Below are 56,275 nucleotides of genomic sequence, written 5' to 3' on the forward strand. Positions count from 1 at the left end.
CGAGCTGGTCGAGAAGCAGGTGTCGTTCCCGATCGAAACCGCGCTCGCCGGCACTCCCGGCCTTGAATATACGCGCTCGCTGAGCCGCAATGGCTTCGCGCAGATCACCGCCGTCTTTTCGGACGCCACGGACATTTATTTCGCCCGTCAGCAGGTGGGTGAACGTCTGCAGGGCGTGCAAGAGAACCTACCCGATGGCGTGAACCCCGAAATGGGTCCGATCGCGACCGGCCTGGGCGAGGTGTATATGTACACCGTTCGTCTCGAGCATCGCGAGGACGACAAGCACAAGCCCGGTGAACCGGGCCAACAGCCCGATGGCAGTTACATCACGCCAGAGGGCGAGCGACTGACGACCGAAGAGGATAAGGCGACATACCTGCGCACGGCGCAGGACTGGATCGTCACGCCGCTTCTCAAGAACACTCCGGGCCTCGCCGGCGTCGACTCGATTGGCGGTTACGCCAAGCAATTCCTCGTCGTGCCCGATGTGCAGAAGCTGGCTTCACTCGGCATCACGCTGACCGACCTGGGCAACGCGCTGGAGCGCAACAACACCAGCGTCGGCGGCGGCTTCGTCAATCGCAATGGCGAAGGTCTGGCTGTCCGCTCGGATGCGCTCGTGCGCAATGCCGGCGAGTTGGCCAGGACCGTGATCGCGACACGTAACGGCGTGCCGATCACGGTCGAACAAGTCGCGACCGTGAAGACGGGTCAGGCGATCCGCATGGGTTCGGCCTCGGAGAATGGCACTGAGGTCGTCGTCGGCACCGCGATCATGCGGATCGGCGAGAACAGCCGCGTCGTGTCGACCGCGGTCGCGGAGAAGCTGAAGACGATCAACGCTTCGCTGCCTCCGGACGTGGTGATTCAGCCGGTGCTCAATCGCACCGAACTGGTCAACTCGACGATCAAGACGGTTGCCAAGAACCTGTCGGAAGGCGCGGTGCTGGTCATCGTCGTGCTCTTCGTGCTGCTCGGAAACTTCCGCGCGGCGCTGATCGCGGCGCTGGTCATCCCGATCACCATGATGCTGACCGGCTTCGGGATGCTGCGTGCTGGCGTCTCGGCCAATCTGATGAGCCTCGGCGCCCTGGACTTCGGTCTGATCGTTGATGGCGCCGTCATCATTGTCGAAAACGCGCTGCGCCGGCTTGCCGAGCAACAGCATCATGAAGGCCGATTGCTCAGCGTCAAGGAACGGCTCGCGACCGTGGCAGCCGCTGCGCGTGAGATGATCCGTCCCTCTGTGTACGGGCAGGCGATCATCATCCTTGTCTATGTGCCGCTGCTGACGCTGACCGGCGTGGAGGGCAAGACGTTCGTGCCGATGGCGCTCACCGTCATCATCGCACTCGCTTTCGCCTTCATCCTCTCTCTCACCTTCGTGCCGGCGATGATCGCGATCTGGCTGTCGAAGAAGGTCGAGGAGAAGGACGGCCGCATCATCACGTGGCTGAAGAAGCGCTACGAACCCGGTCTGGACCGGGCCATGAAGCGTCCGACCGTGACGATCGGGGCGGGTGTCGCGAGCCTTGTGGTGGCGGCGCTCGCCTTCACCACGCTCGGCTCGGTGTTCCTGCCGCAGCTTGATGAAGGCGATTTGCTGATCCAGTCGCTCCGTATTCCGGCGACGTCGGTCCAGCAGAGCCAAGCGATGCAGGTGCCGATCGAGCGGATGATGTCGAAGCAGCCGGAGGTGCAGTTCGTCTATTCCAAGACGGGCACCGCCGAGCTGGCGGCCGACCCGATGCCGCCGAACGCGACCGACATGTTCGTCATCCTCAAGCCGCGCAAGGATTGGCCGAATCCTGAGCTTCCCAAGGAAGAGCTGGTCAGCCGGATCGAAGGCAATCTCGCGAAGATTCCGGGCAATGCCTACGAGATCACCCAGCCCATCCAGATGCGCTTCAACGAGCTGATCGCCGGCGTGCGCGGCGACATCGCGGTGAAGGTGTTCGGGGACGACTTCAACCAGATGAACCGGACAGCCGAGCAAATCGCTGCGGCGCTGCGTAAAACGCAGGGCGCAGCGGACGTGAAAGTTGAGCAAACGACGGGTCTCCCCATGCTCGACATTCGCGTCAATCGTGACGCGATGGCACGCCTGGGCGTCACGGCGCAGGACGTGCAGGACACCGTGACTGCCACGATCGGCGGGCGGACCTCGGGCCAGATCTTCGAAGGCGATCGTCGCTTCCCGGTGGTGATCCGCCTGTCGGAGGCGCAGCGCGCCGACATCGGCCTGCTCCAGCAGGTGCAGGTGCCGGTGGCAGGCGGCGGCTATGTGCCGCTGTCCAGCGTCGCCGAGATCAAGGTGGTCGACGGCCCCAACCAGATCAGTCGCGAGAACGGCAAGCGGCGCGTGGTGGTGCAAGCCAACGTGCGTGGCCGCGACGTCGGATCGGTGGTTGCGGATGCGCAGGCAACGATCGCCAGCCAGGTTCGGCTGCCTGCCGGCACCTATCTCGAATGGGGCGGCCAGTTCGAAAACCTGCAATCGGCGAGCGAGCGGCTGAAGCTGGTCATTCCGGCCTGCTTCATCCTGATCCTGTTGCTGCTCTATGGCGCATTGGGATCGGTCCGCGATGCCGCCATCGTCTTCACCGGCGTGCCATTCGCGCTGGTGGGCGGCGTCCTGCTGCTCTTCTTGCGAGGCATGGACTTTTCGATCTCGGCGGCGGTGGGCTTCATCGCCCTGTCGGGCATCGCGGTCCTCAACGGCCTCGTGATGGTCAGCTCGATCCAGGATCTGATCCGGTCGGGGCTATCGCGCGAAGAGGCGGCCCATGTCGGCGCAATGCAGCGCCTGCGGCCCGTCGTCATGACCGCGCTCGTCGCAAGCCTCGGCTTCGTGCCGATGGCGCTTGGCGAGGGGGCGGGCGCGGAGGTGCAGAAGCCATTGGCGACCGTCGTCATCGGCGGCCTGATCTCGGCGACGCTGCTGACGCTGTTCGTGCTGCCGACGCTCTACGCCCGGTTCGGGCAGAAAGTGATCGAGAAGCCCGAGCACTACAATGAGGAGCATGAAGGGGACGACCACGGTCAGACCTTCGTGAACAACTTGGCCTGATGGGTGCGCGGGGCGATCCGCGATCGCCCCGCTCATCTCTGGGAGATGGGGATATGCCTCGCACCATAACCAGCTCAATGCTTCACGGCGGGCCACTGCGGATCTGGTCGGCGATCACCGATCCAGATCATCGTCGGGCTTGGAGTCCGCTCGTATTCCTCGACAACCCGTGCCAGCCTGGCGAGACGGAATGTACCTTCGCGATCCAGGGCATCACCCGGCCAATTCGGACGCCGGCCCGGGTCGATCAATTCGACAAGCCGCGCGCCTTCGCTTGGTCCTGCGGCATCCCTTATCTGTTCACGCTCGAAGAGCGGTACGAGCTGGCAGGGGACGACGGTGGCACCAGGCTAACACATAGCTGCACGCTGCGCGGGGCGCTGTCTCTGCCGTTCGCGGCGATGATGTTGCGTCGTCTGCGGTCCCTGATGATCGAGGCTGACGATCGCCTCGCAACCTATCTGCGCTGGCGGGTGGGTCAGCCTGCCCGCGGGATCAATCGTCAGCGCGTCCCCTCCCGCTACAGGAGGAAGGCGCGGTGATGCCGTTGAAGCGGGTACTGCCCGCCCTCATCCTCGTTGTCGGGCTGGCGGCTTGCACGGAAAGCAAGCCGCCAGCTCCGCCAACGGAGCAGCAAATCCATTCGTCCGACAGCGCCGTGGCGACCGGGGAAATGGGGCGTCATCCCTATCGCTGTTCCGACGGGGAACCGCTGTTCGTCGATTACAAGGACAACGGCCTGCAGATCGATTTGCGGCGCTCCAGCAGCGCCGTGCCCATGACGCTGACCGCGCCGGCGCAGGGCCTCCAATATGTCGGCGAGACAGCCACCGCGACCTTCAAGGGGTCGCAGCTCACCGTCGTGGAAGGCGAGGGCCGCACCCGAATCTGCGAACGGGAGGGCACCCGATGAACCGCCCTGTCTTCCGACACGTCGCACTGCAACGGGAGAGAAACGATGTCTGACACGTCGATCTCGAATGTGATGGCCATTCGCGCCGAAGTGATCGCGCGAAGCCGCGCTTTGCGTGAGGCGCAGCCGACGGCACCGCCCGGCGTGACGCCGACCGCTCCGGCGTCGAACTTCGCCGACACCCTCAATGCCGTGGTCGCGAAGGTCAACGAGACCCAAGAGCAAGAGGATGTCGTCACCGAAGCATATGAGCGTGGCGAAACCACCGACATTGCAACCGTCGCGCTCATCCAGAGCCGCGCATCCATTACTTTCGAGGCGACCCTGCAAGTCCGGAACAAGCTGCTGTCCGCTTATCGGGACATCATGAACATGCCGATCGGATGACGATCGCTAAGAGATTTAGGGCGTAATTGATATGATAGTCGGCGCGAGGCCACGTTTTAGGCAGATCATTATCGAGGTTTGGAAGCCTCTCACGATCCTGTTCGTGTGGGACGTGGCGGTGACGGCATTCCACATGATGACCCCGATCAAGGAACCGCCTTTGCCGACGGCGCTGTTCGGCACTGCCATTGCGCTCTTCATGGGGTTTCGGACCAACGCAGCTTATGCGCGCTGGTGGGAAGCGCGAACCCTTTGGGGCGCGCTCATCAATGCGTCGCGCAGCCTAGCCAGGATCACGCGCAGCCTGACCAAGGGGGAACCCGAGGGCAGTGAGATGCGGCACAACATCATCCTGCGGCAGATCGCCTTCGCGCACTCGATGCGCTGCCAGCTTCGCCGACAGTCGCCCTATGAAGAGATTGCCCGGATCGCCGGAACGGACGTCGCCGATATGGCGGTCGCTCGCCTGAACCCTGCCAACGCGCTCTTGGAGGACATATCGGGCATTTACGCCGACGCGCTCGCGGAAAGTCGGATCACCGAGATCCAGCAGGCAACTGTGGAGCGCGTCCTGATCGACATCGCCAATGCGCAGGGTGGCATGGAGCGGATCAAGAACACGCCGCTGCCCAATGGCTTTCGGTTTTTCCCGAACCTCTTCACGCGCGTGTTCTGCGTGCTGCTCCCGATCGCGCTGGTCGAATCCCTGGGCCTTGCCACGCCGATCGGATCGACGCTGATCGGACTCGTCTTCCTAGCGGTGCTGAGCATCGGCGAGGATCTGACCGATCCGTTCGCCAATAGCGTCCACGATGTCCCGCTCACGGCCATGTGCCGCACGATCGAGATCGACCTTCTTCAGACGGCGGGACTACCGGCCCCTGAGCCGCTGACGCCCGATCACGGCGTGCTGTGGTGAGGGCGGTGCGCGCCTTGCGGCACCTGCCTGGCCTGACAGCCGCGCGCATCGGCGCCGTTCTGTTCGCGGGTATGGTCGTAGGGGCGTGCAATCCCGCGCCGAGCGAACCGGCCGAGCCGGCGCATGAAAAGCATCTGACGCCTCGATTGATCGCGCAGCGCATCATGTATTGCGACGATGGATCGCGCGCCGATGTCGACTTCATCGACGACGGGCTGAAGATGGCTGTCACCTGGCTGCCCAACGGCAGAACCGAGATCCTGCACGCGCAACGGACCGGCGAAGAATTTCGCGGCGACCAGTCGCGGGCAGTCGTGGCGGGCGGGTCGATCGCCTTCACGCAGCGCGGGAAGATCCGCGTCTGTCATCGAACACCGGAGGAATCATAGGATATGCAGGCATTGCTCTACACGCTTGCGCCTGTGTTGGCGGTCGTGCTCGGCGCGATCATCGCGAGCCGCACCAAATTGAATCCTGGTCTCGTGGCGGGGCTACAGCATCTTGCTGCCGGCGTCGTGTTCGCGGCGGCAGCGACTGAAATTCTGCCGCAGGTCAAGCATGAGGCTTCGCCCAGCGCGACGTTGATCGGCGGGGCGGCGGGCGTCGTAACGATGCTGGGTCTCAAGGCTTTCGAGGCCCGCTTCAAGGGGCCGATGGCGCTGCTCGCCGCCATCGGCATCGACATCCTAGTCGATGGCCTGGTGCTCGGCCTTGCCTTCGTCGCGGGCGAGAAGGCGGGATTTCTGCTGACGATCGCGCTGACGCTCGAAGTGCTCTTCCTGGGTCTGACGCTGACCAACGAGCTGGCGGAAACCTATCGCTCGCGCCTGCGCATCATCGTGATCGTCTCGGCCTTGGCGCTGTTGCTGCCAATCGGCGCGCTCGCGGCCGTTCCTGTCGCCACGCTCTCGCCGGTAATGGTCGCTGGCTTCCTGAGCTTTGGGCTGATGGCGCTGCTCTACCTCGTCACGGAAGAGCTGCTGGTTGAGGCGCACGAGAAGCCTGACACCCCGCTCATCAGCTCGATGTTCTTCGTAGGGTTCCTTGCCCTGCTAACGCTCGAGGAGATCATGGGATGATCCCGAGCAACGACAACAATGGCGGCAAGGAGCGCCGTACCCTCTGGATCGTCCTGCTGCTGAACGCAGCAATCGCGGCGGGCTTCTTCGTCTCAGGATTTTTCGCGGATTCGAGTGCCCTGATCGCAAACGGTGTCGACAACCTGTCCGATACGGCCGTGTATGCGCTGAGCCTTGTGGCGCTCACCCGGGGCCAGACGTGGAAGACACGCGCCGCGGTCGCTTCGGGCGTCATGCTGCTGATCTTCGCGGGCGGTATCCTGATCGACGTTGGCCGGCGCTACCTTCAGGGCAGCGAGCCGATCGGACCGACCATGATGGTCATGTCGGCGATCGCCGGCGTCGTAAACTACCTCTGCCTGCGGCTGCTCCAGCGGCTCAAGGATCCGGACGTCAACCTGCGGGCCGCCACCACCTTCAGCTTCAATGACTTCATTTCCAATGGCGGCATCCTAATCGCGGGCGTGCTGGTGCTGTGGCTGGGCACCAACTGGCCGGACCTTCTGGTCGGCTTCGCTACCGCCATCATCGCCATCAAGGGCGGTGTCGAAATCCTGCGCGACGCGCGCGCCGAAACCAAGAAAAGCGAAAGGAGGTCGTCATGAACGACAAGCTCGAACTCGATATTCCAGTATTGTTGCCGGACCTTCCTGACGCGGCCGACGCTTGCCTGGACCGTCTCGTATCAACCCTGACGAAACGCGAAGGCGTCGAGCGGGCGCATGTGATCTGCCTCGACGGCGACACGCCGGCGGCCCTGTGCATCCATTTCGACGCCGCCAAGCTGCCGCTGCCGCGATTGCGTGAAATGGTGCGGGCCGCAGGTGCCGAAATCACTGAACGCTACGGTCATGCGATCTGGCAGGTGACAGGGATCAGTCACGAACGGCGGGCGCGCACGGTCAGCGATGCGCTATGCGCGTTGCCCGGGGTGGTACAGGCAAGCGCCAGCACCAGCGGGTCGGTCCGGGTCGAATATGATCGCCGAGAGACCACAGAAGAGGAAGTGCGCGCTGCTCTTCGCAAGCTGAAGGTGAGGGTTGGCAAGCGGGTCGCCGCCGATGACCATGCCGGCCACGACCACGGCCCCGGGGGCCACGACGCGGGCGAAGAGAAGCACGGCCCCGGTGATGGTCACGACCATAGCCACGCCGAATTTCTCGGCCCCAATACCGAGCTGATCTTCGCGCTTGCCTGCGGCGCGCTGCTGGGGATCGGCTATGCGATCGAAAGGCTGGTTGCCGGCGCACCGGAGTGGCTGCCCACGGGCTGCTATGTCGCAGCCTATTTCTTCGGCGGATTCTTCACGCTGCGCGAGGCGATCGACAACCTTCGGATGAAGAAGTTCGAGATCGACACGCTGATGTTGGTCGCTGCCGCCGGCGCCGCTGCGCTGGGCGCATGGGCCGAAGGCGCGCTGCTGCTATTCCTGTTCAGCCTTGGCCATGCGCTTGAGCATTACGCGATGGGACGCGCCAAGAAGGCGATCGAGGCGTTAGCGAAGCTCGCGCCCGAAACCGCGACCGTGCGACGCGACGGCCAGACCAGCGAAATCCCGGTCGAGCAAATGGTCGTTGGGGACGTTGCCATTGTCCGCCCGAACGAGCGCCTGCCTGCTGACGGCTTCGTCATCAAGGGCAACAGCGCGATCAACCAGGCCCCGGTGACGGGTGAAAGCATCCCGGTCGACAAGGTGCCGGTCGCCGATGCCGCCGCGGCGCGGGCAAAGCCTGATGCAGTGGACGCGGAGAGCCGGGTTTTTGCCGGTACGATCAACGGTGGCGGCGCGATCGAGATCGAGGTGACACGCCGTTCCAATGAAAGCGCGCTCGCCAAGGTCGTGAAGATGGTGAGCGAAGCGGAGACGCAGAAGTCGCCGACGCAGCGCTTCACCGATCGGTTTGAGCGGATCTTCGTGCCTGCTGTCCTGATCCTGTCGGTGCTCCTGCTCTTCGCATGGGTGGTCGTCGACGAGCCGTTCCGCGACAGCTTCTATCGCGCGATGGCGGTGCTGGTGGCGGCAAGCCCGTGCGCGCTCGCCATCGCAACGCCGAGCGCTGTCCTGTCTGGCGTTGCCCGTGCAGCGCGGGGCGGCGTGCTCGTGAAGGGCGGTGCACCGCTCGAAAACCTCGGGTCGCTCAAGGCGATCGCTTTCGACAAGACGGGCACGCTGACCGAAGGTCGTCCGCGCATCACCGATGTCGTGCCCGTTGATGGCGCCGATGAAGGCGAGCTGCTGGCGCTGGCCGTCGCCGTCGAAGCGTTGAGCGACCATCCTCTGGCCCAAGCGATCGTCAAGGACGGCCGCGAACGACTGAACGATCGTGCCGTGCCGACTGCCGGCGACCTCAAGAGCCTGACCGGTCGGGGCGTCACCGCGAGCGTGGATGGCGAGACGGTCTGGATCGGCAAGGCCGAGATGTTCGGGAGTGAGGGCATTCCGGCGCTGGGGCAGGGGGCACAGGACGCGATCGCGAAATTGCGTGAAAACGGTCGCACGACGATGGTGGTCCGCAAGGGGGACCGCGACCTGGGCGCGATCGGCCTGATGGATACGCCCCGCGAAGCGGCAAAGACCGCGCTGCGCCGGCTGCACGAGATGGGCGTGTCGCGGATGATAATGATCTCCGGCGACCACCAGAAAGTCGCCGAAGCGATCGCCAACGATGTCGGGATCGACGAGGCATGGGGCGATCTCATGCCGGAAGACAAGGTCGCCGCGATCAAGAAGCTCGCCGGTGAAGACAAGGTCGCGATGGTCGGCGATGGCGTGAACGACGCGCCGGCGATGGCCAGTGCAACGGTCGGCATTGCAATGGGCGCGGCGGGCTCGGACGTGGCGCTGGAGACAGCCGACGTCGCATTGATGGCCGACGATCTGGCGCACCTGCCGTTCGCGGTCGGCTTGAGCCGTCACACACGCGGGATCATCCGCCAGAACGTCTTCGTCAGCCTGGGCGTGGTCGCCTTCCTCGTTCCTGCCACCATCCTTGGCCTCGGCATTGGGCCAGCGGTGGCGGTTCATGAGGGATCAACGCTGCTTGTTGTCGTCAACGCGCTCAGGCTGCTCGCCTACCGCGATCCGGCGGGGAAGGCGGCATGAAGTGGATGATCGCCTTCGACCTCGACGGCACGCTTGCCGAGAGCAAGCGGCCGCTATCAGAGGATATGGCCGAGACCCTCGGCCGATTGCTCGCCGTCACGGATGTGGCGGTGATCTCGGGCGGGGACTGGCCGCAGTTCGAAAAGCAGGTCGCCTCGCGTCTTCCTGCCGGCGCCGCGCTTGACCGTCTCTGGTTGATGCCGACCACAGGCACAAAACTCTACCGGTTCATCAATGGAGCTTGGCGCGCGGTCTATGTCGAGCTGTTCGACGACGCAGAGAAGGCGACGATCCGCGCGGCCTTCGATCAGGCCCTGACCGATGCCGGCCTCGCCGACGAACGTATCTGGGGCGAACGGATCGAGGACCGGGGTAGCCAGATCACCTTTTCGGGGCTGGGGCAGGCAGCGCCGCTAAAGGAGAAGGAAGCGTGGGATCCCGACCGAAAGAAGAGGACCGCGTTGCAGGCCATGTTGCGCGCGACGCTGCCGGACCTCTCAATCAATCTAGGTGGCACGACATCGATCGACGTGACCAGGGCAGGGGTGGACAAGGGCTATGGCCTGAAGCGCCTGAGTGCTGAAAGCGGCGTCCCGCTCGACGGGATGCTGTTCATCGGCGATGCGATCTTCCCTGGTGGGAATGACTATCCCGCCGCTGAAATTGGCCTCGATACGGTGAGAGTGCGCGACGTTGCGGAAACCACCGCCGTCGTGACTGCCATCATCGCATGTCTGCACCGGTAGGGATCGCCGATGTTCGCGATCCCCGCCTTGGGCCTGAACGTCTGTGGGGCTCTCGGCCCGATCTTCCCCCTTTACCTCCGATCTGGAGCAATCGCGTAGAACAGGCAGGCCGGCATGTTTCAAAGCTCGTGGTGGGAGATAACCACCCATATCATCAGTCTTGCCGTCGCCTATGCGCTCGCCCTTCCTGTTGGCTGGGATCGCGAGAAGGACGCTCGCAGCGCAGGCATCCGCACATTTCCGTTGGTTGCCATCGCCAGTTGCGGCTTCGTGCTGGTGGGCATCGCGATCCTCGGCCGCACGTCTCCAGCGCAAGCCAGGTTGCTCGAAGGGGCTCTGTTGCAAAAATCGTGAAGCTTGAGCATGCTTGGCGGAGATTGGACGGACGGAACGATGACGGATTTCAAGTGGCGCCATTTCCAGGGTGATGTGATCCTGTGGGCGGTGCGCTGGTATTGTCGCTATCCGATCAGCTATCGCGACCTTGAGGAAATGCTGGCGGAACGCGGCATTTCGGTCGACCATACGACGATCTATCGCTGGGTCCAGTGCTACGCCCCGGAGATGGAGAAGCGGCTGCGCTGGTTCTGGCGGCGTGGCTTTGATCCGAGCTGGCGCCTGGATGAAACCTACGTCAAGGTGCGGGGCAAGTGGACCTACCTGTACCGGGCAGTCGACAAGCGGGGCGACACGATCGATTTCTACCTGTCGCCGACCCGCAGCGCCAAGGCAGCGAAGCGGTTCCTGGGCAAGGCCCTGCGAGGCCTGAAGCACTGGGAAAAGCCTGCCACGCTCAATACCGACAAAGCGCCGAGCTATGGTGCAGCGATCACCGAATTGAAGCGCGAAGGAAAGCTGGACCGGGAGACGGCCCACCGGCAGGTGAAGTATCTCAATAACGTGATCGAGGCCGATCACGGAAAGCTCAAGATACTGATCAAGCCGGTGCGCGGTTTCAAATCGATCCCCACGGCCTATGCCACGATCAAGGGATTCGAAGTCATGCGAGCCCTGCGCAAAGGACAGGCTCGCCCCTGGTGCCTGCAGCCCGGCATCAGGGGCGAGGTGCGCCTTGTGGAGAGAGCTTTTGGCATTGGGCCCTCGGCGCTGACGGAGGCCATGGGCATGCTCAACCACCATTTCGCAGCAGCCGCCTGATCGGCGCAGAGCGACAGCCTACCTCTGACTGCCGCCAATCTTTGCAACAGAGCCCCTGCACGCATTCCAATGACAGAGAGGCAGAGGGCCGAGCTTCTTGCACTGCCGGGTACCGAAGATGAGGTGGTTCGGCACTACAGCCTCGACGATGCCGATCTTGCCATGATTGCCAAGGCCCGAACGCCAGCGACCAGACTCGGCTATGCCCTGCAGCTGTGCTGCCTTCGCTTCCCAGGCCGATATTTGCGCCGGGGCGAAGTGCTGCCGGCGCTCATGCTCGACTACATCGCCGAGCAGGTCGGTGTCGATGCAGATGTCATTGCTGAATTCGCGCGGCGCGGACCGACCCGATACGAGCAGCTTGCGACCATCAAGCGAAACCATGGCTTTCGCGACCTGAGCCATCCTCTGCGCGCGGAATTGGGTGCATGGCTGAATGATGAGGCAGTGGCGCTCACCGATGGCCAGGCATTGATCGAACGTCTCGCCGACAAGATGCGCGCCGAGCGGATCATTATTCCTGGACGAAGCGTCATCGAACGGATGGCCGCATCGGCGATGCATCAGGCCGACAAGGCCTTTATGGCCGCCATTCATGCCCAGCTTGATTCCGCATCCCGGCAGAGGCTGGACGCTGTGCTTGCCGAGAAAGTCCACGACCAGCAAAGCCGGTTGAGCTGGCTGAGAGCACCGCCAAACCGCGTGAGCGCCCGCACGCTGCTCGAACTGCTCGACAAGATCGATGCGATCCGGGCCTTCGGGCTCGACACCGTTTCGGTTCCGGACGCGTCGTGGGCCAAGATGAACCAGTTGGCGCGCGAAGGCGTTCGCCTGACGGCACAGGCCCTGCAGCAGATGTCGCCATCGCGCCGCATGGCAACGCTGGTCGCGACAATGCGCGAACTGGAGGCCACTACAACCGATGCGACGCTCGCCATGTTTGGATCTTTGGTGGGGCGCGCCAATCTCCGGGCACGCAAGCGTCTCGACGAAACCATCCTTGTCTCGGCGGATCAAGGCCGCGAACGGCTCGCACGGATCGCAGCCGTGCTGGAAGCAATGACCAGGGCGCTACGTAAAGGCGAAGATGTTGAAGCCGCGGTTACCTGCGTCGCCGGGCTCGATCTGATTGAAGCCGACACACAGCTCATTCGCCGCTCGACGAAGCCTGGCCGTCCTGACGTCGTCGGCGAACTGCAACCAGAATACCGAACCTTCAAGCAGGTTGGCAGCCGTTTCCTCGCTTCGTTTGCGTTTGAAGGGCGCAAGGCGACATCTGCGCTGCGGACTGCAATGGGCATCCTCGTCGATCTTGGCGGAAATTGGCGCAGGCCGCTCCCTGTCGATGTGCCACTTGGCCACATCGAGCATCGATGGCGGCGGCATCTGTTCGCCGACGGCAAGATCGACCGCACCTACTGGGAGCTTGCCACGTATTTTGCCGTCGCAAGTGCGCTGGCATCGGGCGACCTTTGGGTGCCGACCTCGCGAATGCATCGCGCACTCGAAGACCTGATTCACCCCACTGCGGCGGCACCAGCCATACAGCCGTCACGGTTGCCCGACCTTGGCAAGCCGGATTTTGAGCAGTGGATTGCTACCAAGTCGGCGCAACTCGACCAGGCTCTTCTGGCTACAGCGAACGGCCTGTCAGGCAAGGATGCGGCGCTGTTCACCGGCGATCGACTGCGGTTCCCGAAGATGCCCAAGGATAGCGCCGCCGACGACGAGCAATCGCGCAACACCGCCATGCAGGTTTACCGCCTGTTGCCCACCGTGCGGATCACCGACGTGCTGCATCAGGTCGCCAAATGGACCGGCTTCATCGACCATTTTACACATGTCTCGACCGGGCTCCCGCCAAGCGACGAAAAGGCATTTATCGCAAGCCTGATCGCCGAGGCGACCAACCTTGGCCTCAGCCGAATGGCTGATATCTGCAATGTGGCATCGCGGCGGGCCCTGCTCAGAATGCAAACCTGGCATATGCGCGAGGACACGTTCAGGGCGGCATTGGCCACTCTGACCGATGCCATCCATGCCGAACCGATCGCCGCCTGGTTTGGCGAGGGCTGGCGGGCCTCGGCCGATGGCCAGCATTTCTATCTCGGCGGGCCAGGAGAGAGCGGCGGAGCGGTCAATGCCCACTATGGGCGCGACCCCATCATCAAGATCTACACCACCATCACCGACCGATACGCGCCACTTCATCAGACCGTGATTGCCGGAACCGCAGGCGAGGCGATCCATGCGCTCGACGGGATTCTTGGCCACCAGAGCGCTGTCGACGTTGCCGCGCTGCACGTCGATGGCGGCGGGGTATCGGATATCGTTTTTTGCGTCATGACGATGCTCGGGCTCAGCTTCGAGCCGAGAATTCCCCGTCTCTCCGATCGGAGGCTTTACGCGTTCGAACCAAAGGCTCGCTACGGCAAGTTGGCATCGCTGTTCGGGCACCGTCTCGATGAAAATCTTATCCGCAGCCATTGGGACGACATACACCAGGTCATCGCGGCGATGCGCAATCGGGTGGTGACCCCGTCGTTGATACTGCGGAAGCTGTCCGCCTATCGGCAGCAGAACAGCCTTGCTGCCGCCATGCGCGAGATCGGTCGGATTGAACGGACCCTCTTTACCTTGCGCTGGTTCGAGGAGCCCGAATTGCGCAAGCTCGTCACCGCCGAACTCAACAAGGGCGAGGCCCGCAACACCCTGGCGCGCGCCGTTGCATTTCACCGACTTGGCCGGTTTCGCGATCGTGGTGCCGAGAACCAGCAGCTTCGCGCGGCCGGGCTCAATCTCGTATCCGCTGCGATCATCCTCTATAATTGCAAAAATCTCTCCCGGGCGGCCCATGCGCTTCAAGCCCGGGGGCAGATCGGGATTGACGGGCTGTTGGGGCAAATCTCCCCGCTGGGCTGGGATCACATCAACCTGACCGGAGACTATGTGTTTTCCGACGATACCCAGCTCGACCGGGACGGATTTTTGCCACTCCGGATTGACACGCTATGACCAATATCTGCATCCTTGGAGCCGAACCCGCCGTTCCGGACACGCCAACACTTGCGACATTGGTTCGAGGCAGTAACAACGCGACTACTGATCTGCAGAGGTTGATAGAAGGCAATCTGCTGTCGCGAGGTACGCAAGAATTGGCGCAGCTTGGGCGTGGCACAATCTGGGACGATGATACATGCTCTCGTACTTAATTCCGCTGGCGGTGATGGCAGGTCCGGCGACTGATCAACCGATTGACCCATCCCTTGTGAAACTTGAGCGGACGCCCAAGCAAACGACTTGGGAAACTTTCCATTTTGATTGCGACATCCAAATGGAGAACGGCGTGCGGTCGAAGCTGATCTTGGATCGTTCGGGAGGGCGCGGCTTCCAAAATCCCACAACTGGAAAGGTCGATCAGACTCCCATTAAATTCGAAATGCGAGGATCGGGGGCTAACCAATTCTCAAGGTTTTCCTTGGTCCCGCGAGGTGATGATGTTGAGCTACATACGGCAGGCAGATCGATAGGATACGACTACCTCTTCCGCTTCGCGGAAACCCCATCTTCTTTCGAGGCAAAATCCAGGTCGCGATATGCGATAACCATCCAAACTAGCGGTTGGCCGGTCGGCCCACGGGTTGCTGGACTTGGCTTTTGTAGTGCGTCTTTCCGCAGCCAAAGCCCCTTATCTGAAGCCGAAACGCAGAAGTACATCAGTGACGCCAATCGCGTCCAACCACTCTCGGACTAAAGTTCGTTTCCCCCAACATTCCGGTCGTTCGCGCCGCCGATCAGGGCTTCCGAAAACTGCCTGTGCCGGGACATTCAATCCTACCGTATATCTGTGTCCCAATAATGCACTGGGGCCGCGTAGGCGCCAGCCTGTCTTCTCGGATGCGGCGATCCAGGCCTGCCTGACGTTGAAGGGAGTGTTCAAGCGTGCCTTGCGCCAGACCACCGGCATGGTCGCAAGTCTTCTCGGGATGGTCGGGCTTGATTGGCCGGTGCCGGATTTCAGCACACTGATGAGACCTGTGCGCGGGTGGGCGTAGCGCATCTGAAATGCATCGGTTCTCTGGCGATTGGCCTGTCTGGCCTCCGTCCTGGCCGGGACGGGGCAATTTTCACGCCGGGACCGCGAGAATATTCATTGTGCGCTTGAGGTTGTAGGTACCCAGTGAGCGGTGTTCCGGCATCACCTTGCCAGGCCCCAGCGCTGTGGTTGAACTGCGGGAATGGACGAGAACCGCCTTACGACCGCATTGGACACCGACATTGGAGTGCCTCTGATACCAAGACTCTCTGATCATGACCCATGCGCCCATTGGGGTCAGTTCCGGTACGGGGCGAAATGACACCCTAAGCGCAATGGCTTAAAGGGGTGGGAAGGGGGCATGCGCAGTTCTATTCGAACACTCCGGTTCCATGCATCTGATCAGGTTCGTGCTTACTGATCAGCCATGACACAGGCAGCGCAATCGCCAAGCTAATCACAAGCTGGAAGGCGAATGGAAACAGGAACTCATCTGGCGACATCGACAAGATCAAAGATAGAGGATCTCCGGACGAAAGAAGGACTACAGCCGTCACCACCGGGGTTGGCAGCAAGGCCGAAGCCGTTGCGATCACAGTACGCAGCGAGCGGCTTCGCCCCGCCGCGTGCCTGTTGAGTATGATTGCGACGATCGCTCCACCCAGCGTGCTCACGACAGTCCACACTATAGTCGAGATCCAGTTTTCATCCATGCGCCGCTGAACGTGTCAGCCCGTGCAAAAGTCCGCAAGGGGGCGCTAGCTGCCATTATAAAACTCTGTTGAGCGTAGATCAGATGTCGGTCAGATCCTCGGGGTAACGCCCGCCCCGCTGGCAGAAAAGTCGCCATGTGTCCTGTCCGCGCTCAGTGACAAGAAGACGAACAGGTTTATCCGATGAACGCACAAGGAGCCCAAGCCGGACGAGAGGGACAATGGTTCGATCACCGATCACTTTTTCCCGGTTTCGCCCCGGGACTACCATTGCCCATCCCGGCGTTCCGCGTTCGGTAAGCGCGGGCTCCAGGTATCCATTCCGGGTGTCATCCGCTTCCCGGCCAAGAAAAAACAGGCAGATGCTCCAGAAGGCATCCCTGGGTCGAGGCGGGATCATCGCCCATTCGAGAGGGCCCGTTGTATCGGGCTGCTCATGCACCGTGGTAGTAATTGTTGGAGCGTCTCGTACACCTTCACGATAGGCGCGCTCCAGCGCCTGTGCGATAGCGCCCGCGGTGTCCACAGTGTAACCATATTTGCGATCATGGCGGTCTTTGGCGACGATGCCGCGAGCGATCTCACGGAAGCGTACCTTGCGCCGCGGATCGGGCGGCAGGCGTGGCGGGGCTTTTGTCATGCCGCTATTTCCTCGGCAGGAGAGCGATCTGCTCTTGCCCGACCGACGATTGCAGCGACCGTGTTCTTGCTCAGGCCAAGATCCCGCGCGATCCAGCGATAGCTGCGCCCCTCTTCAACCAGCGCGAGTACTTTGGGGCCAAGCCGATCCGACTTGGGCCGTTCTCCCGGTTGCCGTCCGAGCTTGCGCCCCCTCGCTCGGGCCGCAGCCAGCCCGGAACGGACACGCTCGCTGAGCATGTCGCGCTCGAACTGCGCGATGCCGGCAAGCAAAGTGGCCATCATCCGCCCATGCGGTGTGTCGACCTCGAACGTCATGCCGCTCATCGCCACCACGGACACGCGCCACCCGGACAACCGGTTCAGTGTGTCGAGCAAGTCCTGGGTGGAGCGGCCCCACCGGCTTAGTTCGGTCACAAGGATCGCATCGATCTGGCGTGCCTGCGCCAGCTTCATCACCTGGTTACGTGCCGCCCGGTTCGCCTTCATGCCGGAGGCTGTCTCCCGGAACGCTTTCACCACTTCATAGCCGCCCCGTTCGGCAAAGGCGGCAAGGTCGCGCAATTGCCGCTCGGGCTCTGTTGCAAAGATTGGCGGCAGTCAGAGGTAGGCTGTCGCTCTGCGCCGATCAGGCGGCTGCTGCGAAATGGTGGTTGAGCATGCCCATGGCCTCCGTCAGCGCCGAGGGCCCAATGCCAAAAGCTCTCTCCACAAGGCGCACCTCGCCCCTGATGCCGGGCTGCAGGCACCAGGGGCGAGCCTGTCCTTTGCGCAGGGCTCGCATGACTTCGAATCCCTTGATCGTGGCATAGGCCGTGGGGATCGATTTGAAACCGCGCACCGGCTTGATCAGTATCTTGAGCTTTCCGTGATCGGCCTCGATCACGTTATTGAGATACTTCACCTGCCGGTGGGCCGTCTCCCGGTCCAGCTTTCCTTCGCGCTTCAATTCGGTGATCGCTGCACCATAGCTCGGCGCTTTGTCGGTATTGAGCGTGGCAGGCTTTTCCCAGTGCTTCAGGCCTCGCAGGGCCTTGCCCAGGAACCGCTTCGCTGCCTTGGCGCTGCGGGTCGGCGACAGGTAGAAATCGATCGTGTCGCCCCGCTTGTCGACTGCCCGGTACAGGTAGGTCCACTTGCCCCGCACCTTGACGTAGGTTTCATCCAGGCGCCAGCTCGGATCAAAGCCACGCCGCCAGAACCAGCGCAGCCGCTTCTCCATCTCCGGGGCGTAGCACTGGACCCAGCGATAGATCGTCGTATGGTCGACCGAAATGCCGCGTTCCGCCAGCATTTCCTCAAGGTCGCGATAGCTGATCGGATAGCGACAATACCAGCGCACCGCCCACAGGATCACATCACCCTGGAAATGGCGCCACTTGAAATCCGTCATCGTTCCGTCCGTCCAATCTCCGCCAAGCATGCTCAAGCTTCACGATTTTTGCAACAGAGCCCTGATGGATGCCCAGTTGACTGGCAGCGGGACAATTAGCCGTTCAGCTTGTCCTTGAGCGCCTTGGCGGGCGCAAAGCCCAGCTTCTTCGACGCTGCGATCTGGATCGTTTCGCCCGTGGACGGGTTGCGGCCTTCGCGTGCCGGGCTGTCCTTCACCTTGAACTTGCCGAAGCCGTTGAGGCTGATCTCTTCGCCGCTGGCGGCCGCATCGGCGATCGACGCGAAGACGAGATCGACGACAGCGCGGGCGTCAGCCTTGGTGCTGCCGGTCTGGCTGGCGATCTTGTCGGCCAGGTCATTATTGTTCACGGGAATCCTTTCCGCTCGTTGTTGGTGTGTTGCCCATAGTCACCTGCGCATGGCGACGCCATGGGCAATGCGCGCATCAAGCCCGCATTTGCCGAATAAATGGAATGGTTCGTCATGTTCGGCGCCTCACCGCACAACGGCCAGCCCGATGCGGAACCGGGTCGTGCGGCGGTCATAATCGAGCAGGTTCTCGCCATAGCCGTAGAAGCTTTGGCCAAAGAGATAGAAGTCGGGACCGCCACCCAATATCCGTCGCAGGGGATAGGACATGTCCGCCGAGACTGCGCCCTTGCCTGTCGACAGGTTGAAACGGGTGGAGGTGGAGAGGCGCAGTCCATTATCCTCTCCAACCTCCATAAAGAGGCTGCCATTGCCCCTGTATCTGCGAATGTCGGGATTGTCGGAGCGGTCGCCGACAAAGAGCCACGCACGTGGCGCCACGGTCAGGCGCCAGCCACCGCTCAGCGGGAAAGCCGCCATGGGCGCGACATAGATGCTGTTGATACTGCGCGAGGCATCGCCGTCCCGGCCGTTGGATTCATGGCGCAGGCCGATTTGCCCGCTTACCGTCGCCTTGCCCGCGATCGCGACAGGCTCCGACAGATAGAAAAGCTCGGGCTGGTAGTCGATGTTGCGGAAGGGCGATGATTCCGCACCCAGATCCCAGAACATACGCTGCGTGTATGCGAAGTAGAGGCCGTCCCGAAGGGATGCATGATCTTCTTCGCGGGCGCGGCTGCCGAAGAGTTGATATTTGAAGCTCAGCTGGATGCGCGCTTCGCTGTTCGTGCCCGGACCGTACACGGCGTAGATCGGTTCATAGGCCGACAAATTTTCGAGGAAGGCGTTGCCGACTGTCCGGTCTGCTGGCGGTGGCGCGGGCAGGGGGGGCGCCTGCGCCGCCACCTGTGCCGTTGCCTGCGTGGAAGGCGGAGCGACTTCGAGCGCGATCCTTTGATCGTTCCACGCGGGAACCGACAATATTTCGCCGGCACTGGACGAAGCGAGCCGGTATGCCGCCTTGGCGAAGCTGCCAGGTGCAAGCTCCAAGGAGGCAGGCGTAGACGAGGCGCGCTCCAGCCAGACCGCATGCGCAACGTCGTCTGCGGTGAGCGTGGCGGCGACGCGATCAGGCAGAACGACAGTTTTTTGGGTGTCTGAAGCGTTCAGCAGCCGAACGTCGACCTCGACATTTCCGCCAGCTTCGCGAAGCGCGGCGCGGCTGATCAAAATCTCGATGCCATCCTGAGCCATAGCAGGCGTCGCGATGAGGAGGGCGGCGGAAACCGCCGAAAGGATCGATGCGCGTGTCATGCGTGAAGATGCTGTCCGTTGTCGACCGGGATCACGGTGCCCGTGATCCGCTTTGCGGCGTCGCTGACAAGGAAGGCCGCGAGCGCGCCGACGTCAGCGATATCCACCAGTTGCCCCTGTGGAACCTGTGCCGCCGCGCGGTCCAGCAGTTCGTCGAAGCGGTCGATCCCGCTGGCCGCGCGCGTCGAAATCGGGCCGGGCGATATGGCGTGCGCACGAATACCCTTTGGTCCGAGTTCTGCAGCCATGTAGCGCGTTGCGCTTTCCAGCGCGGCCTTGACCGGACCCATCATATTATAATGCTCCACCACACGTTCGGAGCCGTAAAAGGTCACGCAGAGCAGGCAGCCCCCGTCCGTCATCAACGGCTCTGCCAGCTTCGCCATACGCAGAAAGCTGTGGCAGGATACATCCATCGCCATGGCGAAGCCGTCTGCCGAACTGTCGATCACCCGGCCATGCAGGTCATCCTTGGGTGCGAAGGCGATCGAGTGCAGCAGGAAGTCCAGACCACCCCAGCGTTTTTCAACTTCCGCAAAAAGTGCCTCCATCTGGCCCGGTTCGCGTACATCGCAGGGCGCGGTCCATTCGACGCCCAGCCTGTCCGTCACCGGTTGAACCCAATCCTGCGCCTTGCCGTTCACATAGGTGGCGGCAAGCCGCGCACCGCCGCGTGCAAACGCTTCGGCACAGCCGGAGGCGATGGAATGTTCGTTGGCGATGCCAATGACGAGGCCGCGTTTTCCGCGAAGGTCGATGATGGGGTTCACGGCTGCACTCCAAAGAGAACGGAAAGAGTGTGAAGGCAGATCATATGCTCCTCGTCGGTAGGGATGACGCGGACCTTTACAACGCTGTCATCGAAACTGATGGCCGGAGCGCCGGCCGCGTTGGCGATTTCGTTGATCTGGATACCAAGCCATTCGAGCCGCTGGCAGATACGGCTGCGTATGTCGGCCTGATGCTCGCCGATACCGGCCGTAAACACGATGCCATCCAGGCCGCCAAGGGAGGCCGTCAGGGCGGCGACCTCTCGTGCGGCACGCCAGACGAACAACTCTATTGCATCCGCAGCCTCGGCACGGTCGCTCGCTGCAAGTTCCCGCATGTCACTGGAAATGCCGGAAACGCCGAGCAGACCCGACTTGCTGTAGAGCATGGACTCCACCTCCGAAGCGCCCATGCCCATCTGCGTCTGGAGATGCAGTACAACGCCGGGGTCGAGCGCACCGCAGCGTGTTCCCATCATCAGTCCGTCGAGCGCGGTGAAACCCATCGTTGTGTCGACGCTTTTTCCGTCCGCCATGGCGCACATCGATGCGCCATTGCCCAGATGCGCCACGACCACGCGCCCGCGCGCCATGGCCGGGTCGATTTTGCGCAGTTGATGCGCGATATATTCGTAGGAAAGGCCGTGAAACCCATAGCGCCTGATCCCCTGATCGTGCAGCGCTCGCGGTAGGGCAAAGCGCGTGGCCAGCGGCGGGCGGTCATGGTGGAATGCGGTGTCAAAGCAGGCCACCTGTGGCAGTTCGGGCGCGATGGCGGCAATGGCGCGGATCGCTCCAAGGTTATGCGGTTGATGGAGCGGGGCGAGCGCACTGAGGCTTTCCAGCTCATCCAGCACCGCATCGTCAATCAGGCACGGTCGTGAGAAGTCTGTGCCGCCATGAACGACGCGATGGCCGATGGCGATCACCTCGCGTCCGTCGAGATGCTCTGTAGCCCAGGCAAAGAGCCAGGCGAGGAGGTCGGCATGCGTCAGCGCGGCTTCATCCCGCCAGTCATGCTCCTGCAGCAATGCTCCTGCAGCATCACGGATCGTCAGGCGCGGGGAAATACCGATGCGTTCGATCTTGCCGCCTGCCGAGAGAGTGGGCGTGCGGTCGTCATCGAGCGTGAAGAGGGCGAATTTGATGCTGGAGGAGCCAGCGTTGAGGCTGACAATCGCCTTCATGCGGGTGCCGCTCCGGACTGTGCTTCGGTTGTCTCTTCGGTGCCGGGCAATCCCGGCGCCGCCTTTGTCGCTGCGCGTGAGAGCAGTACCGCCACGGCGCAGGAGGCAAGCCGCGTGCGCAGACTGTCCGCCCGGCTGGTGAGGATGATGGGTACGCGGGCACCCAATACCACGCCCGCAGCATCCGCGCCGCCCAGAAAGGTCAGCTGCTTGGCCAGCATGTTGCCCGCCTCAAGGTCTGGCACGACAAGGATATCGGCTTTCCCGGCGACGCGCGAAACGATGCCCTTTTCCTTTGCGGCCGCTTCGCTGACGGCATTGTCGAACGCGAGCGGCCCATCGAGCAGCCCGCCCGTGATCTGGCCGCGGTCAGCCATTTTACAAAGAGCCGCCGCATCGAGGGTCGTCGGCATGGCGGGGTTGACGGTCTCTACTGCCGACAGGATCGCGACCTTTGGTTCCTTGCGACCAAGGACATGGGCAAGGTCGATGGCGTTGCGGATGATATCCGCCTTTTCCTCCAGATTCGGCGCGATGTTGATGGCCGCGTCGGTGATGATGAGCGGTTCCGGATGCCCCGGCACATCCATGACATAGGCGTGACTGATACGGCGTTCGGTACGAAGTCCGTTGGCACGCGATACGACCGCGCTCATCAGTTCGTCGGTGTGGAGCGACCCCTTCATCAGCAGGACGGCTTCACCCGAATGGATCAACCCGACCGCCTTTGCAGCGGAGTCATGGCTATGGGCGGTGGCCACCAGCCGGTATGCGGAAATATCCTTGCCCGCTTCCTTTGCCGCAGCGCGAATGCGCGCTTCGGGGCCGACAAGAATAGGATTGATCAGGCCCGCTTCGGCGGCCTCCACCGCTGCTGCGAGCGCCGCCGCCGAACAGGGATGGGCCACGGCCGTCAGTGCCGGATTGCCGGCAACAGCTTCTATCAGGCGATGATAGCCGTCATGATCGGACAGGCGGATATCGGGAAGCGCGACACGCGGGCGACGGATTTTCTCGGTCGGCGCTATGACTTCTGCTTCGCCCGCGATAACCGTTTCGCCATGCTGGTTTTCGCAACGGCAGTCGAGCAGGATGATATGTCTGTCGTCGTGCTTTTCCCTGACGGTCACCGACGCGGTTATGACATCCCCTATGCCAACCGGCCGTTTGAAACGGAGAGACTGGCTGAGGTAGATCGTGCCGGGGCCAGGCAGTTCCGTGCCCAGAACAGCGGAAATCAGGCCGCCGCCCCACATGCCGTGCGCAATGACCCGGCGAAAGAAATCCCCTTCGGCGAATTCAGGATCAAGATGCGCAGGGTTCACGTCGCCGGAGGCCAGCGCAAATACCTGAATGTCCTTCTTTGACAGCGTGCGGGTCACACTCGCCGTATCGCCTATCGCGATCTCGCCATAGGTTCGGTTCTCGATCGTGTCGGTATCGTCCAAGGCTACTTCTCCAGAACATAGCTGCCCGGCGCGTCGCCGAGCGTCGGATAACCCTTGTCCGCTGCGCCCATGGATGGCGGGGGTACGGATGCGCCGGAACGTGTGCCGAGCCATTCGCCCCACGCCGTCCACCACGACCCCTCCTGTCGGGGTGCGCGCTCCCGCCATGCCGTCGGGTCGAGCGGTGGACCGTCCATCTCGCGCGTCAGCACCTGAAAGTGCCGGTTCTTGCGGCCGGGCTCGGATACGATACCGGCATTGTGGCCGCCGCTCGTCAGGACGAAGGTTGTTTCCGCGCCGGTGAGCATGTGGATCTTATGCACCGACTTCCATGGCGCCACGTGATCGCGTTCTGTGCCGACAACGAAGAGCGGTGCACGGATCGCCGCCAGCGCGATCGTGCGGCCATCGACTTCATACTTGCCCTCGGCCAAGTCGTCATTGAGGAACAGGCGGCTGAGATATTCGCTGTGCATGGCGTAAGGCATCCGGGTGCCATCCGCATTCCACGCCATCAGGTCGATCATCGGCTCACGCTCGCCCAGCAGATATGTCTGAAGGACGTGTGACCAGAGAAGGTCGTTGGAACGCAGCAGCTGAAACGCGCCGCCCATCTGGCTGCTGTCGAGGAAGCCGTGGCTCCACATCATGTTTTCCAGGATGTTGAGTTGCGCCTCGTCGATGAAGAGCCCGAGTTCGCCCGGCTCGCTGAATTCGGTCTGCGCGGCGAGGAGTGTCATGCTTGCCAGGCGGGTGTCGCCATCGCGGGCCATTGCCGCCGCGGTGATCGACAGGAGCGTGCCGCCAAGGCAATAACCGGCAGCATGGACCTTTGCGCTGCCGGTGATCGCCGTGATCGCATCCAGCGCGGCGATCGGCCCGAGGCGGCGATAATCATCAAGGTCGAGGTCGCGATCCTGCGTGCCGGGATTGTGCCACGAGATCATGAAGACAGTGTAGCCTTGCCCCGTCAGCCATCGAACCAGCGAGTTTCCGGGCGACAGATCCAGGATGTAGTATTTCATGATCCAGGCGGGCACGATCAAAACCGGCTCTGGCCGGACCGTCTCTGTGGTCGGTTCATACTGGATGAGTTCCATGAGCCGGTTGCGGAAGACGACCTTGCCCCTTGCCGTGGCGACATTCTCGCCGACGACAAAATCCTCCGTGCCGACCGGGCGCTCTCCGCGCGCCGTGCGTTGCACATCCTCAAAGAAATGACGCATGCCGTCGGCCAGGCACTGGCCGCCGGTTTCCACTATTCTTTGTTGTACCACCGGGTTCGTGGCGATGAAGTTTGTCGGCGCAAACATGTCGAGCATCTGGCGTGCCGTGAACTCCATAATGTCTTCATGATGCCTGCTGACCCCGCCGATCCCGGTGGTCGCGGCGTGCCACCATTGCTGATTGAGAAGGAAGGACTGGGCGAGCAGATTGAACGGTGGCTGTTTCCAGGCGGCATCCGCAAATCGCCGATCCTGCGGCAGCGGTTCGATGGCCGGAGCGGCATCGGGATCCTTGGCGCTGCGCGCGACGAAATCCAGCATGCGAAGATATTTGCGGGACAGTTTCGCGCCGAGTTGAAGCTGCTTCCCCGGAGAACGGGCAAGATGCATCGCCCAGTCAGAGGCGGCGAGCGCAAGTGTCGAGGGTGAAAGGCCGAAAGTCGCCTGAGCGACGGCCGACGCGGCGGCTCTGTCCAGCACATCGCAAATACTGTCCAGCGGATCGGGGCGCTCTTGCTCAGCGGGCATGTGGCACCTCCCCATAGATCATCGTCCGTTGCTGCCGTGCGCCAAGAAGTGTTGCGGGATCATCTTCGGATGAGGCGCGAAGGGCAGGCACACCGCTGGCGAGCAGATCCAGCGTAGCGTCAATGAACGCCGTCTTTTCCTCGGCTGTGTTCGACAGGCCGCCCTGCCGCAGGATGCGTCGCTGGGGGATCGTTACAAGCGCGTCAAACAGGAAGCCGGCAACGAAGTCGATTTGCTCCGGCGTCGCTTCCGACACCCCAGGGTCGCTCCGTAAAATGTTTTGAAACGCGCTGACCCAGTGGTCGATTACGCGCTGATATGTCCCGTCTTCCAGATCGGGTTCCAGGCGACGCAGTTCCTCCCTGAGCCCCATGAATGCCAGCGCTCTTGGTGTGGTGGTCGCCTCGACAAGAATGTTGGCAAGGAAGGCCATCTTTCTTCGAACATTCCCTTGCGGCAGTGGCGTGTCCACAAGAGCCGCAAAATAGCCTCTTTCCTGTTCGCGAATGGCCAAGAGCAAGCCGCGCTTCGACCCGAAGCGCTGATAGAGCGTACGTTTGCTGACCTGCGCCGCCGCAGCCACGGCATCCATGCTCGTTGCTTCGTAGCCGCGCAGGAAAAACTGCTGGGTCGCGACCTCCAGAATATGGGTGCCCAGCAATGTGGTGATGGAGCCGGGCGGCCGGCCAATTCTCGAGTGCGGTGCGGGTATCTGGGGCTGTCCCGGTATGGCTTTGCCCATTTCTTTTTCCTCGGTGCGCGAATGCAGAATCATAGGCTGGAATATGACCTGAAGCGATATATACACTTATACGTATACATACTGATTCCTGCGTGCCGATGGAAAGAGTGAAAGGCGATCATCCGAGCGACAAAGGAGCTGAGTTCTCGATGACTGGAATCGCGATCGTAACAGGCGGGACACGCGGCATAGGTGCCGCGGTCACGAAGGCCTTGAAAAAAGAAGGATATCAGGTCGCAGCCATCTATCACGGCAACGATGTGGCGGCTGAGCGCTTTGCTCGGGAAAATGCTGTGCCGATATTCAAATGGGATGTTTCGGACGAGGCGGCCTGCCTCGAGGGCACTGCGCGGGTTGAACAGGAACTCGGCCCTGTTTCCGTTCTTGTGAATAATGCAGGAATCACACGCGACGTGATGTTTCACAAGATGAAGTGGGAGGATTGGCGGGCCGTACTGTCCACCAATCTCGATTCCATGTTTGCGATGACGCGGCCTGTGATCGAGGGCATGCGCGAGCGGCGTTCCGGCCGCGTCATCAATATTTCGTCGATCAATGGCCAAAAGGGGCAGGTCGGGCAGGTCAACTACTCTTCCGCGAAGGCTGGCGTGATCGGCTTCACCAAGGCGCTGGCGCAGGAAAACGCCGCACGCGGCATCACGGTCAACGCAGTGTGCCCCGGTTATATCGACACTGATATGGTCGCTATGGTTCCGGATGAGGTCAAAGCGAAGATCGTGTCCACGATTCCGGTGGGTCGCCTTGGGGCGCCCGATGAAATCGCCTCTGCTGTGACCTGGTTGGTTTCTCCAATGGCCAGTTTTTGCACCGGATCGGTCCTTACCGTGAACGGTGGGCAATATATTGCCAATGGGTGATGCTGCGCTTTCACCTACCTTACGGGGGCATCAATCCCCGCGTCTCCACGTAACCTTGAACTGACCTGAAAGGATTTTTCAGATGAGCTATCCCTTCGATCAATGGACGACTGTTGCCGGTGCGAACCGGGACCTGCTTTTGAAATATGCCGAGATCATGCGGCATGCGGGCGAACGCCAGGCGAGCATCGCGACGCATACGCTTGCGATCCTGTCGCCCAAGAACGGCGAACAGGCGCAACCTGTGCATGCGCCGAACTTCTCCGGATTCTCGGAGATATGGCAGGAAATCGAACAAAACCGGCAAGCGACCATGGAAGAAACCAGGGCAGCCTTCAAAGCGTGGCAGGCGGACGTCGGCCATTGCTTTGAGGCCGACGCCGGCCGTCAACAGCTCGCTGCAGCCTTTGAGACATGGACATCATCCTTGTCGAAGTTGTGGCCCGGTGCTGCCGCAGGCGAGAAAGGCAAAGCCGAGAAAAAGCCGGCGTCCTGATGATTGCTTGAGTCAGAGTCATGGACCTCTCCTTCCATATTTCATGAGGGCTAGGAGGTGCGTGTGCAGGCTGGCTGGAACTTGATCGTGGCGTCAGAAAGGGACGATGTGCGGCACAAATTTGGTTTTGGAACAGGGGAGGCCCGAAGAGGGTGGCAAGCGTCACGGGCCGCCTGCGCGCTTGCTGTTTTCGGCTTTCTTTCGGGATGTTCATTCGCGCCGGACCATGTGCGACCGGCCCAGCCGGTCCCTGCTGTCTATAATGCGGAGACCGTACCCGGCAGGGCGATCGCATATTTGGGCTGGCGTGATTTTTTTCGCCATGCCGAGCTCCAGCATCTGATCGAGGAAGCGCTTGCGAACAATCGTGATGTCCGCATTGCGGCTACGCGGGTGGCGGAGGCACGCGCGGCCTGGCGTATCGAGGGGGCGTCCCTGTATCCTCAACTCGATGCTGTGGGAACGGGCACGCGGGGACGTACGCTGTTCAACCTGCCGACGGTCGGGGCCACACCGGTCGATGTGAAACAGATCAGCGCGCAGTTGAGCGCCAGCTGGGAAATCGACTTTTGGGGGCGTCTGCGGAATCTGCGCGATGCCGCGCGGTGGCAATATCTTGCCACGGAAGAAGCCCGCAGGGGTGTTGCTACCAGTCTGATCGCGCAGGTGGCCAATGGCTATCTGCTCGAGCGCGAATATGAGGAACGTGTCGCGCTCGCAAAGGATTCCATCGGAACACGCGAAGAGTCCCTGCGCATCATGCGCCGACGCTTTGACGTTGGTTCCGGTTCAAAGCTGGACATGATGCAGGCACAGATCCTGCTGGCACAGGCGCAGGCAACGTTGCAGGGGCTGGAGCAGGATCGCGTCGTCAATCGCAATGCCCTGGCGCTGTTGGTAGGACGGCCGGTGGACATTTCGCCGGGCAGACTTTCCCTTGCGGACGTGCCAGAAAACATGGTCCTGCCGGCCGGGTTGCCTTCGGATCTGCTGACCAATCGTCCGGACATTGTTGCCGCCGAGTATCAATTGCGCGCGGCCAACGCCAATATCGGCGCTGCCCGTGCTGCCTTTTTGCCCAACATCAGTCTGACGGGTGCCTATGGCACCATGAGCGACGAACTGGACGGACTGTTTTCAGCCGGAAGCAAGGCGTGGACCTTTGCACCGACCATAGCCCTGCCGCTCTTCAATGCCGGTCGACTGAAGGGCAATCTGGACGTGGCGAAGGCGCGGGAAGAACGCGCCGTCGCCGAGTATGAGCGTACGGTGCAGGCTGCGTTTCGTGACGTTTCCGACGCGCTGGTGCAGCGTCGGCAGTTGCAGCTTCAGATCGGTACGACACGCACGATGCTCGATGCGCAACGCGAACGCGCGCGGCTCGCGCTGCTCCGCTTTGACAATGGGCGATCGGCCTATCTGGAGGTTCTGGACGCGCAGCGCGATCTGTTCGACGCGGAACAGGCGCTCGTCCGGCTTCGGCGCGCCGAACTGGCGAGTATCGTCGCGCTCTATTCAGCGCTGGGCGGCGGTTTTGTCGCTGACCAGACTTTTGACAACGGCCCTCAGGGCAACACTGATGGGGGATCCAATCCATGACGCAGCCGACGAAGAAGACCTGGCTTATCAGGGGAGGGATCGTGGCAGCCGTGGCCGCAATAGGGCTTCTGCTCTGGTCGCTGCTGAAGCCGTCGGCGCTGCCGGAAGGCATCGTCGGCGGGAACGGGCGGATCGAGGCGCTGGAGATCGACATTGCCGCCAAAAGCCCGGGCCGCATTCGCGATATCGTCAAGGACGAGGGCGAACTGGTCAATGCGGGCGACGTGGTGGCGCATATGGATGTCGAGACGCTGAATGCGCAGTTGTCCGAAGCGCAGGCGCAACTGGCGCAGGCCCTGAACAATGTCCAGATCGCCGAAACGCAGGTCGGCCAGCGGCAAAGCGAGCATGCAGCCGCGGTGGCGACAGTCCGCCAGCGGGAAGCAGAGCTCAATGCCGCGCGTAAGCGCCTTGCCCGGTCCGAAACGCTGGCGCGTGAGGGCGCAACGCCGGCGCAGGAGCGCGACGACAATCAGGCGGCCGTCGAAGGGGCGGCGGCAACCGTCGAGGCGGCCAAAGCGCAACTGGCATCGACGCAGGCCGGAATCGCTGCGTCGCGCAGTCAGGTGATCGGCGCGCGCTCCAACGTCGATGCGGCGCGCGCGACGATCGTGCGGATAAAGGCAGACATCAACGATGCCGATCTGCGCGCGCCGCGCGGTGGCCGGATCCAGTATCGCGTGGCGCAGCCGGGCGAGGTTGTGGCCGGCGGCGGACGCGTGATGAACCTGGTCGACCTGTCGGATGTGTATATGACCTTCTTCCTGCCGGAAACGACCGCCGGGCGTGTCGGCATCGGTAGCGAGGTTCGTCTCGTGCTCGATGCCGCTCCACAATATGTCATTCCGGCGAAGATCAGTTTCGTCGCCGACGTTGCGCAGTTCACGCCCAAGTCGGTGGAAACGGAGAGCGAGCGCCAGAAGCTGATGTTCCGGGTGCGCGCAAAAATCGATCCCGCGCTTCTGCGCCGTCACATCGCGCAGGTGAAGACCGGGTTGCCAGGCATGGCCTATGTCCGTGTCGATCCCAACACGCCCTGGCCAGCCAGTCTTTCCAATCTTGTGAAGGAATAGGCCAGTGGCCTTGTCTGCGGAACGCCCGATGGTCGTTCGCCTTGCACAGGTGCGCCTGCGCTATGGCAAGGCGGAAGCGCTGCGCGGGATCGACCTGGATATAGAAGCCGGCCGAATGATCGGCGTCATCGGCCCCGATGGTGTGGGCAAGTCCAGCCTGTTCGCGCTGATCGCCGGCGCGCGCGCAGTGCAGGAGGGGACGGTCGAGGTTCTGGGCGGCAACATTGCCGACAGCGACCATCGGGATGCCGTCTGCCCGCGCATCGCCTATATGCCGCAGGGGCTGGGCAAGAACCTCTACCCCACGCTGTCGGTAGAAGAGAATCTGCAGTTCTTCGCGCGCCTCTTTGGCCACAGCGCAGAGGAACGCCGGCGACGCATCGACGATCTTACCCGGAGCACCGGCCTGTATTCCTTCCTGTCCCGCCCGGCGGGCAAGCTGTCAGGCGGGATGAAGCAGAAACTGGGGCTTTGCTGTGCGCTGATCCACGACCCAGACCTGTTGATCCTTGACGAGCCGACCACCGGTGTCGACCCGCTGGCGCGCGCGCAGTTCTGGGACCTGATCGCCCGTATCCGCAAGCAGCGCCCCGGCATGAGCGTGATCGTGGCGACCGCCTATATGGACGAGGCGCAGCGTTTCGACTGGCTCGTCGCGATGGACGATGGTGCAGTGCTGGCCACCGGCACACCCGCCGAAATCCTTGAACGTACGGGCTCCGACAATCTTGAGGCGGCGTTTGCTGAGTTGTTGCCCGAGGAAAAGAAGCGCGGGCACAAGCCGGTGATCATTCCGCCGCTCGACGTTGACGAGAATGACATCGCCATCGAAGCCCAGAATCTGTCGATGCGCTTCGGCGACTTTGTCGCGGTCGATCATGTCAGCTTCCGCATCCGGCGGGGCGAGATATTCGGCTTCCTTGGCTCCAACGGTTGCGGCAAGTCGACGACGATGAAGATGCTGACGGGCTTGTTGCCAGCCAGCGACGGGCAGGCCTGGCTGTTCGGCAACGTGGTTGATCCGCGTGACATGGCGACGCGCGGCAGGGTTGGCTATATGAGCCAGGCCTTCTCGCTCTACAGCGAGCTGTCGGTCCGGCAGAATCTTGAGCTGCATGCCCGGCTGTTCCATGTGGCTGCCGACGAAATACCGGGCCGGGTCGAAGAGATGGCGGCGCGGTTCGGGCTGGAGCCTGTGATGGACGATCTGCCCGAGCGCTTGCCGCTCGGTATCCGTCAGCGCCTTTCCCTGGCCGTCGCGATGGTTCACAAACCCGAGTTGCTGATCCTCGACGAGCCCACCTCCGGCGTCGATCCTGTTGCACGCGATGCGTTCTGGAGGCTGCTCGCCGAACTGTCGCGGCGCGACAAGGTGACGATCTTCATTTCCACCCACTTCATGAATGAAGCGGAACGGTGCGATCGCATGTCGATGATGCATGCGGGCAAGGTGCTGGACAGCGACGTTCCGGCGAAGCTTGTGGAAAAGCGGGGCGCAAAGACACTCGAAGAAGCGTTTATCGGCTATCTGATCGAGGCAACGGGCGAGAGCGAGGTCGAAGCGGAAGAGGTGACGCCGGATCAAGCCCGGGTCGTCCATGAGCCGCTTCCCGTGAAGCAAAGTTTCAGTCTCCAGCGCATGTTGAGCTATGTCTGGCGTGAGGTGCTCGAACTTCAGCGTGATCCCGTGCGGGGCACATTGGCGCTGGGCGGCACGGTCATATTGATGCTGGTGATGGGCTTCGGAATAACGCTGGACGTCAACGACCTGCGCTATGCCGTGCTCGACCGGGATCAGAGCAGTGTGAGCGAGCGCTACCAGCTCGACATTTCCGGATCACCCTATTTCACCCAACGACGTCCGATTACAGACTATGACGACCTCGATCGGCGGATGAAGAATGGCGAACTGGCGCTGGCCATAGAGATACCACCCAATTTTGGCCGCGATGTGCAACGCGGCCAGGATGTTGCCATCGGTGCATGGTTCGATGGCGCGATGCCGCAACGCGCGGAAACGGTGCAGGGGTATATCCAGGGCATGCACCAGCACTGGCTGGCCGACCAGATGCGTATGGCCGGCATTTCCGGGACAGCTGGATCCGTATCGGTTGAAAATCGCTTTCGTTACAATCCCAACGTCACCAGCCTGCCTGCGATGGTACCGGTCGTCATTCCGCTATTGCTGCTGATGCTGCCGGCCATGCTGACGGCTTTGGCGGTGGTGCGAGAGAAAGAGACCGGTTCCATCATCAATCTGTATGTCACGCCAGTGACGCGATCGGAATTCCTGCTTGGGAAGCAGCTCCCCTATATCGCGCTCGCCATGATCAATTTTGCGGTCATGTTCCTTATGGCGATCTTCCTGTTCAACGTGCCGCCGACCGGTAACGTGATGGCGCTTGTCACGGCGGCATTGCTATTCTGCGTGATATCGACGGGCATGGGGCTGTTGGCGTCGGCGGTTACGCAAAGCCAGATCGCAGCGATGTTCCTTGCCATGATGGGTACGCTGATTCCGACCATTACCTATGGTGGCATGCTTGATCCCGTATCCTCGCTCGAAGGCGGGGCTCGGATCATCGGCGAAATATATCCCTCGGGTCACATGTTCACGATCAGTCGAGGTATTTTCAACAAGGCGTTGGGTTTCGCCGACTTGCTCGGAGCCTTTTGGCCATTGCTGATTACCGGGCCTTTGATCATCGGCGTGGCTACTATGCTCCTTGCAAAGCAGGAGCGTTGATCATGCGCCGGAAGTTCGCGAATATCTATCGGCTGGGCGTCAAGGAGCTGTGGAGCCTGTGGCGGGATCCTACCATGCTGTTCCTTATCATCTTCATGTTCACTTTCGCAGTCTATTCGGCCGCTACAGCCTCTCCCGAAAGCCTGCACAGGGCATCGATCGCTATCGTGGATGAGGACAGTTCGCCGCTCTCCCAGCGGATCGCTTCGGCCTTTTACCCGCCGCAGTTCGTAAAGCCTGTCATGATCGCGCCAGCACAGATCGACCCCGGCATGGACGCGGGCGTCTACACTTTCGTGCTGCACATTCCATCGGGCTTCCAGCGCGACGTCCTGGCGGGGCGATCGGCCGAAATACAGTTGAACACGGACGCCACGCGGATGACGCAGGCCTTTTCCGGCAGCGGTTATATCCAGCAGATCGTGTTGAGCGAGGTTGAAGAATTCAGGACGCGGTATCGCGGAGAAAGTTCTTTGCCGGTACGTCTGGAACTGCGTGCCCGCTTCAATCCCACGCTGGATAAAAGCTGGTTCGGCGCGCTGTCCCAGATCATCAACCACATTGCGATGCTGTCGATCATCCTGACGGGTGCAGCACTGATCCGCGAACGGGAGCATGGCACGATCGAGCATTTGCTGGTCATGCCCGTGACGCCGTTTGAGATCATGCTCAGCAAGGTATGGTCGATGGGGCTGGTTGTGTTGCTGGCCGCTTTCATATCACTTCAACTGGTCGTCAGGGGCGCACTGGGCGTGCCGGTGGCCGGCTCTCAGCTGCTCTTCTTTGCGAGCGCTGCGCTGGTTCTGTTCGCGACGACATCACTCGGCATATTCATGGCGACGATCGCCCGGAACATGCCGCAATTCGGCATGCTGTCGGTTCTGGTACTGTTGCCGCTCCAGATGCTCTCGGGCGGTACGACCCCGCGCGAGAGCATGCCCGAATTCGTTCAGAACGTCATGCTCGTCGCGCCGACGACGCACTTCGTGCAACTGGGGCAGGCCATCCTGTTCCGTGGCGCAGGCATCGATGTCGTATGGCCGCAAATGCTGGCGGTCACCGCGATCGGCACCGTATTTTTCGTTATCGCGTTGAGGCGTTTCCGCAAGACCATCGCATCGATGGCCTGAAGCAGCAGCTAGACATCCAGCCGCTGCTTCACGTCCGTCAGGAAATCGACATGCGCATCGGCGGTTGTATAGCCCCGATACATCGTGCCGACGCTGGCATGCGTGCCGCCGGCGTCACGCCAGCGGCGCAGCGTGTCGAGTGTTTCCGGCACGTCGAGCCCGCGCCCGGTCTTGTCCTGCAGCACGAGGTGAAAACCGAAGCCGCCCACTGGTCGTTCGCTCTGCGCGAGCAATTCCTTGATGCGGGTGATGCCGGGAAGCGCACTTTCCTCCAAACCGGCCGCGAAGATAAACCCGTCCGCCATACGGACCGCGCGTCGATAGGGCGCCTCGCCGAAACCGCCGCAGAAAATCGGAATCTGTCGTTTGGGGCGGGGAATGATGTTGCCGCGGTCCAGGCTGTGGAAGTCCCCCTCGAAGCTGACGACGGGTTCGCCCCACAGCCGGCGCAGATAGGGAATCTGCTCGTCCATCTTCTTGCCGCGCGTGTGAAAATCCTCGCCGAGCGCATCATACTCCACATAGTTCCAGCCGGTTCCGACACCGAGCGTGAACCGCTGGCGCGATACAAGGTCAAGATCGGTCGCCTGCTTGGCAACCAGCACCGTCTGGCGCTGGGGCAGGATCAATATGCCCGTGATGAACTCGATCCGTTTGGTGATGCCGGCGAGATAGCTGAATGCGGTGAACGGGTCATGGAACGGATGTTGCTCGGTGTAGGGGCCCCATAGTGGGGGATCGCGTCCTTCGTGCACCGCGCCGACGACATGATCGTACATGAGCAGCGAATGGCTCTGTTGCAAAGATTGGCGGCAGTCAGAGGTAGGCTGTCGCTCTGCGCCGATCAGGCGGCTGCTGCGAAATGGTGGTTGAGCATGCCCATGGCCTCCGTCAGCGCCGAGGGCCCAATGCCAAAAGCTCTCTCCACAAGGCGCACCTCGCCCCTGATGCCGGGCTGCAGGCACCAGGGGCGAGCCTGTCCTTTGCGCAGGGCTCGCATGACTTCGAATCCCTTGATCGTGGCATAGGCCGTGGGGATCGATTTGAAACCGCGCACCGGCTTGATCAGTATCTTGAGCTTTCCGTGATCGGCCTCGATCACGTTATTGAGATACTTCACCTGCCGGTGGGCCGTCTCCCGGTCCAGCTTTCCTTCGCGCTTCAATTCGGTGATCGCTGCACCATAGCTCGGCGCTTTGTCGGTATTGAGCGTGGCAGGCTTTTCCCAGTGCTTCAGGCCTCGCAGGGCCTTGCCCAGGAACCGCTTCGCTGCCTTGGCGCTGCGGGTCGGCGACAGGTAGAAATCGATCGTGTCGCCCCGCTTGTCGACTGCCCGGTACAGGTAGGTCCACTTGCCCCGCACCTTGACGTAGGTTTCATCCAGGCGCCAGCTCGGATCAAAGCCACGCCGCCAGAACCAGCGCAGCCGCTTCTCCATCTCCGGGGCGTAGCACTGGACCCAGCGATAGATCGTCGTATGGTCGACCGAAATGCCGCGTTCCGCCAGCATTTCCTCAAGGTCGCGATAGCTGATCGGATAGCGACAATACCAGCGCACCGCCCACAGGATCACATCACCCTGGAAATGGCGCCACTTGAAATCCGTCATCGTTCCGTCCGTCCAATCTCCGCCAAGCATGCTCAAGCTTCACGATTTTTGCAACAGAGCCCGTTGCGCTATCCCGGGCGCGCTCTTGCCCCGGGCGAACTGATCCCCCAGGCCATCTCGGCCTTTTTGGGCGCCCAAATCGGTATCCCGGGTGAGGCGCTCGTACGCTACGCTGTCCGTCGTCAGACCCGGCAGCAGCACATGGAAGCGCTGCGCCGTATTTACGGCTATCGCATGTTTCCGGGACAAGGTCGTTATTCTCGAGCCTTTCGGCAGTGGCTCGTCGAGGAAGCGGAACAGGCTCACTCGAATGAAGATCTGGCCCGCCGCTTCGTTGCACGCTGTCGCGACACGATGACCATCCTGCCGGCGATATCGACAATCGAGCGATTATGCGCTGATGCATTGGTTGCAGCCGAGGGTCACATTGAAGCCCGTATCGTCGGCCGACTTGATCTCGAAATGCGTAAACGTCTGAACGCGCTGTTGACAGAGGTCATGCCCGTCAATGTCAGCCGGTTCGTCTGGCTTCGGAAATTCGAGGTGGGCCATAACTCGACGGCAGCAAACCGTCTTTTGGATCGGCTTGAATTCCTTCAGGGCTTTGGTTTGTCGGTACAGAGCCTCGCCGGTGTTCCGATGCACCGGATTGCACGGCTACGCCGGCAGGGGGAGCGTTACTTCACCGATGAGGTGCGCGATACCGGCGCGAACCGCCGGTTGGCCATTCTCGCGGCCTGCGTCATCGAATGGGAAGCGGCCATGGCCGATGCGGTGGTGGAAACTGTTTGGTCCCAACATGTGATGGTGTAAAAGTATCCCCATCACAGCGGAGGGATTTATGGGCCAGGTTCTCCATGGCAGCGCCAAGACCACGCACGCCATTCGAGCAGAGCTACAGCGATCGCAAGCTTCGGTCGCGCACCTCGCCAAGAAGTACGGGATCAACGAGAAAACGGTCCTGAAGTGGCGCAAGCGGCAATCGGTGGAAGACTTGCCGATGGGACCGAGGGAGCGGCGCAGCACTGTGCTCTCCCCAATGGAGGAAGCCGCGATCGTGGCGCTGCGGGTGCAGGCCCGGCTGCCACTCGACGATGTTTACATCGCGCTCAAGGACGTGATCCCGCATCTGAGCCGCTCGTCGTTGCATCGCTGCCTGCAACGGCATGGGATCAGCCAGTTGCCCAAAGCCGATCGCGAGAAGCCGCAGAAGTTCAAGAACTACGAGATCGGCTACTTCCACATCGATATCGCCGAACTGCGTTATGAGGATGGCAAGGCCTACCTCTATGTCGCCGTGGACCGCACATCCAAGCTGGTCTTCGCACGCATCTATCGCAGAGCGACGAAGCTGGTCGCAGCCGGCTTCCTGAAAGCATTGATCAGGACGGTGCCCTACAAGATTCACACCATCCTCACCGACAACGGCGTGCAGTTCGCCCAGTTCGAGCGTGGCACCGGCCTGTCCTTCCCGCACATCTTCGGCCGCGTCTGTCAGGAAAACGGTATCGAGCACCGGCTAACCAAGCCCTATCATCCCTGGACCAACGGGCAGGCCGAACGCATGGTGCGAACCATCAAGGAGGCGACCGTCAAATCCTTCCATTACGCCTCGATCAACGAACTGCGACGGCACGTCCGTGACTGGCTGACCGCCTACAACTTCGCCAAGCAGCTCAAGGCGCTCAAGTTCCGAACGCCTTACGAAGCTGTCGAGGAACTCTGGAAATCAAAGCCTCACATCTTTATCGTCAAACCTAACCATCACATGTTGGGACTAAACACCTAACTGGCCCGATCTGTTCCGCAGCGTCGCCACGGTCAACGGCGGCAGGATCACCCCCAGCCAGTTGCTCCGCAAACTGGCGTCCTATCCCCGGCAGAACGATCTGGCCCTGGCTTTGCGCGAGGTAGGCAGGGTCGAGCGAACGCTGTTCCTGATCGACTGGATTCTCGACGCTGACATGCAGCGGCGGGCCCAGATCGGCCTCAACAAAGGCGAAGCGCATCACGCACTCAAGAATGCGCTGCGCATCGGCCGTCAGGGCGAGATCCGGGATCGGACCAGCGAAGGCCAGCATTATCGGATCGCGGGGCTCAATCTGCTCGCAGCCATTATCATCTACTGGAACACGCTCCACCTTGGTAAGGCTGTCGATCAGCGCCGCCGGGATGGTCTCGACGTTCCGCCTGAATTGCTCGCGCACATCTCGCCGCTAGGATGGGCTCATATCCTGCTTACCGGCGAATACCGCTGGCCCAAGGGAGCCGAGCCGTTATAAAATTGTCCGGTAAAGCCGTGATCTGTATCTGCAAGAAAGTACAATGGGCCAGTCCAAGGATAAACCGCCAACCGAACGTGCGATCCGCGCCTTGCTCGACAAGCATGCCTGTCCGGTTCCTTACCACGAAGTGAGGACGCGGTTGCTGGGCAACATCGCCTGTCCCGATCCCGCTGTGCAACCCATGGCGGTTATCGCCGGCCTATGGGGCGGAGCGTTACCCGAGTTTGACAGCGTGGATGACGCCAATGCGCTGCTTGGCGCCCTGGTCATGGGCCTGTGGAACGAACTGGCCGACCATCAGGACCCAAAGAAGCCATTCCGAGCCACTCGTGTTCCCCTGGAGCCAACCAGCGCCAATCTGGGAAATCTGGGCATGGTCCGCGCGCAGGAAGTCGAAGGTTTTGTGGAAGGCCTGTTCAATGGCGAGGAGGAAGCCGGGCTACCCGAACGCGCGCATGAAGCGGTCACGCATCTCGGGGAAATCAGAGCGATGATGGCGGGCATCGCCGACCTCATCGAACGCACCAGGGACGAACCTGAGGATCGCGGGCAGATCAAGGAGACGATCAAGCATCTGCGGGTGATGACCGAGATCATGGAGACCGAAATCCATGCCGCGGTTCTATCCTGCACGCGGGCGCGCGCCCAAACCCTCCCCGGTATCACTACGCCGTTGGGAACGCGGCATTGAACCAGAATTCGGATGCGGAGCAGCGCCTCCGCGAAAAACTGCGTAAGATCGAAGCCCTGTTCGCCGGCGCCGCCACGGCAGGCGAAAAGGCCGCAGCCGGTGCCGCCGCAGAACGTATCAGGCGCCAGTTCACTGAAACGAGCCGCCGCGAAACGTCGGAAGAGTTCAAGTTCTCGATTCCAGACCCGTGGTCACGGCAGCTCTTCACAGCCCTCTGCAGGCGCTATGGCCTCAAGCCGTTCCGCTATTCACGCATGCATCGCCAGACCGTGATCGTCCATGCGCCCGTCAGTTTCATCAACCAGGTCTTGTGGCCCGAGTTCGAGGAACTCAGCGAGGCCCTCTCCGCCCATCTCCTCGAGATCACCAATCGGATCATCCGCGAGGAGGTCTATGCGACGCCTGGAGAGGCCGATGAAATTGCCGAGCCAGCACGGCTACGATAGCGAAAAGCCTTGACTGATCGCTTAGGGTGTCATTTCGCCCCCTACCGGAACTGACCCCTTAATGTGCGGGGGCTGCTTGAGGCCTGCGCGGATGATTTGCCGGGGCTCAGGGATCGGGCTTTGCTGTCGGTCGCCTACGACACGGGCTTGCGCGCCTCCGAGCTGGTCGCGGTCGAGGTCGAGCACATTGTGGACGCCATCGATCCCGAGGCGCGGCTGCTGACGATTTCGCGCAGCAAGGGCGATCAGGAGGGAAAGGGCGCGACCGCGTTCCTCAGCCCGCGCTCGGTGCGGGCGATCGCCGCCTGGACTGCGGCTGCCGACATCGAGGAGGGACCGCTGTTTCGCCGGGTGCAGGTGCGCCGCTACAAGGCGCGGGCCGCGGTCAAGGGGCGGCGGATCGAGACGATTTCTGGCCGCGAAAGCTGGGATCTGCGCAAGACGTTGCCGAAGTCGGCGGTGCCGGCGCGCACCGAATATGATGTGGGAGAGGGGGCGTTGCACCCGGGTTCGATCGGGCCGATCTGGCGGGCAATGATCCGGCGCGCCTTCGACAAGGGCGCGCTGAGCGACCTCACCGCCGATGATCTGGCGCAGTTGCTCAAGGGCGTGAGCGCGCATTCGACGCGGGTGGGCTTGAACCAGGATCTGTTTGCGAGCGGCGAGGATCTGGCGGGGATCATGGATGCGCTACGCTGGAAGAGTCCCCGGATGCCGCTCGCCTATAATCGCAATCTGGCGGCTGAGCAGGGTGCCGCCGGCCGCTTGATCGCGAAAATCGGGTGAGTAGATCTTGAGCTGCGCACAATTAGGTATTTGTGACGGTGTTTGAAAATTCCGAGTGCGCCAGATCACGCGGATTAGCGTTCCAGCGAATGTCCGACGGAATCGGAAAAGAAAACCCGCCCGTCTTTTGACGGGCGGGCAAGGAAAGGTGTCTACGTCTTACCGAGACTCCTTCGGGTCGCTGGCTGATGCTATGCCTTCGTGTTTCGGATTCAAGGCTAAACTAGCGGGGCTGAGCAGTTTCTCAGGCTGTGTACATCGCCGCGACCGACGACCTGGAAATATGCGCTAGCCTTGCGTTTATGCGCAATCATGATAGATGTATTATATATACATGATTGGAGCGCGAGTCGTGGACGGTGTCTCGAAAATCAGAGAAGAAGAGCTGACTCCTTTGGTGGAGGAATTTTACGCGCGGGTCCGCACCGACCCCGCGCTTGGGCGGATTTTCAACGATGCGATCGATGACTGGCCGGAGCATCTTGGGAAGCTGACTGCGTTCTGGTCCTCCGTCATGCTCACCAGTGGCCGATACAAGGGGCAACCGGTGCCGGCCCATTTGAAGCATAAGGCCAGGATAACGCCCGCGCTGTTCGAGCGGTGGCTCGCACTCTGGGTTCAAACGACCAATGACAGGATGACGCCCGAAGCGGCAGCGGCGCTACAAGCGAAGGCGCGGCGCATCGCCGAGAGCCTGCAACTGGCGATGTTCTTCCAACTGGAGGAACGGAGTGCTGCATCGGTCGCCAACGCGGAACGTAAGGATGCCATCGAGCGACCAGGGCAAACCCATGGGTGAAATATTGCCTTACCGTTCCACGCCGGTGTTCGACCAGGACACTCTGCCGGCTGCCTTGCGCGCGCGACATGACACGAAGGCTGGTGTTTGGGGCGTGATCCGGGTTTTGGAGGGCGAACTCCGGCTAACCTACCTCGAGCCACCTTCGGAGATCGTCCTGACGCCTGACCAGCCTGGCTTGATTCTCCCTCAGCAACCGCATTTCGTAACGCCGACAGGGCCGATGAAGATGCAGGTGGATTTTTACGATCACATTCCCAAGCTCTGACATTCCGGGATTTTCAACGCATTCAAAAAGGAGAAGTTGATGACGCAGCCCCTCAGCGATCAGACCATCGCGCTCGTCAAGGCGACCGTCCCCGCGCTCGAAGCACATGGCCTCGACATCGTGAACGAGATGTATTCCCGGATGTTCCAGAACCCGAACATTCGCGACCTTTTCAACCAATCGCACCATGGTGATGCCGGTTCGCAGCCGCGGGCACTGACCGGCGCCATTCTCGCCTATGCGAGCAACATCGAAAATCTCGGTGCGCTTGCCCCGGCGGTCGAGCGGATCGCGCAGAAGCATGTTGGCCTGCAAATTCTGCCCGAACATTATCCGCACGTTGCCGAGGCGCTCCTGGGGGCGATCAAGGCGGTGCTGGGGGATGCGGCCACCGATGAAATTCTCGCTGCCTGGGGCGAAGCCTACTGGTTCCTGGCCAACATCCTGATCGCCCGCGAGCAGCGAGTCTACTCAGAACAGAAGGACGCGACCGGCGGATGGAATGGCTGGCGCGATTTTCGCGTCGAGGACGTCGTGCGTGAGAGCAGCGTCATCAATTCCTTCGTTCTGCGCCCCGTTGATGGCGGGGCCGTCATGCGGCACAAGCCCGGGCAATATCTGACCTTCTGGCTTGAAATTCCGGGACATCCGCCAGTCAAGCGCAACTATTCGATTTCAGCAGCCCCCAACGGCGAAACCTATCGCATTTCGGTCAAGCGTGAGCCGCTTGGTCTTGCGTCAGGCTGGCTTCATGATGAAGCCAAGCCGGGCACGGTGCTCAAAGTTGCCGCGCCTGCAGGCGAATTCTTCCTGGCAGCGCATGTCGAACGCCCGGTGATCCTCCTGTCGGGCGGCGTGGGGCTGACCCCGATGGTGGCCATGCTCGAAACGCTTGCTGAGGGCGAGGCGGGAGTCCCCGTGCACTATGTCCACGGAACTCATGACCGCGATACCCACGCAATGCGTGATCATGTTCGCGCTGTCGCTGGGCGGGGCAAGTCAATCACCGTCACCGATTTTCATCAGACCCCGCTCGAAGATGAAGTCGCAGGACGGGATTATGACGTCGCCGGCATCATTACCGATGAATGGCTGGTCGCCAACACGCCTGTAGGTGAGGCCGATTACTATATCTGCGGACCACGCCCGTTTCTGCGGCACGCCGTCTCGACCTTGTCGCTGGCTGGCGTCCCATCCGACCGCATTCATTACGAATTCTTCGGTCCGGCGGACGAATTGCTCGCCGCCTGACTGAGCGCGGAGAAGGGCGACATCGCCCTTCTCCGCGTCTACTCAAACCGCCATGTCGGCGTGATCTCGGACTTCTGGACGCACTTGGGCGTCAGCGACAGGTTCCTCGACGAGAATCGCGAACTTGGCACCCTTGTAATAGATGCTGGGCCGATGCCAGGCCCGCGTCACGACGACGACCGTTCCGTCGATCTCGATCTCTTCGCCTGCCTGGGGTGACCGCGCGAAGTGAAAACTGCCCCAGGCTGCTGGGGAACTGCTATCGCCAGCCCAAACGTCAACGAGCATTTACTTCTCCTCCTTATTCAACGGGCGGTCTGTGATGGTGGATAGCGCCACGGCTTGCCCTGGCCGATCGCCGCGTCAAACTGCGTTTCGGCGAAGCTCCAATTTGCGAGCCTGTTCCACCAGGACGTGATCCAGCCCGCGCGATCCTGGCGGTAATCGATGTAGTAGGCATGCTCCCACACATCGCAAGCAAGCAGCGGCGACCCCTTCCTCAAGGATTGGGCTACCCGCGTCGTGGGTAGAGATCACCTCGAGCTTGTCGCGCTTCGCGATGAGCCAGACCCAACCCGATCCGAAATGGCCCGTTCCTTCAGCGGAAAAACGCTGTCTCAGCGTTTCGAGACTCCCGAATTCGGACGAAATGGCGCTGGCGAGCAGCCCGGCAGGTTTAACCGTTTTCGGCGCCATGCTCTCCCAAAAGAAGCTATGGTTCCATGCCTGGGCTGCATTGTTGAAGACGCCCTTCGCGCCGCTGCCGTGCGCGATGCGGATGATTTCCTCGAGCGTGTGGGCCGAGAAATTCTGCTCGGCCAGCAGCCGATTGAGCGTTTCCACGTAGCGTGCGTGATGTTTGCCGTGGTGGATCTCCAGTGTTTCCGCCGAGAGGACAGGCTCGAGATCCTTGGTCCCACAGGGCAGGGGAGGCAATTCGAAGACGAGCCTCTCAAGGTCGGATTGAGCTATTACAGCATTGCGGCTTTGATCAGCCATCGCTTGTCTCCTTGAGCAGAAATAGCGCCGGAAATCGTTTCGGCCGAGGCGTGATGATGCGGCACCATCCGGCGCAGATAAGTCGGTAGGAAGGCCCTGATGATGAGCGCTGCGGGACCATTGCTGATGCAGCCGCACAGGGCGCTGCAATGGTCTTTGGTGAGAACGGTCAATGTGCATAGGACAGCTCCGCCCTTCGCGCATCGAGCGCGGCCATGCACAGGGCGATTGCCTCAACCGGGTGATGGGCTGTCCATTGGCCAAGCTCGCCCACCACGGTGGTTCCCCTGGGGGCCGGCTTCGATCCAATAGCCGGATGGCACCAACATAGCGGCAGCGCGGCAAGTCGCCGTGTAGAGCAGTGCCCGAACGTGGTTGCCGTCGTCCTGCAGCCAGACTCCCGGAGCAATAACGGTCAAGCTGCGCAGTGCCGGAAATACGGCCAGCGCAATCCGTGCATCAATGTCGCGATCGGGTTCACTCGCGCCCTTGCAGGCGGAGATGGCGTCGACGAGGCTGTCGTCATGGCCAATCGCCCTCACGCGGCACAGGGCGCGCATGGCGATCATGACGCGCCTGCAATCCGGAGTTTGGGAACTGCCTCATCGGGGTGGCGGCTGACGGGTGAGCAGACCGGTTGGAGAAGGCCGTCTCCAATGGCGTAGACCCAACCGTGAAGCGTTAGCGCAGCGTGCCGCGCCCAGGCCCGAAGAACCAATGGGTTGGCTGCGAGTGCTTTCACCTGGGCGCGGATATTATGTTCGCACAAACGGTCTGCATTGGTATCCGGGGTGCAGCAGACTGTTTGATAGAGCTCACGCACCGGTGCGAGCCAAAGCCCGATCGCGTCGTCCCTGTCCGGTGCCATTGCCGCTTGAATCCCGCCGCACCCGTAATGGCCCACGACGATGATGTGCTCGACCTTCAAAACATCGACCGCGAACTCCAAGGCGGCGGCGAAGTTAGGATCGCTCGGCGTGGCGAGATTGGCGACGTTGCGATGAACAAGCATCTCGCCGGGATCGAGATCGACGATTTCGGTGGCCGGCACCCGGCTGTCCGAACAGCCGATCCAGAAGTAGCGTGGCCGCTGCTGGCCTACGAGCCGTTTTAAAGAATCCGGGATCGATCAGGGTTTTGGCGTCAGCCCATACGCGGTTGCGGGCCAACAGGTCGGAGAGGCCGCCGTCGTCTGCTCCGTCGGCGGCGGTCTGTCTTTTTCCACTCTCCTCCAATTGCCTCATTGCCCGGGAGCCTGCAGATCGACGAACCGAAGGTAGGGCTTCAGTGTCTTGTAGCCTTGTGGGAACTGCCGGGATGCCTCCTCGTCCGACAGCTTCGGCGATATGACGACCGGCTCGCCAGGTTCCCAGTTGACGGGCGTTGCGATGCTACGGGCATCTGTAAGTTGAAGGCTGTCGATGGCACGGAGAATCTCGGCAAAATTCCGACCGGTCGAAGGCGGGTAGGTCAGGATCAGCCGCACCTTGCGTGACGGATCGATGACGAAGACGGAACGGACAGTGACCGTCGGGTCGCTCTCGGGGTGGATCATGTCGTAGAGCGCCGACACCTTGGTGTTGGCATCCGCGATCATCGGGAAGTCGAGTTTCGTCCCTTGGGTTTCGTGAATGTCGAGCTCCCATTTGTGATGGGCTTCGACCGGATCCACCGAGAGGCCAATGGGTTTGACGTTGCGTTTGTCCCATTCGGACCGGAGCTTTGCAACCTCGCCCAGTTCCGTCGTGCAGACCGGCGTAAAATTCTTGGGATGGCTGAACAGGACACCCCAGCTTCCGCCGAGCCAATCGTGGAAGCTGATGCGGCCGTGCGTGCTGTCCTGCTCGAAATCGGGGGCGATCTGCCCGAGCTGAATGGCCATGGGAACTCCTTCATATCGCAGATCTGATGTGGAGATGGACGAAGCATCATACAAACGAATGTTATTATTATTTATCAGCAAAGATATTGGATATAAATTAGCGCCGGGTTCCCGGTCCGAGCCCCACGATCACGAGGAGGGCTATCGGCATGGCGAACAGCACTATCCTATTGCCGTCCCCTTCGGCGACGAAGCCGTTTTGGCGGAGCAAATCGACAAAAAGGCGGATCGAGACGAAGGCGATGCTTGCGGCGAAAATCAGATAGAGCCCGGACATGGAGGGCGGGCGCTCTGGTCCACGCGCTTGTCGGTCATCATCGTTGTCAGCCTTCACGGCAGCTTTGTCCGTGACGAGGGAGGCGGTTTGCGGCGGCAGGTTTCCTGAAGATTAGGGGCATCTTCACCCGACGGCTGTCGGTCTTCAGATGACCACAGCGCAATGAAGTCAAACGGAGGGGGCACTTCCTGCCAGGGCTGACGCACTCGGCGATGTGCCGTTTGTTCCCAATCGAGAGAGAGGATCACACCGATACAAACCGCGATCACGAAGACCACGACGGCAACGAAGACATCGTCGCTGATCGCACCAGCGTCGTGAAAACTGAAAAGTGCTATGCCTATCCCTAAAACCAGCGACGCCAGCGCTATGCTGACTTTCCAGATTTCGGCCCGCGGCGGCGGCGGTTCGGGCGTGAAGCGGCCTGAAGGTTTCATCTGAAAGTTCGCCCAAACCGTTGGACGCTTTATGGTTGTTGGTGCCTGTCCAGGGTCGATGACACGGGCCTTGCCTTGTGATCCCATCATCGGCCCGCTACCATGAAGCAAGCAAATGAATATTATTGCGCATTGAGCGCAAGGATGATGGCTTATGGATATCAATGTTGCGCGCACATTCTTGGAAGTCGTCAAAACCGGCAGTTTTGTGAACGCTGCGTCGAACCTTCACCTCACGCAGACCGCAGTCAGTGCCCGCATCCGGGTGCTTGAGGACCTGCTCGATCGGCCAGTATTCATCCGCAACAAGGCAGGTGCGAAGCTGACACCGGCGGGCGAGCAGTTTCTGCGCTTTGCAACCACCATGGTGCAGGTCTGGGATCGGGCGCGCCGCGCCGTCGCGCTCCCGCCGGGACGGGAGACCGTGGTAACGGTCGGCGCCGAGCTCAGTCTGTGGAGTCCCTTGCTGCGGCACTGGCTGCTCTGGATGCGTCGGGAATGTCCGGAAATCGCGGTAAGCACCCATATCGACACATCCGAACGCCTGATGGAGCAGGTCCAGGATGGCTCACTCGATATGGCGGTGCTCTATGCCGCGCCGAGCCGTCCGGGGATCATCGCCGAACTCTTGTTCGAGGAAAAGTTGGTCCTGGTGCGGACCACGCCAACCAGCAGCCCTCTCGCACCGGAAGATCATGTTCAGATCGATTGGGGTGAGGAGTTTGCCGGGAGCTATCACGCCGCTTTCCCGGATCAGCCTAACGCCGTCGTTTCGATAAGCTATGGTCCGCTCGCGCTCGATTATATCCTGGCGACAGGGGGTAGCGGCTATTTTCGCAAAGGCTTCATCCGCTCCTATCTCGAGGAAGGCCGCCTCGCTCTCGTCCCCGGAAGTCCTGAATTTTCGTACTCGGCCTATGTCGTCCACAGCACAAAGGCCGACCCGGGCGTGATGGACCGCATTCGTGCCGGCCTCAAGGCGGCCGCGGCGATTACAGCATGACCGTGAACGAACCATCCTCGCCCGTTTGTTACGCCAGCGAAGCCGATGACATTTACATGGGCTTTGCCGGTCGCGAGGAGATCCTCGCGGCGCTCCACGAACTGCTGGAAGCCGAACGGGCCGGCGCCCGCGTCGCGCTCGCCAGCACCAAGTCGGCGAACGATCCCGACTACGCCGAACTGATGCGATCGGTCCGTGCCGACGAAGCACGTTGGTGCGCGATGCTCTCGAGGCAGATCAGGCGATTGGGCGCAGCGCCCTCACGCAAGACCGGCGCCTTTTACAAGAAGGCGTTGGCAATCCCTGATCCGCTTGAAAGGCTCGCCTTTCTCAACCGCGGACAAGCCTGGGCGGTTCGCAAACTGGAATCTCTGACCCCTAGGGTTCGTTACGAGGCATTGCATGCCGATCTTCGCGAGATGCTCGAGAGCCATCGGGTCAACATCGATCGCGCCGCAGCGCATCTTGAAGCGGAGCATTGACCTGCGCGGAAATCCGCAGCTGTATCATTTAGTCCATGCCGACGCCGAGCGGTGATTGGCGGTTAATCAGCCGCTTCATGGCCTCACGATCGGACAGGAGATCGGAAATCCGGTAGGTATCGAATACCGCCATCATCGCCTGCATGCCTTGCGCCAGCACGCTGGTCAGTCCACATGCGGGAGACAGCGCACACCCGGAACAATCTGCGAGTTGGAAGCCTTCCTCGGTGCGGCGGACGACCTCGCCGACGGTGATCTCATCCGCTGGTCGGGCGAGACGCATGCCGCCGGCGCGACCGCGAACGGTTTCGATGAAGCCGTCGTGCGCCAGGGCGTTGACGACCTTCATCAGGTGATTGTGGGAGACATCATAAGCCCGCGCGATTTCGCCGATCGAACACAGGCGCTCTTCGTGAAGGGCCAGGTGAATCAAGACCCGCAGTGAATAATCCGTGTAGCGTGTCAGCCGCACGCAGAACTCCCGAGAACCAATCTGCAACAGCATACCTGTATGTCACAGACATGTTAAGGCCGGGATCGCCCTCGAGCCGGCTTGCAACGATCGGCCCATGGTTGTTGGCCTGCAGCGACCGGCCTTATCGAGCAATTATTTTGATGGATCGCTGCATTAAAAGTCATTTTGTGCATGAGTGCTCGTGATGCCATCCTGATGTCCCCTTGGGCGTGAGAGGCTGATATGTACAAATACGACGAGTATGATCAGGCCATGGTCGATGCCCGGGTCGAAGAGTTTCGCGACCAGACGCGCCGTCGGATCGAAGGCCATCTCAGCGAAGACCAGTTCAAGCCTCTGCGGCTCAAGAATGGGCTCTACCTGCAACTGCACGCTTATATGCTGCGCGTAGCGGTGCCTTACGGCACGCTCAATTCGCGGCAAATGCGCAAGCTGGCGCATATCGCGCGCAAATATGACCGAGGCTACGGTCATTTCACGACGCGGCAAAACATCCAATACAACTGGATCAAACTGGCGGAGGCACCCGACATCCTCGCTGAGCTCGCGACGGTGGAAATGCATGCCATCCAGACGAGCGGCGAGAGCATCCGCAACCTGTCGGCCGATCACTATGCTGGAGCTGCGCCCGACGAGATATGCGATCCGCGGCCCTGGGCCGAACTGATCCGCCAGGCCACGACGTTCCATCCAGAATTCAGCTATCTACCGCGAAAGTTCAAGATCGCGGTGATCGCCGCGCAGGAGGACCGTGCCGCGCTACGTTGGCATGACTGCGCGTTGCGCATCGTCAAGAACGGGATGGGCGAACAGGGGTTCGAGGTTTATGCTGGCGGCGGTATGGGGCGCACGCCGATTATCGCTTTCCCGATCAGGACGTTCTGTCCGGCAGGCCAGATCTTTTCCTATATCCAGGCGATCCTGCGGGTGTGGAACCGGCATGCGCGGCGCGACAACATCCACAAGCAGAGGATGAAGATCCTTGTTCATGAACTGGGGGAAGAAGAGTTCCGCCGTCAGGTGGAGATGGAGTTCGAGCACATCCTGACGCTGGGCCGGGATTTTCCGCAGGCCGAGTATGACAGGATTGCCGCCCATTTTGACCCGCCGCCGTTCGAGACCGGGCTTTCTGAGGAGCTCGACCGCTCCGATCCCGACTTCGCGCTATGGGTCGATCGCCAGGTCGCCGCACATAAGGCGCCCGGCTATGCCATCGTCAATATCAGCCTCAAACCCGACGGGGGTATAACCGGCGACATTTCAGCCGAGCAGATGGAGATCGTGGCCGACCTTGCCGAGCGCTATAGTTTCGATGACCTGCGCTCGACGCATGTCCAGAACCTCGTGCTTCCGCATGTCCACAAGCGGGATCTCCATGCGGTCTGGCAGGCGCTCCACGCGGCGGGACTGGCAAGTGTCAATCTCGGCCTCGTCACCGACATCATCGCCTGTCCGGGCCTCGATTATTGCAGTCTCGCCAATGCGCGTTCGATACCCGTCGCGCAGCAGATCGCCGAACGCTTTGCCGATCTCGATCGTCAGCTCGATCTCGGCGAACTCAAGATCAAGATTTCAGGCTGCATCAACGCCTGCGGTCATCACCACGCGGCCCATATCGGCATCCTTGGCGTCGACCGGAAGGGAACGGAGAACTACCAGTTGCTGCTTGGCGGGTCCGGTGCCGAGGATGTCTCGCAGGCGAAGATCACCGGCCCGGGCTTCGACGAGGTCGGAATTGTCGATGCGGTCGAACGCACCATCGAATGCTACCGCGAGATCCGCGAGCCCGGCGAACGCTTCCTCGATTGCTATCGCCGCGTCGGCATGAACCCGTTCAAGGAGGCAATTTATGGGTGATCCGCTGCGCTTCCGGGACGATCCGGCGCCCGATGAGCCAGGGGTCTCGCTGGATGCGTTTCTCGATCAGAAGGACGCGACCTCGGTGCTTCTCGAGGCGGGCGATGATGCTCGCGCCTTGCTGCCTGAGCTTGGCCGCGTGCGGCTCGTCGAGATTGCCTTTCCGCGGTTTCGCGACGGCCGTGGCTTTTCCAGCGCGAGCATATTGCGCGAGGCGGGCTACACAGGCGAAATTCGCGCGATCGGTGACGTGCTCGTTGATCTCCTATTCTTCATGCGGCGCTGCGGCTTCGACAGCTTCGAGCCCGACGAGCCCTTCGATCCGGATGCCGTCGACGCGGCGCTGCGCCGCTATCCTGACGTCTATCAGTCCACGACCGATGGGCGCGTGCCGATCTGGGCACTGCGGCATCCTCAATGCGCCACCGGATGACGCAATTTCTTCTTCTGGTTTGAAGTTTCGGGAGCCTTTGCGTTCGTCCTGGCAGGCGAGGTTGAGACGATGATGGGCACTTCTGTAGCTTTGAAACGCGTGTGCGCTGCGAGTGCGCGGCCGCGAACACCGCCTTAAAGCCAACGCCTGCGAACGCACCGGACGCGCCACTTGTAAATATATCGTGATGCGATATATTGGAATGTGGGAGTCGGAGGGGCGTCAATGGAGGCCAATATGCCGATGTTGAAAATCCTGGTCATTTCTATCGGCCTGACGCTGGGCAGCTTTCTGGTGGCGGTATCGCTCTCCTGTCTGGCCTGGTGGGTGGCCACAAGTGTTCATCATCCGCGCTGGGGCGCGCCTCTTCTGCTCATCATAGTCGGTGGCGCTTGGCTGGCTGCGTTAGGGCACAGTGAGTTCGTGAAAATGGTCACCATATTCGCTGTGGTTGGATCGGGCCTGTTCTATTTTGTAGGTCGGGAAGAACAGGGAGGAGGGCCGTCGCGCGACACGAAGCCGGGCCGCTTCGCCATTCCTGGAGGAAGACGGTGATGGCGACGCAACCTTGGATCTATCCCGCTCTCATCGCGGTGCTGGGCCAGAACAGAAGGCCGAGCTTCGCTGAAATGCGCAATTTCGTCAGGCGCGCTCGGCGTGAAGCCGCTGCCAGCGGTTCGGAAGCTGCATGCCGGGGGAAGGTGCGTCGTCTGGTCGAGGCGGCTTTGGGGGCGGAGTCCCAGGCTTGACCACGAAGGAATAGGCATTCCTGTCCTACGGCTTGGTATATGCGATGCTGTCGAATAAACGTCAGAAGTTTTGCGGATAACCTGCAAAAATATTCGTTTGCGACATCGCGGGCAATCATTCACTCCTGCTTCAACAGACCGTGAAGATAGCTGGTCGAGAGCGAGCATCAACGGGAGAGGATGCCGCATGAAGAGGCTTATGTCGCGAGACCCTTCTACGCAGGCCATATTCACGTTGCAGCGGGCGCTATGGACGCTCGGGTTCGCTGGACTCGCCTTCATCCTCTATTGTCTCAGCGAATATCGCCTTCTGAGAGAAGAGCAGATCATGCTGCTCATTTTCCTGGCCGTGCCGATCGCCGCTTTCTTCGTTTCGGGGAAAGGGCAGGACATGTCTGATGCTTCGGACAAGGCAGACCGTGGCGCGAATCCGGGTTTCCCCACAAGAAAAGATTAAGTGCAAAATATTTGCGTTTATCCATCAATATTTTGACCTACGGTTTAACGCACCAGCTCGGTTAAAGGGCCTTCTCATATCCATGGGAGGAAATGACCACGGTCGCTTTCGATCGTGACAATCCCGTTTGTCATGGTGGTAAGTGATGCTTGTTGCGTTTGCAGGCAGGAAACGCCTGTCAGCCTCTCCCTTTGTGGTTGACCCCCAGAAGCTGCTCTTCTCGCTCAGCAGCTTGCTGGCGGCCGCCGCCACGCTGGCCATCGCCTTCTCAGCCAGTTTGCCGCGCCCCTGGTGGGCTCTGTTGACGGTATACGTTACCGCTCAACCCATGGCCGGTGCCTTTCGGCCCAAGGTTCTCTACCGTCTGGGCGGCATACTAACCGGTGCCGCTGTCACGATCCTGCTCGTTCCCAACTTGCAGAACTCGCCCGAACTTCTGGTCTTGTGCCTCGCGGCCTGGACAGGTTTCTGCATCTATCTTGCGGTTCTTGATCGCACCCCGCGTGCTTTCCTGTTCCAGATGGCGGCGTTCAGCTCAGCGGTGATCAGCTTTCCCTATCTCGATGATCCGGGCAATATTTTCGAGACGACAGCCGCGCGCGTGCAGGAGATGACGGTCGCGATCCTGTGCGTGACCGCGGTCCATGCGCTGCTGCAACCCTGGAGCGCGACGCCGGCTATCCGCGCACGCGTCCAATCCTTTCTGGGCCATGCTCGCCGCTGGACGGCCGAAGCGCTTGGCAGTCAGCATACACGCCTCGAGGATGCGCATCGGCGCATGTTGGCGGCAGACGTCACCGAGCTTGGCATGATCGCGGTCCATTTGCCGTTCGATCAGCGCTGGGCGCCCGCGACCCGGCGGCGAGTTACGGCACTGCAACAGCAACTCGCCACCATCCTGCCGCTTGCCTCGGCGGCGGCGAACCGGCTCGATCGCCTGCGCGAAAGCGGCGATCTTCCGCCGGAGCTCGGGGCTTTGCTTGCCGACATCACCGACTGGCTGGACGATGAACAAAGTGAACTGCACCGGGTGGGACCGCTGGTGCGGCGGTGCGAGGCGCTGGCGGAATCCGGGGAGACGCGCGGAGGCTGGAGCGGATTGCTGACCGCGAGCGCCTGCATCCGCATCGCCGAGTTCCTGACCGCTTTGGCGGCGTGCCGAAGACTGGCGGGCAGGATCGGGTCACCGGGGCGACCCAGTGATAAAATTCTCGCCGCAGAACCCTTTTCCCTTGCCCGCGATCATGGCGTCGCCGCGCTGGCGGGACTAGCGACCGCCACGGCGATCGCGCTCTATTGTGCCGTCTGGATCCTGCTTGCCTGGCCGAACGGATCGGCGACGGCTGCCTTTGCCGCGCTCATCACCTGTTCCTTTGCGGCGCAGGACGATCCCGCGCCGGTGATCGGTCGCTATCTCGTGGCGACGCTCAAGACTTTCCCATTGGCGGCCCTCTACCTCTTCGTGATCCTCCCCCGGGTCGATGGTTATGAGATGCTGATCATCACCCTGGCTCCGGCCCTCCTGTGGATGGGCTATATCCAGGCCGATCCCGCGCGCTCGCCGCAGGCCTTGCCGATGTTCTCCTGCTTCATTGTCGCCATGGGCTTTCTTGCGCGATTCCAGGCGGATTTTGCACTGTTCATCAACACCGGGCTGGCGCAACTCGGTGGAATTGTCACCACACTTGCGGTGACGCGGATGTTCCGATCGGCCAATGTTCTGTGGACCGCGCGGCGCATCCTGCGCGCGAACTGGAGTGAGCTTGCCCTGCTTGCCGATATTCGCAGACCCTTCCGCCCGGACCGCTGGACGGCCAGAGCGGTCGACCGGCTCGGGCAGGTGGCTGCGCGCATGGCTGTGGCCACCGCCGGCGATGCGCTCCACGCCGCCGATGGTCTGGCGGACCTCAGGATCGGCCGCAACATCATCCCGATCCGCCGGGCGCTGTCTCATGTCCCGCATGACGTGCGTCACCGCCTGGGCGCGGTACTTGCCGGGCTGACGGTGTTTTATGGCGAGCGCTGGCGGCATGGCCATGCGGATGCGCCGCCGCCTGGGCTGCTCGATCCGATCGATCGGGCCTTGGAGGCACTCCTCAGCCAGCCACTCGACGCGCATCGCCGGCCTGCCTTGCGGGCGCTTGTCGGGATGCGTTGCAATCTCTTCCCGGCCGCCGGAGCACCCGACATCGCTACGGTAAGGGCAGGGGGGGGCGCATGATCGAGGAACTCAATGTGCTCGGCGTCTACATGCCTGCGGCGCTCGTCTGGGGCGTTCTGGCGGCGGTCCTCGTCTATCTTGCGCGGGGGCTCCTGCAGCGCCTGCCGGCTTATCGGCTACTCTGGCATCCGAGCCTGCTCGAACTCGCTCTCTTCATTCTGCTGTGGTGGGGCCTGAGCGCTCTCGCCGATAGCCTTCTCTACCGATGGATCGCTTCCTGACATGCTGCATCGACAAAATCTCCTGCGATCGCTCGCCACGCTCCTCGTCATTTTCGTGATTTTGGGGGGGATATATGCACTGTGGCTGCGTTATCAGGTCGAGCCGGTCACACGCGATGGCAAGGTGCGTGCGGACATGGTACCGGTTGCCGCCGATGTCAGCGGGCTCGTCACCGAGGTGAAAGTCGCCGACAACCAGACGGTTCGAAAAGGCGACGTGCTCTTCATCATCGACCGCCCGCGTTACCGGCTCGCGCTGGAGCAGGCCGAGGCTAATGTGGCAAGCCAGCGCACAGCCCTGACGCAGGCAGTGAAGGAAGATCGGCGCAACCGCGCCATGCCCGAGGTGATCGCCGCCGAAGTGATCGAGCAGGGCACAGCGCGGGTCGAAGGGCTGCGGGCGACGATCGGGCAGGCCGTCGCGGCGCGCGACCTCGCCCGCTTCAATCTCGAACGAACAGTCGTGCGCGCGCCGGTAGACGGGACCGTATCCAACATGTCGCTCCAGCCCGGGGTTTATCTGACCGCCGGCAAGGCTGCGCTGGCGCTGGTCTATGATCACTCGCTCCGTGTTGAAGGCTATTTTGAGGAAACCAAATTGCCGGCGATCCGGGTCGGCGACCCTGCGAGCATCTATCTGATGGGGGTTGCCGACGAGATCGAAGGGCATGTCCAGAGCATCGCGGGCGGTGTTGAGGATCGCGAGCGGGCCGGTGCCGACGGACAATTGGCCAATGTGAATCCGTCCTTCACCTGGGTGCGTCTGGCGCAGCGCATTCCGGTGCGTGTGACGATCGACAGGATTCCGCCCAATGTGCGGATGATTCCGGGCCAGACGGCCACGGTTGTCGTTCATCCGCGCGATGACGGGCGCAGTGTGCACCGGAGCCTGCCATGGTAAGGCGTTCGCTGGTACTGGCGGCCGCAGCCGCCCTGAGTGGATGCACGGTGGTCGGCTCCGACTATCATGTGCCCGACGCCGCGATGGTGAAGTCGCCTATGGCGCAAGGCGCATTTCAATCAGGAAGCGTCGTTACGACACAGGAACCGCTGCCAGATCATTGGTGGCGACTCTACGAGGACCCGGTCCTCGACGGGCTGATCGAACAGGCATTCCTCGCCAATACAGACCTGCGCGTGGCCGAGGCCAATCTCGAACGCAGCCAGGCCTTGCTTGACGAGCGAAATGTGGGCCGGGAGATCCAGGGCAGCGTCAATGCCGAAACAAGCTGGGCCCAGCGCTCGGCGGAAGCCGAGTTGAACCATGTGAAGCCGCCGACGCGGCAAATCTACAATATGGGGATTGGCGCCAGCTATGATCTCGATCTGTTTGGCGGAATAAGGCGTGGGATCGAGGCGGCGAACGCCGATGCCGAAGCGGCCGTCGCAGCGCGCGATCTGGTGCGCGTGACCGTCGCGGCCGAAACGGCGCGCGCCTATGCCGATATCTGCAACGCGGGCTATCAGCGCGATGTGCTGGGTCGTGCGATTGCCGTTCTGGAGCAAAGCGTTCGTCTGACCCGGATCATGGTGTCGCATGGGCGCGCGGCACCCTATGAACTGGACCGGCGGCAAGCCTTGCTCGAAACCAGCAAGGCACGGCTGCCACGGTTGGTGGCGCGTCAGCGCAACGCCCTTTTTCGTGTCACGGCTCTGGCTGGTCGCACGCCGGGCGAAGCGGATACTGGCCTGTTCGCCTGTCACGCATCGCTAGCGCTGAGACGCGTGATCCCCGTTGGCGATGGTGCGGCGCTGCTCAAGCGCCGGCCCGACATCCGTATGGCTGAGCGCCGTCTCGCCGCGACGACAGCGCGGATCGGGGTCTCCACCGCCGATCTCTATCCCGACATCCGTCTGGGAGCATCGGTCGGTTCCACCGGTGCTGCCGCTGATTTCCTGTCGCCGCTCACCAACCGTTTCGGTCTCGGCCCGCTGATCAGCTGGACGCTCAACCGACACGCTGTTCGCGCCCGCATTGCGGCAACAGAAGCCCAAAGCCGCGGCGACCTAGCCGCATTTGATGGCGTGGTGATCAAGGCATTGCGGGAGGTGGAAACGGCGCTGACCAATTATCAGGCCGGGCTTGAGCAGCAGGAAGGTCTCGATCGCGCATCCGCAGATGTCATGCGGGCAGCGCTGCGGATGGGGCAGTTGCGGCGTGGAGGCAAGATCGCGGCGTTGCCCGCGTTGGAGGCCGAACGCGACCAGATTGCGGCGGATCAGGCCGTGGCCGAAGCGCGCGCGGCAATCAATGACGATCAGATTACGCTGTTCCTCGCACTTGGTGGTGGGTGGTCCAACTGATGCCCGATGTGTTTTTCTCCACCGCCAGAAGTTGGATTGCCAGGTTCGCTGCCAGAGCGCGGGCAGCCTTACAGGCCTCGAACGAACGCACTGGTGGACATTTCCCGATGCTGAGCCTGGATATGGCTCATTTCTCCTCGACGGTGCGATCGAGCGTGAGGCTCCCCACCTTGCCATCATCGAGGCGGACGACCGCTGTCCAATAGAGATCGGCTCGGTTGAAGTCATGCACCGTCATCCAGTCGGAATAGACACAGCGGGCGATGGCAGGATCTTTCCGATCGCCCGCGCAACGGGCGCCAGCCTTTTCGAGGATGTCGAGTGCGCTCCAGAAGGACATGCCGAGCGGAATTTCTCTAGAAAGCGTGGTGCGTGTCTTCTCGATGTCATTGTCCCACTGATAGTCGTCTTCGAGAACGCTGAATTGAAATGGGCGCTCTGACTTATCCTTCGCCTGAAGGGTGCAGGGAAGTGAAAGCAGGGCGGCGAGAGCGATGAAAGGCTTGTACATATTGAGCCTTCTAACGAGTTCTAAGCCGCGAAAACCCGCAAAATCTTGAAGTTTCCCATCAAGGATTTTGTTGTTGCCGAGCTGCGCTTCTCCGCGCCTTCGATCTTGAAAACACGGGATGGTTGTAAGAGCAGGCGCGAGATGCTCAGCGCATCGGGGATACAA

Annotated in this window: 57 protein-coding genes and 6 pseudogenes (1 of these 63 cut by a window edge); 39 read left to right on the forward strand and 24 right to left on the reverse strand. The window is 61.6% G+C overall.

What is annotated here, in order from left to right:
• The 14 genes and pseudogenes from CA833_RS18995 to CA833_RS19060 all read left to right on the forward strand — a co-directional run.
• A protein-coding gene (locus tag CA833_RS18995; protein WP_188821258.1) for an efflux RND transporter permease subunit crosses the window boundary here: on the forward strand, positions 1 to 3,073 show its 3' portion. 173 nt of this gene lie to the left of the window's left edge; the window shows 3,073 of its 3,246 coding nt (coding positions 174–3,246); its start codon lies beyond the left edge, outside the window; the stop codon is at positions 3,071 to 3,073.
• A gap of 53 nt (positions 3,074 to 3,126) precedes the next feature.
• Entirely contained in the window at positions 3,127 to 3,615 is a 489-nt protein-coding gene (locus CA833_RS19000) for an SRPBCC family protein (protein ID WP_188821260.1), read from the forward strand.
• On the forward strand, positions 3,615 to 3,986 hold the full coding sequence (locus CA833_RS19005) for a hypothetical protein (RefSeq protein ID WP_188821292.1): 372 nt from the start codon (positions 3,615 to 3,617) through the stop codon (positions 3,984 to 3,986). The genes CA833_RS19000 and CA833_RS19005 overlap by 1 nt, the downstream gene beginning before the upstream one ends.
• A gap of 45 nt (positions 3,987 to 4,031) precedes the next feature.
• Positions 4,032 to 4,373 carry a flagellar hook-basal body complex protein FliE gene (fliE, locus tag CA833_RS19010; RefSeq protein ID WP_019368193.1) on the forward strand — a complete coding sequence of 114 codons (342 nt, stop codon included), beginning with the start codon at positions 4,032 to 4,034 and terminating at the stop codon, positions 4,371 to 4,373.
• Positions 4,374 to 4,404: 31 nt separating this feature from the next.
• A complete protein-coding gene (locus tag CA833_RS19015) occupies positions 4,405 to 5,292 on the forward strand; it encodes a bestrophin family protein (protein ID WP_188821262.1) in 888 nt (295 codons plus the stop codon).
• 5 nt (positions 5,293 to 5,297) lie between these two features.
• A complete protein-coding gene (locus CA833_RS19020) occupies positions 5,298 to 5,681 on the forward strand; it encodes a hypothetical protein (RefSeq protein WP_188821265.1) in 384 nt (127 codons plus the stop codon).
• Positions 5,682 to 5,684: 3 nt separating this feature from the next.
• Entirely contained in the window at positions 5,685 to 6,371 is a 687-nt protein-coding gene (locus CA833_RS19025) for a ZIP family metal transporter (RefSeq protein WP_018251225.1), read from the forward strand.
• Positions 6,368 to 6,976 (forward strand): cation transporter, encoded by a 609-nt coding sequence (locus CA833_RS19030; protein WP_188821267.1) that lies wholly within the window; start codon positions 6,368 to 6,370, stop codon positions 6,974 to 6,976. The genes CA833_RS19025 and CA833_RS19030 overlap by 4 nt, the downstream gene beginning before the upstream one ends.
• Entirely contained in the window at positions 6,973 to 9,474 is a 2,502-nt protein-coding gene (locus CA833_RS19035; protein WP_188821269.1) for a heavy metal translocating P-type ATPase, read from the forward strand. The genes CA833_RS19030 and CA833_RS19035 overlap by 4 nt, the downstream gene beginning before the upstream one ends.
• Positions 9,471 to 10,220, forward strand: coding sequence for an HAD-IIB family hydrolase (locus CA833_RS19040; protein WP_188821271.1), 750 nt, complete (start codon positions 9,471 to 9,473; stop codon positions 10,218 to 10,220). Before CA833_RS19035 ends, CA833_RS19040 begins: the two co-directional genes overlap by 4 nt.
• Positions 10,221 to 10,334: 114 nt before the next feature.
• A pseudogene (locus tag CA833_RS19045) lies at positions 10,335 to 10,559 on the forward strand (MgtC/SapB family protein); the annotation flags it as partial.
• A gap of 54 nt (positions 10,560 to 10,613) precedes the next feature.
• A complete protein-coding gene (locus CA833_RS19050) occupies positions 10,614 to 11,378 on the forward strand; it encodes an IS6-like element IS6100 family transposase (protein ID WP_001389365.1) in 765 nt (254 codons plus the stop codon).
• Between the two features lie 69 nt (positions 11,379 to 11,447).
• Complete coding sequence (locus CA833_RS19055; protein WP_207080805.1) at positions 11,448 to 14,393, forward strand: Tn3 family transposase; 2,946 nt, start codon at positions 11,448 to 11,450, stop codon at positions 14,391 to 14,393.
• An 851-nt stretch (positions 14,394 to 15,244) separates the two neighbouring features.
• Positions 15,245 to 15,412, forward strand: a pseudogene (locus tag CA833_RS19060) (transposase); the annotation flags it as partial.
• A 373-nt stretch (positions 15,413 to 15,785) separates the two neighbouring features.
• Here the strand turns inward: CA833_RS19060 and CA833_RS19065 are convergent.
• From CA833_RS19065 to CA833_RS19115, 11 genes are all read right to left on the reverse strand, one after another.
• A complete protein-coding gene (locus CA833_RS19065) occupies positions 15,786 to 16,088 on the reverse strand; it encodes a hypothetical protein (protein ID WP_207078119.1) in 303 nt (100 codons plus the stop codon).
• 118 nt (positions 16,089 to 16,206) lie between these two features.
• Positions 16,207 to 16,767 (reverse strand): hypothetical protein, encoded by a 561-nt coding sequence (locus tag CA833_RS19070; protein ID WP_082370115.1) that lies wholly within the window; start codon positions 16,765 to 16,767, stop codon positions 16,207 to 16,209.
• The gene (locus CA833_RS19075; RefSeq protein ID WP_207081223.1) at positions 16,764 to 17,366 is read right to left on the reverse strand and encodes a recombinase family protein; all 603 of its coding nucleotides are present in this window, start codon (positions 17,364 to 17,366) and stop codon (positions 16,764 to 16,766) included. Before CA833_RS19075 ends, CA833_RS19070 begins: the two co-directional genes overlap by 4 nt.
• Positions 17,367 to 17,394: 28 nt before the next feature.
• A complete protein-coding gene (locus tag CA833_RS19080; RefSeq protein WP_001389365.1) occupies positions 17,395 to 18,159 on the reverse strand; it encodes an IS6-like element IS6100 family transposase in 765 nt (254 codons plus the stop codon).
• Positions 18,160 to 18,254: 95 nt separating this feature from the next.
• The gene (locus tag CA833_RS19085) at positions 18,255 to 18,530 is read right to left on the reverse strand and encodes an HU family DNA-binding protein (protein ID WP_122129149.1); all 276 of its coding nucleotides are present in this window, start codon (positions 18,528 to 18,530) and stop codon (positions 18,255 to 18,257) included.
• A gap of 126 nt (positions 18,531 to 18,656) precedes the next feature.
• Complete coding sequence (locus CA833_RS19090; protein ID WP_122129148.1) at positions 18,657 to 19,844, reverse strand: phospholipase A; 1,188 nt, start codon at positions 19,842 to 19,844, stop codon at positions 18,657 to 18,659.
• On the reverse strand, positions 19,841 to 20,614 hold the full coding sequence (gene fabI / locus CA833_RS19095; protein WP_122129147.1) for an enoyl-ACP reductase FabI: 774 nt from the start codon (positions 20,612 to 20,614) through the stop codon (positions 19,841 to 19,843). Before fabI ends, CA833_RS19090 begins: the two co-directional genes overlap by 4 nt.
• On the reverse strand, positions 20,611 to 21,801 hold the full coding sequence (locus tag CA833_RS19100) for an acetate/propionate family kinase (protein WP_122129146.1): 1,191 nt from the start codon (positions 21,799 to 21,801) through the stop codon (positions 20,611 to 20,613). The genes fabI and CA833_RS19100 overlap by 4 nt, the downstream gene beginning before the upstream one ends.
• Positions 21,798 to 23,249, reverse strand: a complete 1,452-nt coding sequence (locus tag CA833_RS19105; RefSeq protein WP_234831428.1) for a bifunctional enoyl-CoA hydratase/phosphate acetyltransferase — start codon at positions 23,247 to 23,249, stop codon at positions 21,798 to 21,800. Before CA833_RS19105 ends, CA833_RS19100 begins: the two co-directional genes overlap by 4 nt.
• A gap of 2 nt (positions 23,250 to 23,251) precedes the next feature.
• The gene (locus tag CA833_RS19110) at positions 23,252 to 25,003 is read right to left on the reverse strand and encodes an alpha/beta hydrolase (RefSeq protein ID WP_122129145.1); all 1,752 of its coding nucleotides are present in this window, start codon (positions 25,001 to 25,003) and stop codon (positions 23,252 to 23,254) included.
• Complete coding sequence (locus tag CA833_RS19115; RefSeq protein ID WP_122129144.1) at positions 24,993 to 25,778, reverse strand: TetR/AcrR family transcriptional regulator; 786 nt, start codon at positions 25,776 to 25,778, stop codon at positions 24,993 to 24,995. The genes CA833_RS19110 and CA833_RS19115 overlap by 11 nt, the downstream gene beginning before the upstream one ends.
• A gap of 116 nt (positions 25,779 to 25,894) precedes the next feature.
• Here CA833_RS19115 and phbB point away from each other — a divergent pair, with 116 nt between their 5' ends.
• The 6 genes from phbB (at position 25,895) to CA833_RS19145 (ending at position 33,667) form a co-directional block, all read left to right on the forward strand.
• Positions 25,895 to 26,623 (forward strand): acetoacetyl-CoA reductase, encoded by a 729-nt coding sequence (phbB, locus tag CA833_RS19120; RefSeq protein WP_122129143.1) that lies wholly within the window; start codon positions 25,895 to 25,897, stop codon positions 26,621 to 26,623.
• An 82-nt stretch (positions 26,624 to 26,705) separates the two neighbouring features.
• Positions 26,706 to 27,119 (forward strand): hypothetical protein, encoded by a 414-nt coding sequence (locus CA833_RS19125; RefSeq protein WP_122129142.1) that lies wholly within the window; start codon positions 26,706 to 26,708, stop codon positions 27,117 to 27,119.
• A gap of 108 nt (positions 27,120 to 27,227) precedes the next feature.
• The gene (locus CA833_RS19130; protein ID WP_122129200.1) at positions 27,228 to 28,718 is read left to right on the forward strand and encodes an efflux transporter outer membrane subunit; all 1,491 of its coding nucleotides are present in this window, start codon (positions 27,228 to 27,230) and stop codon (positions 28,716 to 28,718) included.
• On the forward strand, positions 28,715 to 29,791 hold the full coding sequence (locus CA833_RS19135) for an HlyD family secretion protein (protein WP_122129141.1): 1,077 nt from the start codon (positions 28,715 to 28,717) through the stop codon (positions 29,789 to 29,791). The genes CA833_RS19130 and CA833_RS19135 overlap by 4 nt, the downstream gene beginning before the upstream one ends.
• A gap of 28 nt (positions 29,792 to 29,819) precedes the next feature.
• Entirely contained in the window at positions 29,820 to 32,537 is a 2,718-nt protein-coding gene (gene rbbA, locus CA833_RS19140) for a ribosome-associated ATPase/putative transporter RbbA (RefSeq protein WP_122129140.1), read from the forward strand.
• Positions 32,538 to 32,539: 2 nt separating this feature from the next.
• Positions 32,540 to 33,667 carry an ABC transporter permease gene (locus tag CA833_RS19145; RefSeq protein WP_207080806.1) on the forward strand — a complete coding sequence of 376 codons (1,128 nt, stop codon included), beginning with the start codon at positions 32,540 to 32,542 and terminating at the stop codon, positions 33,665 to 33,667.
• Positions 33,668 to 33,675: 8 nt separating this feature from the next.
• Here the strand turns inward: CA833_RS19145 and CA833_RS19150 are convergent, their stop codons facing one another.
• Together CA833_RS19150 and CA833_RS19155 are read right to left on the reverse strand one after the other, a co-directional pair.
• Entirely contained in the window at positions 33,676 to 34,446 is a 771-nt protein-coding gene (locus tag CA833_RS19150; RefSeq protein ID WP_207080807.1) for an LLM class F420-dependent oxidoreductase, read from the reverse strand.
• 65 nt (positions 34,447 to 34,511) lie between these two features.
• Entirely contained in the window at positions 34,512 to 35,276 is a 765-nt protein-coding gene (locus CA833_RS19155) for an IS6-like element IS6100 family transposase (protein WP_001389365.1), read from the reverse strand.
• 48 nt (positions 35,277 to 35,324) lie between these two features.
• On the opposite strand from CA833_RS19155, the pseudogene CA833_RS19160 reads away from it, so the two are divergent.
• The 9 genes and pseudogenes from CA833_RS19160 to hmpA all read left to right on the forward strand — a co-directional run.
• Positions 35,325 to 36,062, forward strand: a pseudogene (locus tag CA833_RS19160) (DUF4158 domain-containing protein); the annotation flags it as partial.
• Between the two features lie 55 nt (positions 36,063 to 36,117).
• Entirely contained in the window at positions 36,118 to 37,065 is a 948-nt protein-coding gene (locus CA833_RS19165; RefSeq protein WP_142632503.1) for an IS481 family transposase, read from the forward strand.
• Positions 37,064 to 37,558: pseudogene (locus tag CA833_RS19170) on the forward strand (Tn3 family transposase); the annotation flags it as partial. The gene CA833_RS19165 and the pseudogene CA833_RS19170, both read left to right, overlap by 2 nt.
• 43 nt (positions 37,559 to 37,601) lie before the next feature.
• Positions 37,602 to 38,252: a UPF0149 family protein gene (locus tag CA833_RS19175; protein ID WP_132470472.1), complete on the forward strand. Its 651-nt coding sequence runs from the start codon at positions 37,602 to 37,604 to the stop codon at positions 38,250 to 38,252.
• Positions 38,249 to 38,698, forward strand: a complete 450-nt coding sequence (locus tag CA833_RS19180; protein WP_054434824.1) for a hypothetical protein — start codon at positions 38,249 to 38,251, stop codon at positions 38,696 to 38,698. The genes CA833_RS19175 and CA833_RS19180 overlap by 4 nt, the downstream gene beginning before the upstream one ends.
• A gap of 57 nt (positions 38,699 to 38,755) precedes the next feature.
• Positions 38,756 to 39,484, forward strand: a pseudogene (locus CA833_RS19185) (tyrosine-type recombinase/integrase); the annotation flags it as partial.
• 319 nt (positions 39,485 to 39,803) lie between these two features.
• Positions 39,804 to 40,283, forward strand: a complete 480-nt coding sequence (locus CA833_RS19190) for a group III truncated hemoglobin (RefSeq protein WP_054435124.1) — start codon at positions 39,804 to 39,806, stop codon at positions 40,281 to 40,283.
• A complete protein-coding gene (locus tag CA833_RS19195; RefSeq protein WP_207080808.1) occupies positions 40,276 to 40,551 on the forward strand; it encodes a DUF1971 domain-containing protein in 276 nt (91 codons plus the stop codon). Before CA833_RS19190 ends, CA833_RS19195 begins: the two co-directional genes overlap by 8 nt.
• A 39-nt stretch (positions 40,552 to 40,590) precedes the next feature.
• Positions 40,591 to 41,802 (forward strand): NO-inducible flavohemoprotein, encoded by a 1,212-nt coding sequence (gene hmpA / locus CA833_RS19200; protein ID WP_004206960.1) that lies wholly within the window; start codon positions 40,591 to 40,593, stop codon positions 41,800 to 41,802.
• A 42-nt stretch (positions 41,803 to 41,844) separates the two neighbouring features.
• Here hmpA and CA833_RS19205 read toward each other — a convergent pair whose 3' ends face one another.
• The 9 genes and pseudogenes from CA833_RS19205 to CA833_RS19240 all read right to left on the reverse strand — a co-directional run bounded on the left by CA833_RS19205 (position 41,845) and on the right by CA833_RS19240 (position 45,487).
• Positions 41,845 to 42,090, reverse strand: a complete 246-nt coding sequence (locus CA833_RS19205; RefSeq protein ID WP_054435118.1) for a hypothetical protein — start codon at positions 42,088 to 42,090, stop codon at positions 41,845 to 41,847.
• A 17-nt stretch (positions 42,091 to 42,107) separates the two neighbouring features.
• Positions 42,108 to 42,272: a Fe-Mn family superoxide dismutase gene (locus tag CA833_RS27005; protein ID WP_242526540.1), complete on the reverse strand. Its 165-nt coding sequence runs from the start codon at positions 42,270 to 42,272 to the stop codon at positions 42,108 to 42,110.
• A gap of 82 nt (positions 42,273 to 42,354) precedes the next feature.
• A pseudogene (locus CA833_RS27010) lies at positions 42,355 to 42,801 on the reverse strand (superoxide dismutase); the annotation flags it as partial.
• Positions 42,774 to 42,974, reverse strand: coding sequence for a hypothetical protein (locus CA833_RS19215; RefSeq protein ID WP_021318857.1), 201 nt, complete (start codon positions 42,972 to 42,974; stop codon positions 42,774 to 42,776). The gene CA833_RS19215 and the pseudogene CA833_RS27010, both read right to left, overlap by 28 nt.
• A 60-nt stretch (positions 42,975 to 43,034) precedes the next feature.
• Entirely contained in the window at positions 43,035 to 43,370 is a 336-nt protein-coding gene (locus CA833_RS19220; RefSeq protein ID WP_231635533.1) for a hypothetical protein, read from the reverse strand.
• On the reverse strand, positions 43,367 to 43,852 hold the full coding sequence (locus CA833_RS19225) for a carbonic anhydrase (RefSeq protein WP_242526541.1): 486 nt from the start codon (positions 43,850 to 43,852) through the stop codon (positions 43,367 to 43,369). The genes CA833_RS19220 and CA833_RS19225 overlap by 4 nt, the downstream gene beginning before the upstream one ends.
• A gap of 189 nt (positions 43,853 to 44,041) precedes the next feature.
• The gene (locus tag CA833_RS19230) at positions 44,042 to 44,683 is read right to left on the reverse strand and encodes a peroxiredoxin (protein ID WP_207080809.1); all 642 of its coding nucleotides are present in this window, start codon (positions 44,681 to 44,683) and stop codon (positions 44,042 to 44,044) included.
• A gap of 97 nt (positions 44,684 to 44,780) precedes the next feature.
• On the reverse strand, positions 44,781 to 44,960 hold the full coding sequence (locus CA833_RS19235; protein ID WP_054435107.1) for a hypothetical protein: 180 nt from the start codon (positions 44,958 to 44,960) through the stop codon (positions 44,781 to 44,783).
• Between the two features lie 53 nt (positions 44,961 to 45,013).
• Positions 45,014 to 45,487: a hypothetical protein gene (locus tag CA833_RS19240; RefSeq protein WP_207080810.1), complete on the reverse strand. Its 474-nt coding sequence runs from the start codon at positions 45,485 to 45,487 to the stop codon at positions 45,014 to 45,016.
• Positions 45,488 to 45,551: 64 nt separating this feature from the next.
• Here CA833_RS19240 and CA833_RS19245 point away from each other — a divergent pair, with 64 nt between their 5' ends.
• Together CA833_RS19245 and CA833_RS19250 are read left to right on the forward strand one after the other, a co-directional pair.
• Entirely contained in the window at positions 45,552 to 46,400 is an 849-nt protein-coding gene (locus CA833_RS19245) for a LysR family transcriptional regulator (protein WP_054435103.1), read from the forward strand.
• Entirely contained in the window at positions 46,397 to 46,882 is a 486-nt protein-coding gene (locus CA833_RS19250) for a DUF6306 domain-containing protein (protein WP_054435100.1), read from the forward strand. The genes CA833_RS19245 and CA833_RS19250 overlap by 4 nt, the downstream gene beginning before the upstream one ends.
• A gap of 28 nt (positions 46,883 to 46,910) precedes the next feature.
• Here the strand turns inward: CA833_RS19250 and CA833_RS19255 are convergent, their stop codons facing one another.
• Complete coding sequence (locus CA833_RS19255) at positions 46,911 to 47,354, reverse strand: Rrf2 family transcriptional regulator (protein WP_207080811.1); 444 nt, start codon at positions 47,352 to 47,354, stop codon at positions 46,911 to 46,913.
• 225 nt (positions 47,355 to 47,579) lie between these two features.
• On the opposite strand from CA833_RS19255, the gene CA833_RS19260 reads away from it, so the two are divergent.
• The 8 genes from CA833_RS19260 to CA833_RS19295 all read left to right on the forward strand — a co-directional run bounded on the left by CA833_RS19260 (position 47,580) and on the right by CA833_RS19295 (position 55,599).
• Positions 47,580 to 49,214, forward strand: a complete 1,635-nt coding sequence (locus CA833_RS19260) for a nitrite/sulfite reductase (RefSeq protein WP_207080812.1) — start codon at positions 47,580 to 47,582, stop codon at positions 49,212 to 49,214.
• Entirely contained in the window at positions 49,207 to 49,647 is a 441-nt protein-coding gene (locus tag CA833_RS19265) for a DUF934 domain-containing protein (RefSeq protein ID WP_054435094.1), read from the forward strand. The genes CA833_RS19260 and CA833_RS19265 overlap by 8 nt, the downstream gene beginning before the upstream one ends.
• Positions 49,648 to 49,872: 225 nt before the next feature.
• Positions 49,873 to 50,202, forward strand: coding sequence for a hypothetical protein (locus tag CA833_RS19270; RefSeq protein ID WP_231635531.1), 330 nt, complete (start codon positions 49,873 to 49,875; stop codon positions 50,200 to 50,202).
• A gap of 381 nt (positions 50,203 to 50,583) precedes the next feature.
• Complete coding sequence (locus CA833_RS19275; RefSeq protein WP_054435089.1) at positions 50,584 to 50,853, forward strand: hypothetical protein; 270 nt, start codon at positions 50,584 to 50,586, stop codon at positions 50,851 to 50,853.
• A 145-nt stretch (positions 50,854 to 50,998) separates the two neighbouring features.
• Positions 50,999 to 53,074 (forward strand): FUSC family protein, encoded by a 2,076-nt coding sequence (locus CA833_RS19280; protein WP_207081225.1) that lies wholly within the window; start codon positions 50,999 to 51,001, stop codon positions 53,072 to 53,074.
• Positions 53,071 to 53,295: a DUF1656 domain-containing protein gene (locus CA833_RS19285; protein WP_054435086.1), complete on the forward strand. Its 225-nt coding sequence runs from the start codon at positions 53,071 to 53,073 to the stop codon at positions 53,293 to 53,295. Before CA833_RS19280 ends, CA833_RS19285 begins: the two co-directional genes overlap by 4 nt.
• 1 nt (position 53,296) lies before the next feature.
• Positions 53,297 to 54,196 carry an efflux RND transporter periplasmic adaptor subunit gene (locus CA833_RS19290; protein WP_054435082.1) on the forward strand — a complete coding sequence of 300 codons (900 nt, stop codon included), beginning with the start codon at positions 53,297 to 53,299 and terminating at the stop codon, positions 54,194 to 54,196.
• On the forward strand, positions 54,190 to 55,599 hold the full coding sequence (locus CA833_RS19295; protein ID WP_207080813.1) for an efflux transporter outer membrane subunit: 1,410 nt from the start codon (positions 54,190 to 54,192) through the stop codon (positions 55,597 to 55,599). Before CA833_RS19290 ends, CA833_RS19295 begins: the two co-directional genes overlap by 7 nt.
• A gap of 127 nt (positions 55,600 to 55,726) precedes the next feature.
• Here CA833_RS19295 and CA833_RS19300 read toward each other — a convergent pair whose 3' ends face one another.
• Positions 55,727 to 56,110, reverse strand: a complete 384-nt coding sequence (locus CA833_RS19300; RefSeq protein WP_054435077.1) for a hypothetical protein — start codon at positions 56,108 to 56,110, stop codon at positions 55,727 to 55,729.
• Positions 56,111 to 56,275 lie beyond the last annotated feature (165 nt).

Source organism: Novosphingobium sp. KA1, from assembly GCF_017309955.1.
In the GTDB taxonomy this organism is placed as follows: domain Bacteria; phylum Pseudomonadota; class Alphaproteobacteria; order Sphingomonadales; family Sphingomonadaceae; genus Novosphingobium.

Excerpts from the sequence above, each read along its gene's own strand:
- CA833_RS19000 (WP_188821260.1), top strand. The coding sequence starts at position 3,127 with ATGCCTCGCACCATAACCAGCTCAATGCTTCACGGCGGGCCACTGCGG.
- CA833_RS19005 (WP_188821292.1), top strand. The coding sequence starts at position 3,615 with ATGCCGTTGAAGCGGGTACTGCCCGCCCTCATCCTCGTTGTCGGGCTG.
- fliE (WP_019368193.1), top strand. The coding sequence starts at position 4,032 with ATGTCTGACACGTCGATCTCGAATGTGATGGCCATTCGCGCCGAAGTG.
- CA833_RS19015 (WP_188821262.1), top strand. The coding sequence starts at position 4,405 with ATGATAGTCGGCGCGAGGCCACGTTTTAGGCAGATCATTATCGAGGTT.
- CA833_RS19025 (WP_018251225.1), top strand. The coding sequence starts at position 5,685 with ATGCAGGCATTGCTCTACACGCTTGCGCCTGTGTTGGCGGTCGTGCTC.
- CA833_RS19030 (WP_188821267.1), top strand. The coding sequence starts at position 6,368 with ATGATCCCGAGCAACGACAACAATGGCGGCAAGGAGCGCCGTACCCTC.
- CA833_RS19035 (WP_188821269.1), top strand. The coding sequence starts at position 6,973 with ATGAACGACAAGCTCGAACTCGATATTCCAGTATTGTTGCCGGACCTT.
- CA833_RS19040 (WP_188821271.1), top strand. The coding sequence starts at position 9,471 with ATGAAGTGGATGATCGCCTTCGACCTCGACGGCACGCTTGCCGAGAGC.
- CA833_RS19050 (WP_001389365.1), top strand. The coding sequence starts at position 10,614 with ATGACGGATTTCAAGTGGCGCCATTTCCAGGGTGATGTGATCCTGTGG.
- CA833_RS19055 (WP_207080805.1), top strand. The coding sequence starts at position 11,448 with ATGACAGAGAGGCAGAGGGCCGAGCTTCTTGCACTGCCGGGTACCGAA.
- CA833_RS19070 (WP_082370115.1), bottom strand. The coding sequence starts at position 16,767 with ATGACAAAAGCCCCGCCACGCCTGCCGCCCGATCCGCGGCGCAAGGTA.
- CA833_RS19080 (WP_001389365.1), bottom strand. The coding sequence starts at position 18,159 with ATGACGGATTTCAAGTGGCGCCATTTCCAGGGTGATGTGATCCTGTGG.
- CA833_RS19090 (WP_122129148.1), bottom strand. The coding sequence starts at position 19,844 with ATGACACGCGCATCGATCCTTTCGGCGGTTTCCGCCGCCCTCCTCATC.
- CA833_RS19100 (WP_122129146.1), bottom strand. The coding sequence starts at position 21,801 with ATGAAGGCGATTGTCAGCCTCAACGCTGGCTCCTCCAGCATCAAATTC.
- CA833_RS19110 (WP_122129145.1), bottom strand. The coding sequence starts at position 25,003 with ATGCCCGCTGAGCAAGAGCGCCCCGATCCGCTGGACAGTATTTGCGAT.
- CA833_RS19115 (WP_122129144.1), bottom strand. The coding sequence starts at position 25,778 with ATGATTCTGCATTCGCGCACCGAGGAAAAAGAAATGGGCAAAGCCATA.
- phbB (WP_122129143.1), top strand. The coding sequence starts at position 25,895 with ATGACTGGAATCGCGATCGTAACAGGCGGGACACGCGGCATAGGTGCC.
- CA833_RS19125 (WP_122129142.1), top strand. The coding sequence starts at position 26,706 with ATGAGCTATCCCTTCGATCAATGGACGACTGTTGCCGGTGCGAACCGG.
- CA833_RS19135 (WP_122129141.1), top strand. The coding sequence starts at position 28,715 with ATGACGCAGCCGACGAAGAAGACCTGGCTTATCAGGGGAGGGATCGTG.
- rbbA (WP_122129140.1), top strand. The coding sequence starts at position 29,820 with ATGGTCGTTCGCCTTGCACAGGTGCGCCTGCGCTATGGCAAGGCGGAA.
- CA833_RS19145 (WP_207080806.1), top strand. The coding sequence starts at position 32,540 with ATGCGCCGGAAGTTCGCGAATATCTATCGGCTGGGCGTCAAGGAGCTG.
- CA833_RS19150 (WP_207080807.1), bottom strand. The coding sequence starts at position 34,446 with ATGTACGATCATGTCGTCGGCGCGGTGCACGAAGGACGCGATCCCCCA.
- CA833_RS19155 (WP_001389365.1), bottom strand. The coding sequence starts at position 35,276 with ATGACGGATTTCAAGTGGCGCCATTTCCAGGGTGATGTGATCCTGTGG.
- CA833_RS19165 (WP_142632503.1), top strand. The coding sequence starts at position 36,118 with ATGGGCCAGGTTCTCCATGGCAGCGCCAAGACCACGCACGCCATTCGA.
- CA833_RS19175 (WP_132470472.1), top strand. The coding sequence starts at position 37,602 with ATGGGCCAGTCCAAGGATAAACCGCCAACCGAACGTGCGATCCGCGCC.
- CA833_RS19190 (WP_054435124.1), top strand. The coding sequence starts at position 39,804 with ATGTATTATATATACATGATTGGAGCGCGAGTCGTGGACGGTGTCTCG.
- CA833_RS19195 (WP_207080808.1), top strand. The coding sequence starts at position 40,276 with ATGGGTGAAATATTGCCTTACCGTTCCACGCCGGTGTTCGACCAGGAC.
- hmpA (WP_004206960.1), top strand. The coding sequence starts at position 40,591 with ATGACGCAGCCCCTCAGCGATCAGACCATCGCGCTCGTCAAGGCGACC.
- CA833_RS19205 (WP_054435118.1), bottom strand. The coding sequence starts at position 42,090 with ATGCTCGTTGACGTTTGGGCTGGCGATAGCAGTTCCCCAGCAGCCTGG.
- CA833_RS19220 (WP_231635533.1), bottom strand. The coding sequence starts at position 43,370 with ATGATCGCCATGCGCGCCCTGTGCCGCGTGAGGGCGATTGGCCATGAC.
- CA833_RS19230 (WP_207080809.1), bottom strand. The coding sequence starts at position 44,683 with ATGGCCATTCAGCTCGGGCAGATCGCCCCCGATTTCGAGCAGGACAGC.
- CA833_RS19235 (WP_054435107.1), bottom strand. The coding sequence starts at position 44,960 with ATGTCCGGGCTCTATCTGATTTTCGCCGCAAGCATCGCCTTCGTCTCG.
- CA833_RS19240 (WP_207080810.1), bottom strand. The coding sequence starts at position 45,487 with ATGATGGGATCACAAGGCAAGGCCCGTGTCATCGACCCTGGACAGGCA.
- CA833_RS19245 (WP_054435103.1), top strand. The coding sequence starts at position 45,552 with ATGGATATCAATGTTGCGCGCACATTCTTGGAAGTCGTCAAAACCGGC.
- CA833_RS19250 (WP_054435100.1), top strand. The coding sequence starts at position 46,397 with ATGACCGTGAACGAACCATCCTCGCCCGTTTGTTACGCCAGCGAAGCC.
- CA833_RS19260 (WP_207080812.1), top strand. The coding sequence starts at position 47,580 with ATGTACAAATACGACGAGTATGATCAGGCCATGGTCGATGCCCGGGTC.
- CA833_RS19265 (WP_054435094.1), top strand. The coding sequence starts at position 49,207 with ATGGGTGATCCGCTGCGCTTCCGGGACGATCCGGCGCCCGATGAGCCA.
- CA833_RS19270 (WP_231635531.1), top strand. The coding sequence starts at position 49,873 with ATGGAGGCCAATATGCCGATGTTGAAAATCCTGGTCATTTCTATCGGC.
- CA833_RS19275 (WP_054435089.1), top strand. The coding sequence starts at position 50,584 with ATGAAGAGGCTTATGTCGCGAGACCCTTCTACGCAGGCCATATTCACG.
- CA833_RS19280 (WP_207081225.1), top strand. The coding sequence starts at position 50,999 with ATGCTTGTTGCGTTTGCAGGCAGGAAACGCCTGTCAGCCTCTCCCTTT.
- CA833_RS19285 (WP_054435086.1), top strand. The coding sequence starts at position 53,071 with ATGATCGAGGAACTCAATGTGCTCGGCGTCTACATGCCTGCGGCGCTC.
- CA833_RS19290 (WP_054435082.1), top strand. The coding sequence starts at position 53,297 with ATGCTGCATCGACAAAATCTCCTGCGATCGCTCGCCACGCTCCTCGTC.
- CA833_RS19295 (WP_207080813.1), top strand. The coding sequence starts at position 54,190 with ATGGTAAGGCGTTCGCTGGTACTGGCGGCCGCAGCCGCCCTGAGTGGA.
- CA833_RS19300 (WP_054435077.1), bottom strand. The coding sequence starts at position 56,110 with ATGTACAAGCCTTTCATCGCTCTCGCCGCCCTGCTTTCACTTCCCTGC.